The organism is Microcoleus sp. w1-18aA5, from assembly GCF_036701705.1.
Taxonomy (GTDB): Bacteria; Cyanobacteriota; Cyanobacteriia; order Cyanobacteriales; family Microcoleaceae; genus Microcoleus.
Genome location: NZ_JAUPTE010000027.1, coordinates 1 through 57,671, shown reverse-complemented (window position 1 = coordinate 57,671; position 57,671 = coordinate 1). Strand labels below are relative to the sequence as shown.

38 protein-coding genes and 1 CRISPR repeat array (1 of these 39 running past the window's edge) are annotated in these 57,671 nt (G+C 44.5%); of the genes, 28 read left to right on the top strand and 10 right to left on the bottom strand.

Features of this window, described 5'->3' with window-relative positions; all coding sequences use genetic code 11:
* The 9 genes from Q5691_RS12335 to Q5691_RS12295 form a co-directional block, all read left to right on the top strand.
* A protein-coding gene (locus tag Q5691_RS12335) for a HAMP domain-containing protein (RefSeq protein WP_333345016.1) crosses the window boundary here: on the top strand, positions 1-5,435 show its 3' portion. 382 nt of this gene lie to the left of the window's left edge; 5,435 of the gene's 5,817 nt are visible here — the last part of the coding sequence; its start codon lies off the left edge, out of view; its stop codon occupies positions 5,433-5,435.
* Between the two features lie 151 nt (positions 5,436-5,586).
* The gene (locus tag Q5691_RS12330) at positions 5,587-6,414 is read left to right on the top strand and encodes a protein-glutamate O-methyltransferase CheR (protein ID WP_333211586.1); all 828 of its coding nucleotides are present in this window, start codon (positions 5,587-5,589) and stop codon (positions 6,412-6,414) included.
* Entirely contained in the window at positions 6,368-7,093 is a 726-nt protein-coding gene (locus Q5691_RS12325; protein WP_333345014.1) for a chemotaxis protein CheB, read from the top strand. Before Q5691_RS12330 ends, Q5691_RS12325 begins: the two co-directional genes overlap by 47 nt.
* Positions 7,094-7,100: 7 nt before the next feature.
* Positions 7,101-9,170 carry a response regulator gene (locus tag Q5691_RS12320; RefSeq protein WP_333345012.1) on the top strand — a complete coding sequence of 690 codons (2,070 nt, stop codon included), beginning with the start codon at positions 7,101-7,103 and terminating at the stop codon, positions 9,168-9,170.
* Positions 9,171-9,605: 435 nt separating this feature from the next.
* The gene (map, locus tag Q5691_RS12315; RefSeq protein WP_333211580.1) at positions 9,606-10,433 is read left to right on the top strand and encodes a type I methionyl aminopeptidase; all 828 of its coding nucleotides are present in this window, start codon (positions 9,606-9,608) and stop codon (positions 10,431-10,433) included.
* Between the two features lie 175 nt (positions 10,434-10,608).
* On the top strand, positions 10,609-11,301 hold the full coding sequence (locus Q5691_RS12310; RefSeq protein ID WP_333080704.1) for a response regulator transcription factor: 693 nt from the start codon (positions 10,609-10,611) through the stop codon (positions 11,299-11,301).
* Positions 11,302-12,220: 919 nt separating this feature from the next.
* Positions 12,221-12,640: a hypothetical protein gene (locus Q5691_RS12305; protein ID WP_333345010.1), complete on the top strand. Its 420-nt coding sequence runs from the start codon at positions 12,221-12,223 to the stop codon at positions 12,638-12,640.
* 519 nt (positions 12,641-13,159) lie between these two features.
* The gene (locus Q5691_RS12300) at positions 13,160-18,367 is read left to right on the top strand and encodes an nSTAND1 domain-containing NTPase (RefSeq protein ID WP_333345008.1); all 5,208 of its coding nucleotides are present in this window, start codon (positions 13,160-13,162) and stop codon (positions 18,365-18,367) included.
* 357 nt (positions 18,368-18,724) lie between these two features.
* A complete protein-coding gene (locus tag Q5691_RS12295; RefSeq protein WP_333345006.1) occupies positions 18,725-21,001 on the top strand; it encodes an FdhF/YdeP family oxidoreductase in 2,277 nt (758 codons plus the stop codon).
* A 158-nt stretch (positions 21,002-21,159) separates the two neighbouring features.
* On the opposite strand, the gene Q5691_RS12290 is transcribed toward Q5691_RS12295, so the two are convergent.
* Positions 21,160-22,392: a glycosyltransferase family 2 protein gene (locus Q5691_RS12290; RefSeq protein WP_333345004.1), complete on the bottom strand. Its 1,233-nt coding sequence runs from the start codon at positions 22,390-22,392 to the stop codon at positions 21,160-21,162.
* Between the two features lie 499 nt (positions 22,393-22,891).
* On the opposite strand from Q5691_RS12290, the gene Q5691_RS12285 reads away from it, so the two are divergent.
* Both Q5691_RS12285 and Q5691_RS12280 read left to right on the top strand, forming a co-directional pair.
* Positions 22,892-23,299, top strand: a complete 408-nt coding sequence (locus Q5691_RS12285) for a hypothetical protein (protein ID WP_333345002.1) — start codon at positions 22,892-22,894, stop codon at positions 23,297-23,299.
* On the top strand, positions 23,293-25,794 hold the full coding sequence (locus Q5691_RS12280; RefSeq protein ID WP_333211566.1) for a protein kinase domain-containing protein: 2,502 nt from the start codon (positions 23,293-23,295) through the stop codon (positions 25,792-25,794). Before Q5691_RS12285 ends, Q5691_RS12280 begins: the two co-directional genes overlap by 7 nt.
* Before the next feature lie 250 nt (positions 25,795-26,044).
* On the opposite strand, the gene Q5691_RS12275 is transcribed toward Q5691_RS12280, so the two are convergent.
* Positions 26,045-27,457, bottom strand: coding sequence for a hypothetical protein (locus Q5691_RS12275; protein WP_333310309.1), 1,413 nt, complete (start codon positions 27,455-27,457; stop codon positions 26,045-26,047).
* A gap of 76 nt (positions 27,458-27,533) precedes the next feature.
* Between Q5691_RS12275 and Q5691_RS12270 the strand changes: the two genes are divergently transcribed.
* Positions 27,534-28,559: a hypothetical protein gene (locus Q5691_RS12270; RefSeq protein ID WP_333344999.1), complete on the top strand. Its 1,026-nt coding sequence runs from the start codon at positions 27,534-27,536 to the stop codon at positions 28,557-28,559.
* Between the two features lie 153 nt (positions 28,560-28,712).
* Here Q5691_RS12270 and Q5691_RS12265 read toward each other — a convergent pair whose 3' ends face one another.
* The gene (locus Q5691_RS12265; RefSeq protein WP_190735279.1) at positions 28,713-29,036 is read right to left on the bottom strand and encodes a TMEM14 family protein; all 324 of its coding nucleotides are present in this window, start codon (positions 29,034-29,036) and stop codon (positions 28,713-28,715) included.
* A gap of 125 nt (positions 29,037-29,161) precedes the next feature.
* Between Q5691_RS12265 and Q5691_RS12260 the strand changes: the two genes are divergently transcribed.
* The 4 genes from Q5691_RS12260 (at position 29,162) to Q5691_RS12245 (ending at position 32,927) form a co-directional block, all read left to right on the top strand.
* Positions 29,162-30,466 (top strand): ATP-binding protein, encoded by a 1,305-nt coding sequence (locus tag Q5691_RS12260; RefSeq protein WP_333211561.1) that lies wholly within the window; start codon positions 29,162-29,164, stop codon positions 30,464-30,466.
* Between the two features lie 238 nt (positions 30,467-30,704).
* The gene (locus Q5691_RS12255) at positions 30,705-31,151 is read left to right on the top strand and encodes a tellurite resistance TerB family protein (RefSeq protein ID WP_333211559.1); all 447 of its coding nucleotides are present in this window, start codon (positions 30,705-30,707) and stop codon (positions 31,149-31,151) included.
* Positions 31,152-31,303: 152 nt separating this feature from the next.
* Positions 31,304-31,729: a thioesterase family protein gene (locus Q5691_RS12250; RefSeq protein ID WP_333211604.1), complete on the top strand. Its 426-nt coding sequence runs from the start codon at positions 31,304-31,306 to the stop codon at positions 31,727-31,729.
* 226 nt (positions 31,730-31,955) lie between these two features.
* Positions 31,956-32,927, top strand: coding sequence for a putative 2-dehydropantoate 2-reductase (locus tag Q5691_RS12245; RefSeq protein WP_333211557.1), 972 nt, complete (start codon positions 31,956-31,958; stop codon positions 32,925-32,927).
* Positions 32,928-33,042: 115 nt separating this feature from the next.
* On the opposite strand, the gene Q5691_RS12240 is transcribed toward Q5691_RS12245, so the two are convergent.
* The 4 genes from Q5691_RS12240 to menA all read right to left on the bottom strand — a co-directional run bounded on the left by Q5691_RS12240 (position 33,043) and on the right by menA (position 37,414).
* Positions 33,043-34,461, bottom strand: a complete 1,419-nt coding sequence (locus Q5691_RS12240) for a 2-succinylbenzoate--CoA ligase (RefSeq protein WP_333344996.1) — start codon at positions 34,459-34,461, stop codon at positions 33,043-33,045.
* A gap of 76 nt (positions 34,462-34,537) precedes the next feature.
* Entirely contained in the window at positions 34,538-35,572 is a 1,035-nt protein-coding gene (locus Q5691_RS12235; protein ID WP_333344995.1) for an o-succinylbenzoate synthase, read from the bottom strand.
* Positions 35,573-35,583: 11 nt separating this feature from the next.
* Complete coding sequence (menH, locus tag Q5691_RS12230) at positions 35,584-36,384, bottom strand: 2-succinyl-6-hydroxy-2,4-cyclohexadiene-1-carboxylate synthase (protein ID WP_333344993.1); 801 nt, start codon at positions 36,382-36,384, stop codon at positions 35,584-35,586.
* A gap of 133 nt (positions 36,385-36,517) precedes the next feature.
* Positions 36,518-37,414, bottom strand: a complete 897-nt coding sequence (menA, locus tag Q5691_RS12225; RefSeq protein WP_333211549.1) for a 2-carboxy-1,4-naphthoquinone phytyltransferase — start codon at positions 37,412-37,414, stop codon at positions 36,518-36,520.
* A 406-nt stretch (positions 37,415-37,820) separates the two neighbouring features.
* On the opposite strand from menA, the gene Q5691_RS12220 reads away from it, so the two are divergent.
* A complete protein-coding gene (locus tag Q5691_RS12220; protein ID WP_333163675.1) occupies positions 37,821-39,254 on the top strand; it encodes an isochorismate synthase in 1,434 nt (477 codons plus the stop codon).
* A 52-nt stretch (positions 39,255-39,306) separates the two neighbouring features.
* On the opposite strand, the gene Q5691_RS12215 is transcribed toward Q5691_RS12220, so the two are convergent.
* Positions 39,307-39,606 carry an antibiotic biosynthesis monooxygenase gene (locus tag Q5691_RS12215; RefSeq protein ID WP_333344990.1) on the bottom strand — a complete coding sequence of 100 codons (300 nt, stop codon included), beginning with the start codon at positions 39,604-39,606 and terminating at the stop codon, positions 39,307-39,309.
* A gap of 73 nt (positions 39,607-39,679) precedes the next feature.
* On the opposite strand from Q5691_RS12215, the gene menD reads away from it, so the two are divergent.
* The gene (menD, locus tag Q5691_RS12210) at positions 39,680-41,617 is read left to right on the top strand and encodes a 2-succinyl-5-enolpyruvyl-6-hydroxy-3-cyclohexene-1-carboxylic-acid synthase (protein WP_333211545.1); all 1,938 of its coding nucleotides are present in this window, start codon (positions 39,680-39,682) and stop codon (positions 41,615-41,617) included.
* Positions 41,618-41,661: 44 nt separating this feature from the next.
* Here menD and grxC read toward each other — a convergent pair whose 3' ends face one another.
* A complete protein-coding gene (gene grxC / locus Q5691_RS12205; protein WP_333048639.1) occupies positions 41,662-41,976 on the bottom strand; it encodes a glutaredoxin 3 in 315 nt (104 codons plus the stop codon).
* Positions 41,977-42,227: 251 nt separating this feature from the next.
* On the opposite strand from grxC, the gene Q5691_RS12200 reads away from it, so the two are divergent.
* On the top strand, positions 42,228-42,443 hold the full coding sequence (locus Q5691_RS12200; RefSeq protein ID WP_172188518.1) for a hypothetical protein: 216 nt from the start codon (positions 42,228-42,230) through the stop codon (positions 42,441-42,443).
* A 173-nt stretch (positions 42,444-42,616) separates the two neighbouring features.
* On the opposite strand, the gene Q5691_RS12195 is transcribed toward Q5691_RS12200, so the two are convergent.
* The gene (locus Q5691_RS12195; protein ID WP_333344988.1) at positions 42,617-43,483 is read right to left on the bottom strand and encodes a WYL domain-containing protein; all 867 of its coding nucleotides are present in this window, start codon (positions 43,481-43,483) and stop codon (positions 42,617-42,619) included.
* Positions 43,484-43,580: 97 nt separating this feature from the next.
* On the opposite strand from Q5691_RS12195, the gene cas3 reads away from it, so the two are divergent.
* The 9 genes from cas3 to cas2 all read left to right on the top strand — a co-directional run bounded on the left by cas3 (position 43,581) and on the right by cas2 (position 54,845).
* Entirely contained in the window at positions 43,581-45,761 is a 2,181-nt protein-coding gene (gene cas3 / locus Q5691_RS12190) for a type I-D CRISPR-associated helicase Cas3' (RefSeq protein WP_333344986.1), read from the top strand.
* A 403-nt stretch (positions 45,762-46,164) separates the two neighbouring features.
* Positions 46,165-46,416, top strand: a complete 252-nt coding sequence (locus Q5691_RS12185) for a hypothetical protein (protein WP_333121054.1) — start codon at positions 46,165-46,167, stop codon at positions 46,414-46,416.
* A 128-nt stretch (positions 46,417-46,544) separates the two neighbouring features.
* Positions 46,545-50,075 carry a type I-D CRISPR-associated protein Cas10d/Csc3 gene (cas10d, locus tag Q5691_RS12180; RefSeq protein ID WP_333344984.1) on the top strand — a complete coding sequence of 1,177 codons (3,531 nt, stop codon included), beginning with the start codon at positions 46,545-46,547 and terminating at the stop codon, positions 50,073-50,075.
* Between the two features lie 69 nt (positions 50,076-50,144).
* Complete coding sequence (gene cas7d, locus Q5691_RS12175) at positions 50,145-51,158, top strand: type I-D CRISPR-associated protein Cas7/Csc2 (protein WP_333344983.1); 1,014 nt, start codon at positions 50,145-50,147, stop codon at positions 51,156-51,158.
* A 5-nt stretch (positions 51,159-51,163) separates the two neighbouring features.
* The gene (gene cas5d, locus Q5691_RS12170) at positions 51,164-51,871 is read left to right on the top strand and encodes a type I-D CRISPR-associated protein Cas5/Csc1 (protein ID WP_333344981.1); all 708 of its coding nucleotides are present in this window, start codon (positions 51,164-51,166) and stop codon (positions 51,869-51,871) included.
* A gap of 91 nt (positions 51,872-51,962) precedes the next feature.
* Positions 51,963-52,796, top strand: a complete 834-nt coding sequence (cas6, locus tag Q5691_RS12165) for a CRISPR-associated endoribonuclease Cas6 (protein ID WP_333344979.1) — start codon at positions 51,963-51,965, stop codon at positions 52,794-52,796.
* 140 nt (positions 52,797-52,936) lie between these two features.
* Complete coding sequence (cas4, locus tag Q5691_RS12160) at positions 52,937-53,530, top strand: CRISPR-associated protein Cas4 (protein ID WP_333255978.1); 594 nt, start codon at positions 52,937-52,939, stop codon at positions 53,528-53,530.
* A gap of 22 nt (positions 53,531-53,552) precedes the next feature.
* Complete coding sequence (gene cas1d, locus Q5691_RS12155) at positions 53,553-54,557, top strand: type I-D CRISPR-associated endonuclease Cas1d (RefSeq protein ID WP_333211526.1); 1,005 nt, start codon at positions 53,553-53,555, stop codon at positions 54,555-54,557.
* A gap of 15 nt (positions 54,558-54,572) precedes the next feature.
* A complete protein-coding gene (gene cas2, locus Q5691_RS12150) occupies positions 54,573-54,845 on the top strand; it encodes a CRISPR-associated endonuclease Cas2 (protein ID WP_333211524.1) in 273 nt (90 codons plus the stop codon).
* A gap of 254 nt (positions 54,846-55,099) precedes the next feature.
* Positions 55,100-57,581: direct repeats of the CRISPR family, unit length 37 nt; unit sequence GCCGAAAACAACCTAAAACCCTATCAGGGATTGAAAC.
* Between the last annotated feature and the right edge of the window lie 90 nt (positions 57,582-57,671).

The following is a 57,671-nucleotide window of genomic DNA, read 5'->3' as shown; positions in this document are numbered from 1 at the left end:
CGTTAGAAATAGAAGACAGACCCCTCAAAGGAGAATTCCTCCAAACCGCGCAAATTGTTAACACAATGGTAGACCAGTTGAGCTCCTTTGCGTCGGAAGTAACGCGGGTAGCTAGGGAAGTGGGAACCGAAGGGAAATTAGGGGTGCAAGCAGAAGTTAAAGGAGTTGCTGGAACCTGGAAAGATTTAACGGATTCAGTTAACTCGATGGCGGGGAATTTAACAGCACAAGTGCGTAACATTGCCGAAGTGACAACGGCAGTGGCAAATGGCGATTTATCCAAAAAAATTACAGTAGATGTTAAAGGCGAAATTCTCGAACTGAAAAACACGATTAACATCATGGTGGATCAGTTGAGTTCCTTCGCATCTGAAGTAACCAGAGTTGCTAGGGAAGTAGGAACGGAAGGCAAATTAGGGGTGCAAGCTGAAGTGCGGGGAGTTGCAGGAACCTGGAAAGATTTAACGGATTCAGTTAATTCAATGGCTGGCAATCTTACCGCACAAGTACGGAACATTGCCGACGTGACGACGGCTGTGGCAAATGGTGACTTATCTAAAAAAATTACAGTAGATGTAAAAGGTGAAATTCTCGAACTGAAAAACACGATTAACATCATGGTAGATCAGTTAAATTCCTTCGCATCGGAAGTAACGCGGGTGGCGAGAGAAGTGGGTTCCGAAGGCAAACTCGGCGGTCAAGCAGAAGTTAAAGGAGTTGCCGGAACTTGGAAGGATTTAACGGATAGCGTTAACTTCATGGCAGGCAGTTTGACAGCACAAGTGCGGAACATCGCTGAAGTGACAACCGCTGTGGCAAAGGGCGATTTATCTAAGAAAATTACCGTAGATGTTAAAGGGGAAATTCTCGAACTCAAAAATACCGTCAACACGATGGTTGACCAGTTAAATTCCTTCGCATCTGAAGTAACCAGGGTTGCTAGGGAAGTGGGAACGGAAGGGAAGTTAGGCGTGCAAGCTGAAGTGCAGGAAGTAGCAGGAACCTGGAAAGATTTAACGGATTCAGTTAACTCAATGGCCGGGAATTTAACAGCACAAGTCCGCAACATTGCTGAGGTGACGACTGCTGTTGCTAACGGTGACTTATCTAAAAAAATTACGGTACAGGTTAAAGGCGAAATTTTAGAACTGAAAAACACCATTAACGTGATGGTGGATCAGCTTAATTCCTTTGCATCTGAAGTAACCAGGGTTGCTAGGGAAGTGGGTTCGGAAGGTAAACTAGGCGGTCAAGCGGATGTCCGAGGCGTAGCAGGAACTTGGAAGGATTTAACGGATTCAGTTAATTTTATGGCGGGTAGTTTGACAGAGCAAGTACGGAATATTGCGGCTGTTACTACTGCGGTGGCAAATGGCGACTTGTCGAAGAAAATTACTGTCGATGTTAAAGGTGAAATTTTGGAGTTAAAAAATACCGTCAACACGATGGTGGATCAGTTAAATTCCTTCGCATCGGAAGTAACCAGGGTTGCTAGGGAAGTGGGAACCGAAGGGAAATTAGGGGTGCAAGCAGAAGTTAAAGGAGTTGCTGGAACCTGGAAAGATTTAACGGATTCAGTTAACTCGATGGCGGGGAATTTAACAGCACAAGTGCGTAACATTGCCGAAGTGACAACGGCAGTGGCAAATGGCGATTTATCCAAAAAAATTACAGTAGATGTTAAAGGCGAAATTCTCGAACTGAAAAACACGATTAACATCATGGTGGATCAGTTGAGTTCCTTCGCATCTGAAGTAACGCGGGTGGCGAGAGAAGTAGGAACGGAAGGTAAATTAGGTGTACAAGCTTACGTGCGGGGTGTAGGGGGAACTTGGAAAGATTTAACCGATAATGTTAACTTGATGGCGGGTAATTTGACGGCGCAGGTGCGGAATATTGCGGAAGTGACGAAAGCGGTGGCAAATGGCGATTTGTCTAAGAAAATTACCGTTGATGTTAAAGGCGAAATTCTGGAGTTGAAAGACACTATTAACGTGATGGTGGATCAACTTAATTCCTTCGCTTCTGAGGTAACGCGGGTGGCGCGGGAGGTTGGAACTGAGGGTAAATTGGGCGGTCAAGCTGAGGTGAAAGGAGTTGCAGGAACTTGGAAAGATTTAACCGACAACGTAAACTCGATGGCGGGGAATTTGACAGCGCAAGTGCGAGGTATTGCTAAAGTTGTGACGGCGGTGGCGAATGGCGATTTGAAGCGCAAATTAATGCTGGAAGCTAAGGGAGAAATTGCAACTCTGGCAGATACGATTAATGAGATGATTGATACGCTGGCGACGTTTGCCGATCAAGTTACTACAGTGGCGCGGGAGGTGGGAATTGAAGGGAAATTGGGCGGCCAGGCAAAGGTTCCGGGCGCGGCGGGGACGTGGCGAGATTTGACGGATAACGTGAATGAATTGGCGGCGAATTTGACTACTCAACTGCGGGCGATCGCCGAAGTGGCAATTGCTGTTACCAGAGGCGATTTAACGAGGTCAATTTCCGTCGCCACGGAAGGAGAAGTTGCCATTGTTAAGGACAACATTAACCAGATGATTGCCAATCTCCGGGAGACGACGCAGAAGAATACTGAGCAAGATTGGCTGAAAACCAACCTCGCTAAGTTCACTCGAATGCTACAAGGTCAGCGAGATTTAGAAACTGTTTCTAAACTAATTCTCTCAGAATTGACGCCGCTGGTTTCTGCTCAGCATGGCGTATTCTTTATGATGGAAGCTGTGGAACACGATCCGTTTCTCAAACTGTTAAGTACCTACGCCTACCGCGAACGCAAACAGTTAGGAAATAGATTCCATTTAGGCGAAGGTTTGGTAGGACAGTGCGCCCTGGAAAAGGAACGCATACTGTTGACTGAAGTGCCGGAGAACTACATTAAAATTGGATCTGGGCTGGGAGAATCTACGCCGTTGAATGTTGTGGTTTTACCCGTACTCTTTGAGGGACAAGTGACGGCAGTAATCGAGTTAGCTTCGTTCCGGCGATTCAGCGAAATACACTTAACATTTCTCGACCAACTTACAGAAAGTATCGCCATTGTCTTAAATACAATTGCGGCGAGTATGCGAACGGAAGAGTTGCTGAAACAGTCGCAGTCTTTGGCGGAAGAGTTACAAACTCAGCAAAAGGAACTAACGGAAACTAACAAGCGTCTCGAACAACAAGCGCAGTCTCTCCGCGCATCTGAGGAACTGTTGAAGAGTCAGCAGGAAGAGTTGCAACAAACGAATGAAGAATTAGAAGAACAAGCTGAATTGCTAGCGCTGCAAAATAAGGAAGTTGAGCGGAAAAACCGAGATATTGAACAGGCGAGGGGGTTGTTGGAAGAAAGAGCGGAACAGTTGGCTCTAACTTCTAAGTATAAGTCGGAGTTTCTAGCAAATATGTCTCACGAGTTGCGAACTCCGCTGAATTCGCTGTTGATTCTCGCTCGATTGCTTTCTGACAATACTGAGGGCAATTTGACTCAGAAGCAAGTTGAATACACGCGCACAATTTACTCGGCTGGAACAGATTTGTTAGGGCTGATTAATGACATCTTGGATCTCGCTAAGATTGAATCAGGCACGATGTCAGTGGAAATTGAGCAAGTGTTGTTTACGGACTTGCGAGATCATTTGGATCGGACTTTCCGCCAAATCGCCCAAGATAAGAAGTTGAGTTTTCAATTAGAGCTTGAGTCTGGGTTGCCAAAAGGTCTCTATACTGATGCTAAACGACTGCAACAAGTTTTGAAGAATCTCCTCTCTAATGCGTTTAAGTTTACAGAACGGGGTGAGGTGAAATTGCGTGTCGAAGTAGCGCGGGCCGGGTGGAATTTAGAAATAGAAAGTTTAACGAGTTCCCCTACTGTTTTGGCTTTCTCAGTTAGCGATACCGGGATTGGGATTTCTGCTGAAAAACACCGGGTTATTTTTGAGGCTTTCCAACAAGCAGATGGTAGCACTAGCCGCAAATACGGGGGCACGGGTTTGGGTTTGTCAATTAGTAGAGAAATCGCTAATTTGTTAGGTGGAGAAATTAAATTGACAAGTAGCCCTGGTGAGGGTAGTAGGTTCACGCTTTATCTGCCACAAACTTACCAAGAATCGCGAATAATGAATGATACGGGTTCGGGAACGGGCAAGCAAACGCCTCAATTACCCCCTGCTAATTCTCCCGCACTTCCTTTGCCGAATTTCCACTTGCCGATCGCGCCTTACCCCTCACCTTTAATCTCTGATGATCGAGAAAATATTGAGAGTGACGATCGCGTGCTGTTGATTGTCGAGGATGATGTAAACTTCGCTCGGATTCTGTTGGATATGGCGCAGGAACAGGGTTTCAAAGGTTTGGTGGCTTTGCGGAGCGATATCGGCTTGGCGATGGCGCGAGAGTTCAAGCCAACTGCGATTATGCTGGATCTAAATTTGCCTGTGATGGATGGCTGGACAGTGCTCGATCGCTTGAAGCACGACCCAAGTACGCGCCACATTCCGGTTCACATTGTATCAGTTGAAGAAGGGCGGCAGCGCAGTTTGCAGTTAGGGGCGATCGCCTACTTACAAAAGCCTGTCAGTCGCGAAGCATTGAGCAAAGCTTTGACTGATATTAAGGGGTTTGTAGAGCGACCAGTGAAGAATTTGCTAGTCGTGGAAGACGACGAAACACAGCGTCTGAGCATTGTGGATTTAATCGGTAATCACGATGTTTCTACCACGGCTGTGGGGAGTGGTGCAGAGGCGCTAGAAATTTTGAAATCGGGGCATTTTGACTGCGTTGTACTGGATTTGGGACTACCAGATATGACGGGTTTTGAACTGATCGAGCAGATCAAGCAAGAGGCTACTTTGAAAAGTCTGCCGCTTATTATTTATACGGGCAAAGAGTTGACAAGATCCGAAGAAACTCAACTGAAGCGCATGGCGGAAACAATCATTGTTAAAGATGTGCGATCGCCCGAACGTTTGTTAGATGAAACAGCTTTGTTTTTGCACCGAGTGCAAGCAAATTTGCCGGAACCAAAGCGCCAAATGCTAGAGCAACTGTATCAAACAGATTCGACGCTGGCAGGCAAAACAGTCTTGATTGTTGACGACGATATGCGGAATATTTTCGCCCTCACGAGTATGCTGGAGCGCCATAAAATGAAGATTGAGTATGCTGAGAATGGCAGAGAGGGCATTGCTAAATTGCAAAATACGCCTGGCATAAATATTGTGTTGATGGACGTGATGATGCCAGAGATGGACGGTTACGAAACCATGCAAGCAATTCGTAATATGCCTCAATTTGCTTCTTTGCCAATGATTGCTCTTACTGCGAAAGCTATGAAAGGCGATCGGGAAAAATGTATCGAAGCTGGTGCGTCTGACTACATTACCAAACCTGTTGATACGGAACAGTTGCTCTCGCTGCTGCGTGTCTGGCTTTATCGATAATGAAGTCAGTTGTCAGTTGGCAGTTGACTGTTGATTGTTGTCAGTTGTTAATTGTCATTAGTCAACAGTCAGCAGTCAGGATTCAACAGTCAACAGTCATCAGTCAACAGTCAACAGTCAAAAATGCCCAATTCCCAATTAGTAATTAAAAATGTCCGAAAGTCATGAACTTGAAACAATCGAAATTCAACTCCTACTAGAGGGAATGTTTCGCTATTACGGATTTGATTTTCGTAATTATGCTCTTGCCTCTCTCAAGCGCCGTATTAGGAACACTATTCGCTCGGAACGGCTCACCACTGTCTCTGCACTTCAGGAAAAGGTACTTCACAATCCTGCTTACCTAGATCGTTTACTGCTGGATATTTCTGTCAATGTAACGGCGATGTTTCGCGATCCCAGCTTTTACATTAGTTTCAGAAATAAAGTGGTGCCGCTGTTGCGTACTTATCCTTTTATTCGGATTTGGCACGCTGGATGTTCAACGGGCGAAGAAGTCTATTCTATGGCAATCTTGCTGCAAGAAGAAGGACTTTATGACCGTTGTCGGATTTACGCTACGGACATGAATGAATTAGTTTTGAAAACAGCCAAAACAGGGATATTTCCGCTGAAACAAATGCAAGAATATACGCAACTATACCACCAAGCGGGGGGCAAGAAAGCATTTTCTGAGTATTACACTGCTGCCTATGAAAATGCGATTTTTCGCTCTTCACTTAAAGATAATATTGTCTTTGCTCACCACAACCTAGCAACGGATAATTCTTTTAATGAATTTAATGTTATTTTATGCCGTAATGTGATGATTTATTTCAATTCACACCTCCAAGAGCGGGTACACAAGCTTTTTTATGAGAGCCTGGGAATGTTTGGAGTTTTAGGACTAGGACATCAGGAGTCTCTGACTTTTACACCTTATGAAAAATACTATGAACCAATTGAAAGTAGTGAGAAACTCTACCGGAGAATTAAATAAGAAAAATTTTGAAATAGTGGTTGTGGGTACGTCTTTGGGAGGGCTAGAGGCTCTGACTGTGCTGCTGGCAGATTTGCCCCAAAGCTTTCCTTTGCCTGTAGTTATTGTCCAACACCGCCATAAGAGTTCTGAGAATAGGCTTACTTATTTTTTACAAAAGCAAAGCTCTCTCCAAATCACAGAGGCAAAAGACAAAGAGCCGATCGCACCTGGACGGGTTTACTTGGCTCCTGCTGACTATCACTTGCTAATAGAATCGCCCTCTGACGAGGAGTTTATCCTGTATGAAAACGACTTTACAGAATGGGGGAGCGTGGCAGTGGAGTCAATCCATAATTCAAACTCCCCAATCCGCAATCGCGGAACTCCTACGTTTGCACTATCAACTGAGGCTCCTGTCTGCTATGCGCGGCCCTCAATCGATGTGCTGTTTGAGTCTGCTGCGGATGCCTTTGGGGAGAAAGTTATCGGCATAATTTTAACGGGAGCTAATTCGGATGGTAGTAAAGGGCTGGCAAAAATTAAAGCTGAGGGAGGATTGACATTCGTGGAGGAACCGGCTTCAGCTCTATGCCCGACCATGCCAGCATCGGCGATCGCAAATGTTGAAGTAGACTGGATTTTACCCCTCTCTAAAATCGCTCCCTGTTTAGTCAATTTGCTAAGAATTAAAGATTAAAAAAATTATGAATCAGCAGTCCCCCCATCGAGTAAATGTCCTTTTAGTTGACGATCGCCCAGAAAATTTGATAGCTCTAGAAGCTATTCTCAACAGCCCCTCTTATAATCTAGTACAAGCTAGTTCGGGCGCGGAGGCTCTGAGATGTCTGCTTAATGAAGATTTTGCAGTAATTTTGCTTGATGTGCAGATGCCGGGAATGGATGGATTTGAGACAGCTACATTGATTCGCTCTAGAGATCGATCGCGAGCGACTCCGATTATTTTTATCACAGCATTCAGCAGTAATGACACCCACGTGTTTAAAGGTTATTCTCTGGGTGCGGTGGATTACCTGTTCAAACCCTTGGAACCGGAAATATTGACCTCGAAGGTGCAGGTATTTGTGGAATTGTTCCAAAAAACAGTCGAGGTGAAGCAGCAAGCGACACTGTTAGCTGCGGTTAATAGTGAACTAAGTAAAAGTGAAGAGCGGTTTCGCACTTTGTGTGCTTGTTCACCACTGGGAATTTACTTAGCTGACGTTGAAGGCCGCTGTACTTACATCAATCCCCGTTGTCAAGCGATTTGCGGGTTAACTTTGGAGGAAAGTTTAGCAGAGATTTGGCAGCGGGAAGTTCATGAAGAAGATCGCGATCGCGTAGTAGCACATTGGTTAGCTTGGATTAAAGAAGGTCACGAATATTCTAATGAGTTTCGATTAGCTGGGAGCGAAACTGTGCGTTGGATTAATGTGCAGTCGTCGCCAATGTTTTCGGATTTGGGAAAACTGATCGGTCATGTGGGTACGGTTAGAGATGTCACAGACCGCAAGCAAGCAGAGGAAGAACGCAGCAGACTAATCCGCGAACAAGTGGCGCGACAAGAAGCGGAGAGAGCTAACCAGATGAAGGATGAATTTCTAGCTATTCTCTCTCACGAACTCCGTACTCCTTTAAATGCAATTCTCGGCTGGTCTAGGCTGCTTCGTACCAAAACTTTTGACCAAGACACTATTGAGAAAGCCCTAGAAACAATTGAGCGCAATGCTAAATCTCAAGCTCAACTCATCGAAGATATTTTAGATGTTTCGCGGATTCTGCGGGGGAAACTAAATTTAAATATGCATCCGATTCGGTTGGAATCTGCGATCAAGCTGGCAATAGATTCTTTGCAGCCGCTGACCGAGGAAAAATCAATAGTCATAGAATTAACGTGCAGCCCAAATGTAGGTGAAGTTATCGGCGATTTTGATCGCTTGCAGCAAATTGTGTGGAATTTGCTGTCAAATGCGATTAAGTTTAGTCCGCAAGAGGGTAAAGTAGAGGTGCGGTTAGAGTCAGTTGGCGATGAGGCTCACATTCAGATAATTGATAGTGGCATTGGTATAGCTCCTGATTTTTTGCCTTATGTTTTCGATCGCTTCCGCCAAGCTGATAGCAGCACAACTAGGTCTTACGGGGGTTTGGGACTGGGATTGGCGATCGTCCGTCACTTGGTGGAACAGCACGGCGGTAAGGTGCATGCAGAGAATAATCCGGGCGAAGGTGCGAAATTTACGGTGGCTTTACCTCTTGCACAAAGGAAGACCGGAGGTGCAGGGGATGATTGGTCGGAACTCAATGACGCGACAGAGACTCTCCCCACTCTGGCTAATTTGCAATTGCTGGTGGTGGATGATGACGATGACACGCGGGAGTTTTTGATTGCTTTACTCGAGGACGAAGGAGCTATGGTGCGATCGGCGACATCGGTAGCCGGGGCTCTAGCTGCACTGGAGAGTTATTGGCCGGATCTGCTGCTGAGCGACATTGGAATGCCGCAAGCAGACGGCTATGAGTTGATCGCGCGCGTGAGAGAAATGGAAGTGCTCAGGGGTGGAAAGATGCCTGCGATCGCCCTGACGGCCTACGCGAGAGAGGAAGAGCGCAAGCAAGCGCTGGAAGCTGGTTTCCAGATGCACTTATCTAAACCAGTTGACATAACTAAGTTAATTGCCGCAATTGCTAACCTTACAGGAAGGCTCGGAAATCCCGCTCCAACTGATATCTTGCACCATGCTCAAGAACAGGCAAGATGCCTGTTCCACAAAGAGTAAATTTTCTTGTGGGGAGTAGGGGTTGGGCAGGAGAGGCCGTCCGTGAAGGCTGATTGACAATAGTGCTATTCGGTGATTTCCAACGGACTCGGCGGTTAAAACCGCTTTGTTGACAATCAAGCATCCAGGATACCCGCCACGTGATTCATTCCGAAAGCAGACTCAGGACCCAGAAATACAAAACCTGTATCCGATAAAGGATCCCCCGAATTTATTCGTGGGGTCAATGCTTCAATCTAAAATCTAAAATCTAAAATCTAAAATCGATTGACCCCCCAATCCCGTGCTGATTACTGAGAAAAATATTAAGCTAGCTTAAAGGACACGCGATCGACAGTTCGGAACAAGACACCCCTTTTTCCACAAAAAGCTGGATATTTGCCGTTTTTTGCTTCAACCTGCCGTCAAAGTACAAAATTACCCGCCGATCAATACATGAATATTTTTAGCAGTCTGCTTTCTAGTCCAACTCAAGCACCCCAAGTCAAAAAACAGCGTCGAGGCATTGAAATTAAGTCGGAACGCGAAATCGAAATTATGCGGCAAGCAGCAAAAATCGTTGCAACGGTACTTAAAGAAATTTCCCAAATGGTGAAACCGGGAATGACTACTGCTGATTTGGATGCTTATGCCGAAAAACGTATCCGCGAAATGGGTGCAACTCCGAGTTTTAAAGGCTATCACGGTTTCCCTGGATCGATTTGCTCTAGTATTAATAACGAAGTTGTTCACGGCATCCCCAGCGCCAAAAAGGTAATTCGGGCCGGAGATGTTCTCAAGGTAGATACGGGGGCATATTACCAAGGTTTTCACGGCGATTCTTGCATTACGATCGCAGTTGTGGAAGTGACTCCCGAATCGGCCAAATTAATCCGAGTCGCAGAAGAAGCTCTCTACAAAGGCATCGAACAAGTGAAGGCTGGAGCTTATTTGCTCGATCTGGCTGGTGCGATGGAAGATCATGTCAAAAGCAACGGTTTTAGTATCGTTGAGGAGTTTACCGGCCACGGTGTCGGACGAAATTTGCACGAGGAACCGTCGGTTTTCAATTTCCGCACCCGCGAAATGCCGAACGTGAAATTGCGAGCCGGTATGACATTGGCGATCGAACCGATTCTGAATGCTGGTTCTAAGTACACTCGGACGCTTTCTGACAAGTGGACTGCTGTAACAGTTGACAATGCTATGTCGGCTCAGTTTGAGCATACTGTGTTGGTGACAGAAACTGGCTATGAAATTTTGACTGATCGTTCCAAAGTTTAAGGGGAAAAAAAGACAATAGTTTTGAGTTTTGAGCTAAAGTTTTTATTCTGTAGGTTGGGTTGAGCGATGGCGAAACCCAACACCTTATTTAAAATGAAGATTTGGGCGGAGCGAAGTGTAGGGTTCGTTCCTCAACCCAACCTACAATATTTACACTATTAAGAAGGTAACAGAGATGTCAGCACGATTATTATTGGTAGATGATGAACCGGGCTTGCGGGAAGCAGTACAAGCTTATTTGGAAGATAGCGATTTTGCGGTTGAGGTTGCCAGTAATGCTCGCGACGGCTGGGAAATCTTGCAGCAGACTAATCCGGATTTGGTGATTTCAGACATTATGATGCCCCAGGTGGACGGTTATCAGTTTCTCAAGCAAGTGCGGGAAGATCCTCGCTATAAAGCTTTGCCGGTGGTGTTTTTGACGGCTAAGGGGATGACGAGCGATCGCATTCAAGGCTATCAAGCAGGCTGCGATGCTTATCTTTCTAAGCCCTTCGATCCCGACGAATTAGTAGCAATAGTAACCAATTTGCTAGCCCGCCGCGCGGCTGCTAAGGAGACAAGCGAAAATGCTGAAAGTCCAGATATTGCTGCTTTGACAAGCCAAATGGCGAGAATTGAGTCTTTGCTGAGTGGGCGGAGTTCGATCGCCCAAAGTCCTTCGCCGATTAAAATTGATTTGACTCCGCGAGAACAAAGTGTTTTGGATTTGGTTGCTCAAGGTTTGATGAATAAGGAAATTGCCCGCCGCTTGGAAACTAGCGTGCGTAATGTGGAAAAGTACGTCAGCCGTTTATTTAGCAAGACGGGTACTAACAGCCGTACTGAGTTGGTTCGCTTCGCTCTCGAACACGGCTTGACGAAATAGGAGTCCTCTAGACTTGGCTGGAGGCTCTGCCTCGCCGAGCTGCGTTACCAGGCTCTTCCTGGTAACGAGAATTATGCAACAACTTAGAAATGTTAAGATATAAGTATTGACACATATTCGGTGGCTGTGGTATATCACATCAGCTTGCTGGTGGCAGCGCGGGAGTGCGAAAACTGGTGTGCGAAAACTGGTGTGCGATCGAACTTCTCACACACTTTGCTTTGAGTCTGAGTTGACATTCTCACCGGGCTAAAGCCACGGTGATTCCCAAACCTCACGATTTGAGTTTCTGCTTCATCGCAACTGCCTCCACCCACAAGGAGTTTTCTGGTCTTATGTTCGCTCCACAGACTAGCCCCGCTAGCCCAGCGGTTTTTATGCGTCGAATACCTAAAAGGAATTCTTATCTGTTGTTTTGATTCCAGGGATGTTTACCATTGCCCTATCCTCTTTTCCCGGTCTACCGATTTGTCTGCGCCGCCAGTTGTACTGGACTTCGCTCGTTAGGCTGTCTGAATCCATCGTCGCGGGTGGGTCATTGACCAAACTATAGTTTAATATAAAGCCGTCCTACAACGACGGGGTTTCCACCCACCTTTCTGATGAACACTCGCAAACGCCGGGGAATTACTTAACGGGAAAACCTGACTGTTTAAGAGTTTTCACGTAGTAAATAGAAAGGCAAACAGTTGACCGGATATGCTCCGTTAAGCAAACTTGCCACAAACAGTCACAGATAAGGTTATATCCTGTGGAAAAACAAGCCACTATTAATTAATGACTCTGCTCAAAAACGGATACTTGCGAACTGCCGGAGTGTTAAGCAGCCCCCAATTTTAGACCCTAGTTAAAGCTCTCCGATTCATCTGTGGAGGAAATCTAAAATCTAAAATTTAAAATCGACTGACAGCGCTCTAAAGTGGCCGCAGAAGTTGAATGTAGAGCAGCACCAAAGTTTAGTTTATATCAGGAGGATACGATGAGGAAAATCACGGCGCGACCAACAATAAGTGCCATAGTAGCACTGCCGATCGTACTAATAGCCAATACAACTCAAGCTTTTGCCACTGATACCGGTCAGAAAATAGAGCCAATTAAGAAAGTTTCGGATTTTGGCGATGAGCTAGATTTTGATATAGGGCCACCACCAACCATCAGCATTGAAGAAAGCGAGGATTGGGATGAACCTGATTTTACAGCTACTTTAGATATGGAGATTAGTAAATTTATGACAAAAAATCTTCAAGCTGTAATTGATGAGCCGCCGCCAGTAGTTTATCTCAGTGATGCAAGGGGTCAGTCAAGCAAGGAATGCCGGATTTCAGCGATATGCGAATAACTGAATTGGATTTGGGCGATTTGGGCGATGGCTGGGAACCCCGCAAACAAAGACTCTTTTGCTGGGTAGAATTTGAGCAATTATCAAGATTTCAGTAAAATCCGGTTGATTTTGCTGGGAATATGGGAATAACAGAGTATGTATTTTTTTGGGTATGCTTTAATTGCGATCGGCTAAAATAATAAGTATGCAGGCTGAAATAAACTTAATTAATTGATAGTTCCCAGTGATGGGAAATCGCCAAAAAGGGCAGAAATAAAATTAATCATGTGATTCTTCGCTGTGATTGGCAAACGTAACAACGGGTAAAAGTAAACTTAGTTAGAGCAACCGCCAAAACGGTTAGGAATTTCTTAATTGCACTTTCCCCCTGCGGTCGATTCCTGACATCCGTTACATCCGTTAAAAAATCCGTTGCCGAACTTCCATCCGTTACATCCGTTAAAAAATCCGTTGCCGAACTTACTTTTTTCGGCAGTTGACAGCACCTATCCTGAGAATATTTTTCAAATATTAATTATGCTTAATTCGCACTGCCAGCAAGACACCGCAGCACAGCAAAACAAAAGTTCGCTGCAAACTCTCTCCCGGACTCTCTCGATGTCTCAGGGGCAATTTTCGCTGATTTTGGTACGGTGCAATTACAGTGCCATGAGAGAGGAAATTGTACGGCAATTGCGGGAGGAGTCTGGTATCGAGATTCGAGAAATTGTCCTCCCGCCATCTGTTAAAACTCTTTACACGACGATAGAAACCAAAGTTTCCTGCAGCCATCCCTCAGCTTTAATGGTGTTGGGATTGGAATCGGTAAGTGCGATCGATCAGGTGCTAATTTCTACCAACTACGTGAGGGAAGAATTTCGGAATAATTTTCCCTTTCCGGTGGTGCTGTGGGTGACAGACAAAATCTTAAAAAAACTGATTCGGTTAGTAACAGATATCGAAACTTGGACGACAAGTGTTGAATTTGTGATTGGCCCCGACGACTTGGTGGAGTTCTTAGGCAAAAGTGCCGATCGCATTTTTTCCCACATTTTAGAAAGTGGCAATTGGCGTTTAACTAATTCTGCCATTCTCGGAGCCAATTCTTTGAGTGAACTAGAGTCAGCTAGCCAAGACTTGCAAACTTGCAACATCAGGTTAGAACCCGCTATTGAAGCAAGTTTGCAATTTATTCGCGGTAGGCATGAATATGCTTGTCACCACATCCCGGCCGCCATTGAATTGTATCAAAAAAGTCTCAGTTTTTGGAAGCATCAAGTAGCGTTTATTGGGTCGAAAACACAATTTAGCGATTTGTTATTTACCGTTCACCCAGCACCAGTGTTAGAGGGAATTCTGCTATTCCACATAGGTCTTTGCTACCGCTTCCAAGCAGAACAACATCGCAGCGGCAACCGTCCTTACTGGACGGAAGCTAAGAATTATTTTCAGGAATGTATTGATGTTTTAGAACGCGCGGGGCGGCCGGATGCCGTTGGTATATTCATCAATCAACTTGGCGAAGTATTGCAGCATTTAGAAGATTGGGATGCACTCTGGAATTTAGCTATCAAAGCTCGGAGGTTACATGAAAATATGGAAAATTCAGCAGTTAATTTGGCTCAAGATTACGGCTTTTTGGCTAGAGTAGCCTTAGAGCAAAAGAACTGGCCAGGGGCGAAAGAATGGGCTTTAATCGCTCTAGACGTTCTCAACTCAAATTTAGAAGCGACGGGACAGGGAACCCATGTAAAGTCGCAGCATCTAGGCTTGTATCTGTTAATTTTAGCAGAAGCCCAGAGTCACTTGGGTGAGGTACAGGAGGCGATCGCACATTTAGAGGTTGCGCGCTCGGAAACCGAAGCGTGCTACAACCCGCAACTGTATTTGCGGGTTTTAGAAATGCTGCGATCGCTCTATTTTCAGCGGGGAGAATATCTCGAAGCATTTCAAATTAAGCAAGATTATCGAGCTGTGGAACACACCTATCGGTTCCGAGCTTTTATTGGAGCCGGAAAATTGCAGCCGCACAGAGAAGCGGTTAATTCCGTCGCCGAAACTATTGCCGGCGCTGCTACTATTGCTGACGAAATTACTGCTTCCGGTAGAGAGGAAGACCTCAACCGCTTGATATATAGAATGAACAATACCCCCGACAAACTGACAGTAATTTACGGTCAGTCTGGAGTTGGCAAAAGTTCAATAGTCACGGGAGGATTAGTACCAGCTCTCAAACAAAAAAAAATAGAAATGCGGACTGTTCTGCCCGTAGTGCTGCAAGTTTACAACAACTGGCCGCGGGAATTGACCAGACAGTTATCTGCTGGGAAAGCTGAAATATTCGATCCGGAAAATTCCGAAACATTACCAGAAACTGCTCCGGTAGATTTGACCCTAGAAACAGGTGCAGTCAAGGGAAATCTTATTTCGGGATTTCACGGTGGATCGAGTGGGAATAATCAGGATCAAAGGGAGCAGTCACAGCCAGTAGAATTAATCATACAACAACAGGCGATCGAATACGGAAATATTCTCAAGGAGCTGCAAATAAATTCCGAACATTTAGTGACTGTTCTGATATTTGACCAATTTGAAGAATTTTTTTTCGTGTGGAAAGAGCCAGCGGAAAGGCAAATATTTTTTGATTTTTTGCGGGAATGTTTGAAAATCAAATATTTAAAAGTCGTCCTGTGTTTGCGGGAAGATTACTTACACTATTTGCTGGAATTTTCCCGACCCAAAAACCAGACAGGATTCGTTAAAAATGATATTTTAGAGGACATCCTCAGCAAAAACATTCTGTTTTATTTAGGAAATTTTTCGCTGGTCGATGCGCGATCGGTAATTCGCACTTTAACTGAGCGAGCGCAGTTTTACTTAGAACCGGAGCTGATCGAAGAATTAGTCCAAGATTTAGCTGGAGAATTAGGAGAAGTCCGCCCGATCGAACTACAACTTGTCGGCGCTCAACTGCAACAAGAGAATATTAGAACTTTAACTCAATATCAGGAACTAGGCAACAATCCGCAACAAAAATTAGTCGAAAGGTTTCTCGAAGAAGTCATTAAAGATTGCGGCCCAGAAAATGAAGTAGCGGCGCGTCGAGTATTGTATTTGCTCACAGATGAAGAACAGATTCGTCCCCTAAAAACCCGCGCAGAATTAGCCTCTAATTTAGCGACATTTGCTGAAGCTGACAAATTAGATCTAGTTTTAGAACTGTTAGTAAACTCGGGTTTAGTTTTTCGCTGGACGGAACTGCCAGCAGAGCTTTATCAGCTCGTTCACGATTATTTAGTTAGCTTCATTCGCCAGCAGCAAGAATTAGATAAAAAGGCAGAATTTGAGGAACTGCGAAAGCAAAACCAAATTAACCGAGATGAAATTGAACAAATTCGCAAAGACAGAGAGCAAGATGCTTTGCTGTCGGAAGCTAGAGAGAAACAGCACGAAGCGGAAGCTCAACTTTACCAAACTCGGAGATGGCAATTGCGGGCAGCGGTTCTAGGACTGCTTGTGCTCGGAGGTGTTTCGGCGATGGCATTCGAGCAAGCAAAATTAGCAGAAAGCGCGCGGCAAGAAGCAGAAAGAAGTCGGACTGACGCCCTAAATTCGGCGTCGGAATCTTTAGTGATTTCTAATGAAAAAAATCAATTAGGAGTGTTGGAAAATAGTATCAAAATTGGTCGTGATTCTCTGAAAAGTACAGCGCTGCCTGTAGACACTAAAAATCAAATTGCTGAAAGACTCAGACAAGCAGTTTCCGGGGTGCAAGAACGCAACCGTTTCGAGCAGCACAGCAAGTTTGTTTTGGATGTGAGTGTAAGTCCCGACGGCAATTCAGTTGCTTCGGCAAGTGCTGACAAAACTGTTAAATTGTGGAGCAAAGGAGGTAAGTTATTAAAAACTTTCAATCACCCAGATAGCGTGACGAGTGTTAGTTTTAGTCCCGATGGGAAAACGATCGCTACTGGTTGTGCCGATCGCACAATTAGAATTTGGCAAGTAAATAACGACAAAAGTGCGATTCCCTACGGGATAGCTTCGCTTCACGGCATTTTATCCGGCCACCGCGATATCGTCACCAGCGTCAGTTTCAGTCCAGACGGCAAAACTCTAGCTTCCGCCAGTCACGACAACACCGTCAAAATCTGGAACCTTGCGAACAAAAAATTGCTGCAAACCTTAACCGGACACAAAGACTGGGTACTCGGTGTCAGTTTCAGCCCCGACGGCCAAACAATAGCCTCAGCAAGTGTTGACAAAACTGTCAAACTTTGGAACAGAGAAAATAAAACCCAGAAATTTAGAATTAATCCCAAAACATTAACCAAACATTCTGACATTGTTTACAGCATTAAGTTCAGTCCAAACAGCCAAGAACTCGTCTCAGCAAGTGCCGACACCACAGCCAAAATTTGGAACCGAAACGGTGAGGAAATCAGAACTCTCAAAGGACATAACGATGAAGTTGTCAGCGCGAGTTTCAGTCGCGACGGCAAACAAATTGTCACCGGCAGTGCAGACGATACGGTGAAAGTTTGGAGTCGCAGCGGTACTTTACTCAACACTTTTCGAGGACATCAAGACGATGTAAGGGCAGTGAGTTTCAGCGGTGACGGCACTATTGCTTCCGCAAGTAAGGACAAAATCGTGAAAATTTGGAAACCGGACAGCACTCCGCTGAATAAGATTTTATCGGGACACGGAGACTGGGTTTACAAAGTCAGTTTTAGTGCTGACGGCAAAACAATTGCTTCTGCTAGCGGGGACAAAACAGTGAGACTTTGGCGCACTGACGGCAGTTTATTCAAAACCTTAGAAGATCACAAGGATTCTGTTACCTGGGTGAGCATTTCCCCTGATGATAAAACTGTTGCTTCTGCCAGCAATGACAAAACAGTGAAAGTCTGGAGTTTAGACGGCAAACTGTTAGATACTCTCAGCCACAGCGGCATTGTTAGAAGCGTGAGTTTTAGTCCAGACGGAAAGATAATTGCCGCCGCAAGTGCCGATCGCAAATTGTACCTCTGGCGCTGGAACGGTTCTAAAGCAACTTTGTTTGCAAAACTCGATCACAGCAATCCAGTAATTAGCGTTAGCTTCAGTCCCGACGGCAAAACTATTGCTACTGCTACCGCTGCTGAGGACAAGGCAAGCGGGAAGAAAAAGGCTTTTGAAATTACCGGAGAAAAGAGAGTTTACCTGTGGCAATTCAACGGTTCATCGGCGAAAATCCTGAAAACTCTCGACCACGAGGACAGCGTTAAAAATGTTAGTTTTAGTCCCGACGGTAAGACTATTGCTGCTGCTTGCGGTGACAAAAAAGTTTACTTGTGGGAGTTTGATGGAAAAATGGCGAATTTAACTGAAAAACTCGACCACAGCGATACTGTAGAAAGCGTGAGTTTTAGTCCCGACGGCAAATTGATTGCGGCGGCGAGTGGGGGAAATACTGTTAAGCTGTGGGATTTTGACGGCAAAAAGGCGCTGCTATCTAAGACTTTGGAGTCGAGCGATCGCGTGTTGAGCGTTACTTTTAGTTCTGACAGCAAAACTCTGGGTTTTGCTAGTAGGGATAGGAATGTAATTCTGTTGCCTGTGGAGAATTTGGAACTGAATAATATCATTGCTCGGAGTTGCGAGTGGTTGGGAGATTATTTGCAGAATGACCCGAATGTTGCTGAGGGCGATCGACTGCTTTGTCTTGGGTTTGGGAAGCAGGCTTTAAATAAGAGGAAGTAAACCTGGTTTGTAGTGAGGAATTCAATTTTCTCTCTGCCTGTGAATGATGATTAAAGTCCTTACTGCGAACCTATTCTTAAATAGAGATTAAAACATCTATCTGTTGAGTAGTTTTTTCTGTTGTAAATTTGCGGTAAAATTCGACTAATAAATTTAACTCCTCTGGCGGTTCCCCCGTCGAGCCAATAGAAGTAAGTCGGTCTGCGGCAGAATTGTATTGTACAGTGCGCTCAAAAAAAACGCTTTGAAAAACAACAAAATTCTTGCCTTCAAAATTTTTATTTCATTCTGCCGAATGCCTTGTGTTCCGGCTGCCTTTCTTCAACTAATCCGCAATTCAAACAAAAGGTCAACCACATGAATGTCAACTCCCAAAATGTCCAACCAATCCCGCCATTCAACGAGACAAACGAGGAAACACCAGAGATAGGTGGCGGTTTGCCCGTAATAGAATATTGGGCAAAACATACATTGTCCCCGGAAGGGCCGAAACTTTGGAAAACTTTGCTGCACAAAAGTGCTTGTTTGTCATGTTCTTGGGGCACTGGCGGGCAGAAAGGAGGTTTTACAAATGAAGAGGGTGAAAAACTTCAGCGGTGCATGAAAAGCGTCGAAGCAATCTCTGCTGAAATCAAACCGCCTATCTCAACTCAATTTTTTGAAAAGAAGAGTATTGCAGAACTACAGCAATTAACTTCAATGGAAGCCGATAGGCTGGGAAGGCTGAGTTTTCCGATGATTTTGCGGGCTGGTTCCTCTCATTACGATCGCATTTCTTGGCAAGAAGTGTATCAAATTGCCGAAGCTGCTTTTCGCAAAACCCCCGAAAGAGTGGCATCTTACAGTTCCGGTCGCTCTTCCAACGAAGCGGCTTTTCTGCTGCAATTAATGATGCGGGCGATGGGTTCCAATAATTTAGCAGATTGTTCCGATCTCTGCCACGCTCCCTCGACAATCGGGTTAAGCGAAATGTTTGCCACCCGCACCTCGGTAGTGAGTCTAGAAAACTTGAAGGAAGCAGATTGCGTCGTGCTTGCGGGCAGCAATTCTTCCTACAACCATCCCCGCTTGATGAACGAGTTAATTAAAATTCGCGATAAAGGCGGTAAAATAATTGTCATCAATCCGGTGATGGAAATCGGATTAGTCAAGTTTGGTTCTCCCGCATTTCCTGTCAAGTCGCTCATCCCCGGTTCCGATATTTCCTCCCTATACTTGCAACCAATTCCCGGCAGCGATACGGCGCTCTTTGTCGGCATTCAAAAGTCTATAATTGAACAAGGTTTGCTGGACGAAAGCTATTTGCAAGCTCATACAGAAGGCTGGAAATCAGTAGTCCAGCACGCCCGCGAAACCGCTTGGGAAACTATTACTAAAACCTGCGGAGTTTCCCAAGCAGAAATTGAGGCAGCCGCTAAAATTATCGGCACATCCCAGCGGGTTGTATTCGGTTGGGCGATGGGAATTACCCAACACGGTAACGGTGTAGATAACGTTTTCAGCATTGCAAATACTGCCTTAATGACAGGAAATGTCGGCAAAGAAGGTGCAGGATTAATGCCCGTCAGAGGACACTCAAACGTCCAAGGATTCGGCTCTATGGGCGTCACTGTGAAGCTGAAAAAAGAAATTCAACAAGCTTTAGAAAAGTTATTAAATCGTCCCCTCAGTCCTGTTAAGGGTTACGAAACTCGATCGCTCATTGAAGCAGCAGATGCAGGCAAAGTCGATACGCTGATATGTCTGGGCGGCAACTTGTACGCGGCAAATCCAGATTCAACGCAGGCCAAACGCGCTTTAGCCAATGTTGAAACCGTCATCTACCTCGCAACCAAACCGAATTTAGGGCATTTTCACGGATTAGCCAAGCACAATACAATTGTGATTCCCGTGCTGAATCGCTTTGAAAACCCCCACAAAACAACGGTGGAATCGGGGAATAATTTTGTGCGTTTAAATGATGAGGGCGAAACTCATCTCCAGAATTCGGATTTGATTCCGGAAGTGCATTTTTTAACAGAATTAGCCAGCCGAATTCACGGTAATTTTCCCGTTGATTGGCGCCAACTTCAAGACACAAAATACGTTCGGCAATTGATTGCTAAAACTATTCCTGGCTATGAAAAAGTAGCCACAATTGATGAAACCAAAGAGGAATTTACCATCAGCGGTCGCATTTTTACAGAACCTAAATTCCCTACAGAGTCTGGGAAAGCGAAGATGTTTGTCACGCCTTTACCTAAGCTGAAATTACCGGAAGCGAAAGAATTTGGAGTATCGGAGTCAAAACAGGGTATTGTTGTGGCCTTGATGACGGGACGCAGCTATTCTCAGCATAATACTGTCGTCTACAAAATTGATGACAAATACCGGGGAATGCCGCACCGCAACTGCATTTTGATGAATCGCGCGGATGCAGAAAGCACTGGTTTTCAAGAACATCAGCGGGTTACGGTGCAGGGAAATGTGGGGAAAATGGAAAATGTCGAGGTGATTTACGGGGCGGTTCGTGAGGGTGCTGCTTTGATGTTTTATCCTGAAGTTAATGTGATTTTTCACCCGGAAATTGAAAGGCGATCGGGCACGCCTGCTTACAAGCGCGTACCTGCTTTTGTATACGCGGAAGTTCGGTAACGGATGTAACGGATGTAACGGATGTTATGATTAGCTCTGCCTTCGGTCTTCTATAACTCACATTTTCGATGATTTTTAAGAACAGGCAAGATGCCTGTTCCACAAGGAGTTAATTTTTTGTGGGGTGGGCATCTTGGCTGCCCCTATGCAAGTCTTAATTAACTCTTAATTTGCAAAGTTCTACCGCGCCAAGTCCACCCCCAACCGGTTTCGGTTTTAATCGCAGAACCGATCGCCATCGCGGCCACTAACGCACCTCCCAAACCTCCTAACCACCAGTATTTCGTCGGACATTCCGAAATCTCGGCACCCAAGCGGCGCAAAGTGTAATGCTGCCAAGTTACGATTATTACTAAGAAGGAAGAAGGAAGAAGGAAGAAGGAAGAAGGAAGAGAGAAGACGGAAGAAGAAAGAGGGAAGGCAGAAATTATTTGTTTCAGAATAATGAATAATCCTATCCACGGCATAGGATAAATAAAAAACATAATTGCAGCCATGTAAACCATCAAGCCCCAACTGCGGTTAGCGCCGAGATACAAATTCTTTGTCCAGCCTTCCCACAATGCGCTCCAAGACCGATACATCCGCACGGATGCCAAATTTGACCCGGAATAAAGCCCGAGCTTTAAACCCGCACGTTTGATGCGCCTAGCTAATTCCACATCTTCCACAATTTCGCTTGCAACTGCTTCGTGACCGCCGATTTTTTCGTAGGCCGATCGCCTAAATAGCATGAATGGGCCACCGGCAAAAGCACTGTCTGTTTTCGAGGGATCGTTGACGGCGGTAAAGTCGTAGCAAACTGCTAGGTGATTGAACATTATCGGCTGTACTAACCACTCGGCCAAACACTCACAAACCAGCGCTGGCATACAGGTGAACAAGTCTATTTTCTCGGTTTCGGCTGTGGCGATAGCGGTTTCGATCGCCCCTGGTTTGAGTCGCACGTCGGCATCGATAAATAATAAGAAGTCTCCGGTTGCTATTTGAACAGCTTGGGCGCAAGCCCAGTTTTTGCCCGCCCAATATTGGTTGGTTGGTCGCGGCTGACCTGCTAATATTTTCAGCCGGGGGTCGTTGAGATGCTGTTGCAGGGTTTGCCCGATCGCTAACGTGTCGTCTGTCGAGCGATCGTCTACAATTAAAACCTCTAAGTTGTCCACAGACAGCGGTGTACTCTCCAAAATGGCGATCGCGCAATCCCGAATATTCTCTGCCTCGTTGTATGCTGGTACGATTACCGAAACTTTAGGGAAATTTGCGGCGGACTCCGGTGAGGGTCTCGCGGAATTTCTGTCGGTTCGAGGCGCATTTTCGACCGATCGGCGCAAATTCTTAGTGTAAGCTCTACTTACAATCAGAGAAAAAATTAGCAGGGTTAACAATATCAAAGCGAACTGACCTCAAAATTTCGGTACAGGATTTGTCTCCCTAAATATTAAAAAATATTAAAACAAAAAGCTAGTCGATCGCCCGAAAAGTTATTTTGACCCCCTCGCATCCAGGATACAAGCCCCCAGATTCATCCGTGGGGTCAATCTAAAATCTAAAATCTAAAATCGATTGACCGAAAGCATCCGGGATACAAACCCCCGGATTCATCCGTGGGGTCAATGCTTCAATCTAAAATCTAAAATCTAAAATCTAAAATCGATTGACCAACTCTTTTGCTATAATTTGTGAGCATCTTTCGGCTCGCCCGCAGCGAGGGGCAAGACCCCTCACTCAGACAGCGACCGAAAAGCCGAGGATAGATATCAGTTTTCAGAGGATATTGCAATGGGCGAATTTTTTACAGTCGATGTGTTTGCGAACACGATAGCGGTACTCGGCGCTTTGGGTTTTTTCTTTTTGGGATATCAAGCTTTGCAGATGTTGAAAAAATAAAGTATGTCAGAACTGAGATGTTACACCATTGTCAAGAACGAGCAAGATGCCCGTTCCACAAAGAATAATTTTTCTTGTGGAACAGGCATCTTGCCTGTTCCTCAACAAGTAATTGAGAATGGTGCAATATCTCAGTCAGAAGTCAGAAGTCTGAAGTATGAAGGAAAGAGGTCAGAAGGAAAGAAGTCAGAGGGAAGAAGTCCGATGGAACTCGGAATAAGGAAAGAAAGAAGAAGGAAAGAAACAACTATTCCGAATACCCAATGCCCTGTTTTGCCAATGCCCAATGCCCTGTTTTGCCAATGCCCAGGAACACCTAATTCACCTGAAAAAGGCTATACAACTGACTCAAAATTGCAACGGTTTCTTGCGAAAATCAACCAAAAAAAGGCTGCGTTATTATCATGGTGAGCCAACTTTTAGATGGACGCTATCAAATCATTGAAGTCATAGAAACAGGAGAATTTGGACAAACCTATCTGGCCAAAGATATTCGCCGTCCCGGAGAACCGCAGTGCTTTGTCAAGCACCTGCGTCCCGGTACTACCGAACCAAAATTAATTAATACTACGCGCCGTCTTTTTCAAAAAGAAGCAGAAGTTCTAGAAAAGCTCGGTCAACACGACCAAATTCCTCAGCTATTCGCTTATTTTGAAGAAAATGAAGAATTTTTCTTAGTTGAATCTTTTGTTGCCGGTCACTCGCTATCAACCGAGATTGTACCGGGCAAGCCTCTAACTGAAGAAAAAATGATTCCTTTGCTGAAGGAACTGTTAGAAATTTTAGTGTTTGTACATGGGCAGGGAGTTATTCACCGAGATATTAAACCGGCAAATTTAATCCGCCGCTATTCAGACAACAAGTTAGTTTTGATTGACTTTGGCTCGGTGAAAGAAATTCACATCGCTCAAAGACAAGCGCCGGTAACTGTGCGGATTGGCACTCTGGAATATATGCCGATCGAACAATTTCAATACAACCCGCAACTCAACAGCGATATCTACGCTTTGGGAATGATTGGCATCCAAGCAATGACGGGTTTGCCGGCTTACGACTTGCCGAAACTGCGGGATTTGAAAAATTCTAATAAAGGCGAAATTGTTTGGCGGCATTTAGCCACCTGTTCCCAAGCGCTGGCCGATGTTTTGGACAATATGGTGCGCTACGATTTTCGGGAGAGATACCAGTCGGCGGCGGAAGCTTTAGCCGATTTGAGGAAAATTGGCGATCGCTCGCGGGCGCGGATTCCCAAGCTAACAATATATCGCGAAGAAGTCGATCGGCGCAGCAGCAGTCGGGGTGATATTACAGTCGTCGGTCGGAGAATATTAGATGAACTGCGCGTCAGTTTGGAATTGCTGCCAGAAGAAGCAGAGGCGATCGAAGATGAGGTATTGAACCCTTACCGGAAATACAGGGAAAAAGGCGAACGCTACGAACAATCACTGCAAGAAGCAATGCAGCAAGAATATCCCTTTTCTCTGGAAACTCGCGACGAATTAAAACGCTTGCAGCAAGTTTTAGGGCTTACCGACGAAGATGCCGCGAAAATCGAAGAATTAGTCATTCCTAAATCTTTATTTGCTAAATTGTACAAGGCGATATCCACAGTTTTGGAGGGACACCGCAACCCCAATGGGCCACCAGCCAGCAGTGCCCCTCAACTCGAATTGCAGGCAAGTCCGGCGGTATCCTCGCAGGTAAATCTGAACGGAAAAACCGATTTGTCGAGATCCAGCCCAGCAGCACTTGTCCCCAAAGAAACTCGCAAATTCAATCCTTATCTTGCCGGGGCAACAATTGCGGCTATCTTAGCTGCGATCGGCGGAATTTACGGATATCTCAAGTGGCAAGAATGGCAGCAGCGAGCCCAGCAAGAATCCCAAGAGTTCAATCAAATTGCAGCTCTTTATAAAGCCAGCAATTATGAAAGCTGCATCAGCCAAATACCAACAATTGCCAACACTTCCAGCAGCTATTCATCCGCTCAGGAGTTACAAGAACAATGCCAAGCAGGTCTGCTGTGGAAGAACGCCAAAGTCAAAAATTTCGCTCAGCATTCCGATGCCGTTGGGTCTGTTGCTTTCAGTCCAGACGGCTTAATGTTAGCCAGCGGTTCTAAAGACAAAACCATCCAAATTTGGGATTTAGCTACAGGCAAGTCGATCCGCACTTTTCCAGGAGATTCCTCCACCGTTTGGTCGGTTGCTTTTGACTCCAACGGTACGAAACTGGCGACTGGAACCGGTTTTTGGCGAGTCATGCTGTGGGATTTGAAAACAGGGCAAGTGATTCGCAGTCTCGACCACACTGCTTCTGTTTGGTCTGTCGCTCTCAGCCCCGACGGACAGCTTGTGGCTAGTGCCAGCGGAGACAAAACCACAAAGATTTCCGATGCAGCAAGTGGTCGTTTGATTCAGAGTTTTCCAGACCATACAGATTTTGTTTATTCTGTTGCTTTCACTCCAGATGGAAAAAGTTTGGTTAGCGCTTCTAAGGATAAAAAAATTACAGTGGTGGATGTCGCAACAGGGGCGTTGCTCAAAACTATAGAGGGACACGGCGACGCGGTGAGGTCGGTTGCTGTGAGCCCAGACGGCAAGACAATTGTTAGCGGTTCTTACGATGAAAGTATTAAAGTCTGGAATATCGAAACAGGAGATTTAATTCGGTCTATCCAGGGACATTCGGACGATATTGTCTCGGTTGCTATCAGCCCGGACGGGAAGTTTATTGCGAGCGGGAGCAAGGATAAAACTATTAAAGTTTGGGATTTTGCTACCGGACAATTGCTTAATACTTTGACGGGACATTCCGATGAGGTTTATGTAGTGACTTTTAGTCCCGATGGCAAAACTATTGCTAGCGGTTCTAAAGATAATACTATTAAGTTGTGGTTGAGGTAATCAGAAGGAAGTTCGGCAACGGATTATGTAACGGATGTAACGGATGTAACGGATGTAACGGATGTAAAAGATAGAAGGAAGAAGGAGAAATAGTCCTTGACGCACAGATTATACTTGTAGGGTGGGCAGTACACACCTTACTACTACAGATAGTGTAACAATTGAAAAGTTGTATCTACGAGGGAAGAAGTCAGTCAACAGTCAACAGTCAACAGTCAACAGTCAACAGTATCCATTAGTCATTGGTCATTTAATTGGTATAATTTAGCTCGTTTTTTAAGGTTTTGGGAAAGTGCCAATAAGGCGTTTCTAATTCGTCCTCAGTTGGATAATTTTCAGGCGATTTCTCTCGGATTTGAAAAAAGTGGTAGAGGTTAGCCACAGTTAAATCGGATATTTCTTGCCAATTCGAGGCAGCTAAAGCTTGATAGCCAGTAGCGATCGCCTGCTGGCTGACATAAAATTCGTATCTCCGGCGAATTTCCGGCGACACAGCGAAGGTTAGCTGGTCACGCAAGGATAGAAAGTGAGACTTTTGCTTTAAAGTTTCATAAAGGGAAGGTTCCGCAGCTAATACCGCGAATGTAGTGTACACGCTGCTTTTTAACGTCTCGGCGGTGAGTTTATCTAAACTAGCTAACTGGTGCTGCTCTTTTGGAGACAAAGTTTCCATCCAATCAACCTCATTCTGCCAAAATTCTATTACACTTAAATCATGACCTAGAATCCTAGTAACTTCAGGAAATAAAAAATCTAGTTCTGGTTCGGATTGACATCCTTTAACAACAGTTAGAAGATTTTGACAAATTTTTGATTGGAGTTCCAGGAGGCGATCGCTCACCATATCGTAGGCCCGCTGCAAGTGAAACGTGACCCCGATCGCCTGCTCGATCGCCCAAACACATTCCATTTGCCTGAGTTGTCCGGCAGAAGACAGCCCCTCCAACAAACTGGGATTATCATAAATTTTTAAAGCTTCAAACAGCATATCTCGCCCGCTATTAATTTCGGAATTCCGAAGTTTAAGATCGGGCACTGTCAGGGCTGACTGACAGCGTTTGATAGCTTTAGAAAAAATCTCGTAACCGTTAACCAGTTTCTGGCGGTGCATTTCAAAACTAGAGTCGTGAGCCACCTTGAAAATCTGCTGGATCACCTCTACTCCCCTATCTTTGAGGATGTGTCTGAGATCGATAAATCCGTCTTTAATTTTTAGCTTCTGGTGCTTTGCCTCTTCTCGGATTTTTAATACTTGGTTGAGGTTTACTGCTGACAAAACTGTGCTCGATACAGTGCCAATACCAATGACAGCAGCAGTTGCTTGGATCACTGCCAAATTAATTTTCAGAGAGTTAAGCATTCTGTATATTTTTTGAAACCCCTGATGAGTTTGAGCCACCTGCAACGGCGCCACAGTCACGTATACGGGAGCTACCAGAGGCTGTATGGGGCCACCTCCGGCTAACTGTGCGAGCAATCCTATAACTCCGCGCGAGGATAGAGTTTCACTTCTTGATTGATAAAAAATTTTTGCGATCTCCACAAACTCCCCTGTCACCGGATCTCTAGCAGCAGGGAGCAATTTTCCTGTTTTGGCACCAGGCTGTACAAGGTTGCCACTATTGAGTCGCGCCTGAGTTGCAGGGGTGAATATATAATCCATGTGGTGACTCAGTTTCCATTCAAAAAGGCAGATGTTTTGTATTGTATGCTGTTTAGGGAAACGAGGCAGAAAGGAAATGAATGAGTATCTCAAGGCATTCCAGGCTATTACCCAGTTTAGCGATCGATTGTTGGCAGACGAATATCAATCCGTGGAGATTAAACAGTCAGCTACCCAACTCAGCTTAGATGTGGAACCTTGTATTGACGAAATTAAGCAATCTGCCATCAGACTCAAGGTGTTACTTCAGGTATGTTTCAAAGATGTATCTCAGGCTGAGGATGTCTGGAATAGCAAGCCGAGAATTGCTGGAGCATCTCCTGTTGATGTCTGGGAGCAAATTGGCGAACTAAGCGGATGCGATGTGAGAATTCGCACTTTAGGAAAACATGGCAAATATGATGCTGTTGCTAAAGTTCGCAAATCTTGGAGCGACAAGGCGACCAAGCTAAAAAATCAGTGGTTTTTGTGGGATAAAAATTCTCAAGTCTTTCAAAGAGATACTATTGGTTTTTTTGAAAAAGATAATTTGCACAAAGAGTTGCGGAATGAAGTTGATTCCCAGGCAGAGCGAGTGATTTTAATTATGGAGAATGAACTCAGTTTAATTTTTAAAGAATTACAATCTATTGATATAGAAAAAATTGAATTTTGTATTGAATGCTTTGACCTAAACAGTCAGTCTAAATTTAGAGAGCGACTACAATCAATAGGCGGGGAGATTGTATCGAAGTTTACGGAGCCACTGAAATATTTGCCGGGTTCTTATATGAAAAATTTTAAAGAAACGCTGAAAGAACCTGTAGAAACTCTGGTTTATAAAAGCAAGATGGGAATCAGTTTGGTCGATTTTGAAGAGTCCTGTAAAGTGATTGGGTTAATCCTGGATAATGTAATCATAGCAGTTTTTGAGGAGCGCATGAAACTGGCAATTCAAACAGTTGAAAAAGCGATTAAATTCTACAATAATTTTTTAGAGAAGCAGGCGTGGTATCAAAAAGAGACGCCGGAACAGCGATCTGCGGAAAAAATTTGGATCGAATGCCAGCGGCAGCAACTCAGGGAAGTTCAGCAGTATATTGATGCAGTCATTAGTGGTTAGTCATTAGTCATTAGTTATTAGTTATTGGTCACTGGTTATTGGTTAGTAGTTATTGGTTATTGTTTATTGGTTATTAGAACGAACAACTAACAATTAACAAATAACCACTGACCACTAAAAACAGTCAACAGTCAACAGTCAACAGTCAACTGATTATTGATATTGACCGCTGATTTCGTAAACGATCGCGCCCAAAGACGCTAAGCTAGCTAAAATTAGCATCCCGGCGGGCATGAATTTTTGAGTTTTAACAAGGCGCACAATAAAGACTATTACTAAAACAGCGGAGATGGCTGCTGCTAATGTTAAACCCCAACTTTGTCCCATAAGCTGGGCGGTGCCGGCAAAAATTAGCAGGGAACCGCTAATCAAGCCGGAAATCAGCGAGGCTTGGCTTTTGGCCTTGATATAACCCATGATGCCGCCAACCAGTGTTAAAATGCCGTAGCCGATCGCGGCTGCTGTACCTAAATTCATTTTTAATCCTCCCGATTTCACAAGTGCATCTAAATTTATACAGCGTGGCCTGCAATTAGTGTCACGAATTGTTAGAAAATTTATTAAAGCCAGTCAGGATATGTAACTGTTATACAATTGCCATTATGTCAGCCCTAACTTCTGGTGCGATCGCCCAAATCCGTTACCTCCAGCGCCAAGCAGCATCCCTGCTGCTGTATCAATCTGTTTTCAAAAGCCCTGTCGGTCAAGCCTTTCTCGATTTGCTGCAAGCCCTTCACCACAGCGAAGTCAGCGGTTTGGAATGTCAGGTAGCTTACGGGAATTGGTTCAAACTTCAGGCTGCTAAAAATTTAAGCTGGAAAGATTCTCTGATTTCCGAAATTCTCAAAGACGAAAACCCCTTTTCACGCCGAGCACAGCAAACAGATTTTGCAAGTTTGCCCCCCGCTTTGGTGGAGGCCGCCCGACATGATTTAGAAGTGCTGCAAAATATTTACGAATGCAGCAGCGAACAGTTAAGCAAGTGGGTGCGGGTAGCGGGTCAACTTGACGCAGTGCCTCCGATTTGGCATTCCGAAACTGTAGCAGAACCGGGAGATTTGCCCCTGCACGGGAAACTGGAAAAATGGTCGAGCGCTACGGAATCTTTGGCAGCTTATTACCGACAGTTTGGCACTGGTTTGTTTGCCGAATATCGCGCTTTTGCGTGGCGGGTAGGGCAGTTAGCGACTATTTCGCATCCCGATGGCATAACTTTAAAAGAGCTGGTTTGCTGCGATTGGCAGCGGGATGCTTTGGTGAAAAATACGGAGTTTTTGCTAGCAGGTTATCCGGCTTTGCACGTCTTGCTATACGGCAGCCGCGGTTCGGGCAAGTCTTCTTTGGTGAAGTCGCTATTAAATGAGTTTGGATCTCGCCATCTGCGCTTGATTGAAGTATCTAAATCGGATTTGCAAGATTTGCCGCTAATTGTCGAGCAGTTGCGGGGAGTTCCTCAAAAGTTTATTATTTTTGTGGATGACCTGTCTTTTGAGGAAGATGATGATGCTTTTAAAGCTCTGAAAGTTGTGTTGGAGGGGAATGTCACTGCTCGCTCTCAAAATGTGGTAGTTTATGCCACATCTAACCGCAGACATTTAATTCGAGAGTTTTTTGACGACAGGCCTCGCCCCCGCGACGGAGATGAAGTTCACGCTTGGGATACTGTGCAGGAAAAACTTTCATTTAGCGATCGATTTGGCTTGACTTTAACTTTTGAACCGGCCGATCAAAACACTTATTTAACAATTGTTCGGCATCTGGCAGAACTTGCTGGAATAAAACTCGCTGCCGATGATTTGGAGCACCGAGCTAAAGAATGGGCAACTCGTCGCAATGGGAGATCGGGCAGGACTGCGCGGCAGTTTGTTGATTTCCTGAAAGCAGATTTAGCCCTTTTTGACAAGTAGATTGTCGGCGCTGGCAGGGCGGATTTTACCTGAGATATGGCAAGGTAATTCAGGATCTAAATAAACCCGCCATTGCAGCGCCGAAGGGCGAAATAAAAATTCTTAATTTTTTCATAATTTTATTGATAACAACTAACTAACAAAATTTGATATAATTATCAAAATCCCCAAAGAAACCTCCAGAGCCAGAACCTATCCTGACTCCCTAAATCGACCACTAAATAACGAGGAAAATATCATGGGTTTATTTGATAAAGTATCGCAGACTCGCCAAGAAACGGACGTAACGTTAGGACCGGCAGAAGCATTTGCGGCGATCGCGCTAATTGCCGTAGCAGCCGACGGTTACATCAATGACAGCGAAAGTAAAGCGATTAGCATGACGCTATCTCGGATGCAACTGTTCCGCAGCTATCCGGATGACGTTATGAGAAAAATGCTCGAACGCCTGCTGATGATTCTGCAACGGCAAGGAGTTGAGGTACTGTTTAATGCGGCTTTAGCAACGCTTCCAGACGAACTTAAAGAAACCGTTTTTGCTGTGACAACTGATATCGCTTTAGCCGATGGCGAGGTTTCCGAAGAAGAAGAACAACTTTTGAACGATCTTTACAGTGCATTGGGGCTTTCCGAAGATATTGCCCTCAAGATTATAGACGTGATGTTAATTAAGAACAAAGGTTAAGAAATCAGGGGAAGGAGTGAGGAGGGCGAGTTTTACAATATAAAAAATTAGCGCCTACTTACTTAGCTAATAACTTCTCCAAAAGTGCGGGTTTACGGATATGATGGTTGGTAAAATTCCGATCCAATTTGCGATCGCCGTTACTACCTCAAATGCCTTTCACTTACACCCGCACTGTTCGCTTTCAAGATACCGATGCTGCTGGAGTCGTTTACTTTGCTAACGTTTTGGCGATGTGTCACGAAGCTTACGAGGCATCTCTAGCAGCATCTGCAATCAATCTCAAAGCATTTTTCAGCAATCCCGAGGTTGCCTTTCCCATAATTCATGCTAGTGTAGATTTTTATCGCCCAATGTTTGCGGGCGATCGGCTGATAATTCAATTGACGCCCAAACAAGTTACTGGCGATGAATTTGAAATTGCCTATCAAATATTTTCTGAGCAAGTTGCAGGAAGAAGCGCTGCTAAAGCTCTTACTAAGCACGTCTGCATCGATGCAGTTAGCCGAACTAGAAAACAGCTATCTGAAGACTTGATGCAGTGGATGAGGAAAATTGAGATTGAGATTTCAGATTAGTTATATCTTTAAATAATAACAGGGAATGACAGTCAGTCGATTTTAGATTTTAGATTTTAGATTTTAGATTTTAGATTTTAGATTTACTTGCAGCATTGAATCTGGGAGTTTCAACTTTGGTCTAAAATTTTGGACTGAGCGCGACTTAAGTACGTGGCACGGTATCCGTTGTTGAGCGGGGTCTAATTTCTTTTAGGTTGAGAACTTTTTCGGAGTTTTTGATAGTATGTCAAATCGCAATTATGCCATTGTAGGCACGGGAGCTTTAGGGGGATTTTATGGTGCTAGACTGCAACAAGCAGGTTTAGAAGTCAATTTTTTACTACGCAGCGATTACGATCAGGTCAAAAAACACGGCTTGATTGTCGAGTCTCCCGAAGGCGACTTCATCCTCCCCCACGTCCGCGCCTACCACGACGCGCACAAAATGCCTCAGTGCGACGTAGTAATTGTAGCGCTGAAAACAACTCAAAATCACTTGTTGCCCCAAATTTTGCCTTCTTTATTAAAGGATAATGGCGCAGTTTTAGTATTGCAAAACGGATTGAATGTCGAACCGGAAGTAGCTAAAATTGTCGGTGCAGAACGAGTGGTTGGCGGACTGTGTTTTCTCTGTTCTTATAAAGTTGGGCCAGGTCACATCTGTCACCTAGATTACGGCACTATTACGCTGGGAGAATATGCCCAAGACTACAAGCCCATCGGTATTACTGATAGATTGCACCAAATTGCTAAGGATTTTAAACGTGCTCATATTCCTATTAAAATGAGCGAAGATTTGCTATTATCAAGGTGGAAAAAGCTGGTTTGGAATATTCCTTATAACGGGCTGTCTGTAGTGTTGGATGCGAGAACTGACGAACTGATGGCTAATCCCGATACTCTGATTTTAGTTAAGGAAATCATGGGGGAAGTGGTAGCGGGAGCAAAAAGTTGCGATCGCATTATTCCCGATGACTTTATCCCACAAATGCTTGAATACACTCAGAAAATGAAGCCTTACCGCACGAGCATGAAAATCGATTATGATGAATCGCGACCTCTGGAAGTTGAGGCGATTTTTGGTAATCCGATATGGGTGGCGCAGCAAGCAGGTATTAAGTTGCCCCAAATAGAGGTACTTTACCGAATGTTGAAGTTTCTAGATGTTCAAAGACAAGAAGCAGAGAGGACGAGAAGGCTATTAGGTTTGTCGTAATTAGTCAGTTGACAGTTGGCTGTTGACTGTTGGCTGTTGACTGTTGGCTGTTGTCAGGAGTCGGAAATAAGCATGATAAATTCTGCCTTCTGCATTGATTGCGATCGCCTAATAATTATTGATATTCGAGCGCAATTTTTTGCAATTGTTCTCGATTAACTTTGCCTTGAGAATTGCGCGGCAATTGTTCGACGATTACCCAATATTTCGGTCGCTTAAACTTGCTCAACTTATCTTCTATTGCCGCTTGCAGATTTTTGACAGTAACTTCGGAATTAGCGGGAACGTAGATAGCCGTAACGACTTGACCCCAATCTTTGTCTGGCAAGCCAATTACAGCAATATCCGCCACTAAATTAGTCGATCGCACAACGGCTTCAACTTCCGGCGGAAATACATTTTCTCCGCCTGTAATAATTTTGTCGCTGCTGCGTCCGACAATATTTAAGTAGTTATTTTTATCAAAAAATCCCAAATCGTCTAATTGGAAATATTCGCGATCGCCAAAATTTTCAGGATAATAACCCAACGCCAAAGAGTTAGCATTTATAGCAATATTTCCGATTTGATTGTCGCACAAAATCTCCCCATTTGCACTGCGAATAGTTATTTTAGCGTGCGGTAAACTTTGACCAGAACTGTTATTACCCGCGAGAAAATCTTGGGGTTTTAGTGTAGCAATTTGCGAGGCAGTTTCGGTCATGCCGTAACTGGGCGCTAATTTGATTTGATAGTTTCTAGCTGTTTCTAAAAGTTCCGGCCAAGCGGGAGCACCGCCCAAAAGTACAGCACGAAACCGTCCCAGCCAATTAGCTGTATCTGGGTTTTGCAGCAGCCGTTGCAGTTGAGTTGGAACTAAAGAAATGAAAAATTCTTCTGGTTCGATGTCGCATATTTTACCCTTTTCTAATTCTTTAAAGGGCTGAATAGCCAGTTTTCCTCCGGTAGTAAACGATCGCATGAATTGCATTAAACCGCTGACGTGGTATAATGGCAAAACGCAGAAAGAGTTAATTTTGTCAACTTGAAAATATTGTTGAAAACCTTGTACTGATGCGGTTAGTGTTTCCCAAGTGTGGATGGCAAAACGGATTTTTCCTGAAGAACCGCCGGTGGGAATCATAATCGTATCAGAACCGCTTTTAGTCGGCGAATGGAATTCGCGGCTACACAAACGAAGTTCGCCTTCGCGGACGGGGATATGGGGATTTTTGGGAAGCGGGTATTGTCCCAAAATTAAGTCGGGTTGGACTAAATCAAAGACTTGTTGCCATTCTTGTTTTACCCAGTTGGGATTGCACAGAAAAATCGGGTATTTGGCGGCGCGGGCGGCGATGAAACTGGCCAGAAATTTCACGGGTTCTGGTTCGGCGAGGCAAATTTTTGGGGGTGTTTTTAGTGCGGGATTCTGGGTGATTTCTTGAAATAGCCGATCGACAATTCGGGCCAATTCGCGACTGTCACAACCGATCAGCCAATTATCGGACAAGCTAGCCGCGATATCCAGGATATTTACTGTTAGATTTGTTGCCATAGATGCTTTCACCAAGTTTCTCGATTCAAAACAATTACCTCACCCGCTTGCTTTAGTCGTGGGAGTAATCTAAAATCTAAAATCTAAAATCCAAAATCGAATTATTATCGTCGAACCAGCAATCGGTGCCGAAGCCCAGTGCTCTCTTATTTAAAGACAATTGTTTGGCTAAATTTAAGGCTGCCTGTCTGCCGATTTCGGTTTCAAATACTGATGAGAAAACAGCGTCTATATTGTGAGTTTGACAAAATTTTCGCAGTTGGGATGGGGAACCAGCAATCGCCGGTTTAATGACGAAAATGCCCCGCCAGCCTTGGCTGTAGCACTCTTGGATGCGATCGAGGTTGGCAGCAGATTCATCAAGGGCGATCGGAGTTGCATAAATAGCATTCAATTCTACCATTTCCTGAAACTGTGTTACAGGCAGTGGCTGTTCCAAAAATTCAATGTCTGCGGAAAAGTCGGGAGTTGCATTTACCTCGTCGCAAGCTTCCAACCATGTTTTAGCCTGCCAGTAACTGAGTCCCCCGTTGGCATCTAACCGCAAAAATGCTTTTTCGCGATCGCACAAATTGTGAATTGCTTCGATTAGCTGCTGGAAAATCTTTAATTCTTCCTCAATTGCAGCAACACCAATTTTCCATTTAAATGTCCGATATCCCTCTAACCAAAGCACTTGCAAAGCCTGCAAAGCTGTTTCACCTGCGGGCAATAAACCGCTGTACTGATTTGGCATTTTATCCCCCTTTTGGGAAAGGTAAGTTAAATTTTCGCTTTTCTCCCCCCCTTGGCAAGGGGGGGCTGGGGGGGGTGAATTTTGCTCGCTTAGTGCTGACTCAAAGCCAAATTGACAAGCCGGCAATTCAGCGGAAATAGCAAAAATCATCTCTGATGAAATATTACCTGACAACTGCTGACAAAAATCTAAAGCTTGCTCAAAACTTTCGGAACCAAACCAACTCAAAGGGGCAATTTCTCCCCACCCAATTTGATTGTTTTCGTCCACAAGTCGCAGGATAATTCCTTCGCGAATATCCCAAATGCGGTGACTTGTTTGCAGTGGACGCTTAAATTTTCGCTGATAAGTGCGAAACTCGAATTGATGAAGCATTAGTTTTTTAGTTAATCATAAAATTCTCTCACAACTGATCCAAAATTATCAATATTTTCAAAATGGATATTGTGGCCAGCTTTTGGTACAATTTCCAGAGTAGCTGCCGGACACAAGCTGGCCATTTCGGTATTTATAGTTGTAAATTTATCATCGTATTCTCCAGCTAGCAAGAGGATGGGCATTTGATTTTGTGCCAGTTTTTCCCAGAGAGAGGGCTGGTTGCCGGTTCCCATATTGCGGAGAGATTTGGCTAATTCTAAGGGATTGTTTGCTAAGCGGGTTTCTATGAGTTTGTCGAAATTAGGAGAATTTTTTAAAGATTTGAATAAAGGGCGATCGTACCAGTTTAATAAAAAATCTTTAATGTTGCTATTCTCCAGCTTTTGTGCTAGCTGTAAATCGGATTCTAGGCGGTGCGATCGCTCTTTTTCTGTTTTCAATCCCGGAGAAGCTGACTCTAACACTACTTTCTCGAATCTTTCTGGAAAGTGTAATGTCATGTAAAGTGCCAATCGCCCACCCATTGAATAGCCCAACAACAAACATTTGTCTATTTGTAAATCATCTAATAACTCGATTAATGCTTGGGCAGTATTTGACATATTGTAGCAACTTTCGTCACCGTTGACTTGGGTTTTTCCGTGGCCGGGAAGGTCAACTGCTAAGCAGCAATAACTGTTAGGAAGTAAGGGAATGACGCTGCTAAAGTCTTGACTGCTGCCCGTGAATCCATGCAAAAATAAAAGTTTCGGCTGATTCTTGTTGCCAGTTAAGGAATAGTGAAAGTTATAATTATTAAATTTTTCCATATATAATTATACGATTCAATATGAGGTATGGATTGCTAAATTAAAGAAAATTTTGAGAAGTCACCCAACTCCACCAACTCCCTCAACTTAGCAAACCATACCTCCATTTTACCGAAATTCTCGATCGCCCGATCTACAAAGCAAACCCCAACGCCAGCAGCAATCCGCTCGAAAAATGCAGCGTAACTGCGATAAACTTAGAGTTGCTGACCTTTCCCGGTTGGTCATGATAGCCTGTGACATGGCGGCAAAGGTCGATCGCAAATGGCAAACTCCCAAAAATCAACAGCGTCCAAATTTGGAACATTCCCACAGCCACAAATAGCACAGTCAAAGCATAAACGCTGCCGCACAACCACTGCAACAACTGGGCACCTTTCTTTGTACCGAGTCGCACAATTGGCGATTTTTTACCCGCCGCCAAATCATCCGCAATTTGATGAAAGTGGGAACAAAATAAGATGATACTCGTAGTAATTCCCACGATTACCGAAGCCGCAAAATTAGTTGCAGACCAAGTTTGAGTCTGACTGTAATAAGCAGCGGCCAAGGCTAGCGGCCCAAAAGTGAAAAAGCAGATTATTTCCCCTAAACCCTGATAGCCAAGACGAAACGGAGGCCCTTGGTAAGTGTAGCCCAGAGCACAGCACAAAACTACTAGCAAAATTACTGTTGGGTCTTTTTGCCACCAGCTTATGGCGCAGATTCCCGAAACTCCAACTGCTAAAAACAGATTGGCTAGCCCGAAAATTAAAGCTTTATTTCCGGTTAAGTTAACTAGAGAATGTGCCTTGTTTTTATCGATTCCTGTTTCGGAGTCAAATACATCATTGCTGAGATTCAGCCATGCTATAATCAAAATGGCTGACATTAAAAATGTCGAAAAAATTAACGAATTAATCGTTTGAGTTTCGGCAAAAGCAATTGCAGTTCCTACTGAAATAGGAATCACCGCAACGCTGTACATGGGCGGCTTGATTGCCGCCAGCCACAATTTACTATTTGAACGTTCAATTAACTTTGTTGTCATCACACAAACTTGATTCAATTGATAGCAGCGTAGTAATTTTACAATTTTATTGGTGAAGAAACTCTACTCTGTATCTGGTTGAGTGCGCGGGGGGCATCCGTTGAGAGGCTTTGCGGGCGCAGGCGCGTCCGGTAATGCCCGTCTGCAAACCTCTGCAAGGTTGATCGCATGAGACTCGAGATTGAGTCGCTCAATCTTAAAGTTTTATGTCTAAATGTTTCGATTGATCGCGCGTTGGCGAAGTCCTCGAAGAAGATCGTCTGTTTTTTGCCCCCCGCTGAGCCCAAACTTTCCGGGAAACTCGAAAGGTCATGTTTTGCGATCGCCCTCCCGTGCTTAGATCGAAATAGGGGTTCTAGCGGGACAAAACCGCACTCTTTCTGACAAATCTGCTATTCTCGCTTTCATGACAGTAATACCGCACCGCGCTAATCTTTTACAAGACCGCAATCAACTGCATCAGTTTCTGTTAGATTGCCAGCAGTCTTTAACCGAAAAAGATCAAACCAAGATAGTTAGTATTTCTCAGGAGATTGCCCCCGTCGATCCGCTAGTTGTACTTCAAGAGATTTCCGAACCTTGCCAGCGGCACTTTTACTTTGAAAAAAGAGACCCGATTTCAGGCAATAGTTTTGCGATCGCCGCCCTAGATTCGGCAATCCATCTAACAGTAGCCGGAAGCGATCGATTTGCCCTTGCTCAAAATTTTATTCAATCTTGTCTTGCCAAAACAATTACCATCGGTACAGAACGCTTGCCATTCAGCGGGCCGCACTTTTTTTGTAGCTTTGCTTTTTTTGATGAGAATGTCGCCACCAATTCTTACTTCCCCCCTGGTACCGTATTTTTACCAAAATGGCAGATTACTCGCCTGAAAGATAGCTGCACACTTGTTGCCAATGCAATCATAAACCGAGATATAAATGTTAAAATCATCACTGATAATATTTGGCAAAGTTTTGATAAAATTTCGTCTTCACCTTACAAAAAAATTAATTCGATTAGAAACAGCTCGATATTTTTCAAACAAATTCCTGTGAATGATGCCACTCAATTTAAAAAATCCGTCAAGTCAGCTTTAGACTTGATCCACTCTCAATATTTTAGTAAGATTGTTTTATCCCAAGCAATAAATGTCATTTCCAAAACCCCTTTTAGTTTAATAGATTCATTAAATAACTTGCGCCTTACTTATCCCGGTTGCTACGTATTTTCCACCAGTAACGGCAAAGGTCAAAATTTTATCGGGGCCAGTCCAGAACGCTTAATCAGCATTCACAAAAATGAGTTAGTAACAGATGCCTTAGCAGGTTCGGCACCCAGGGGAAAAAATGAAGCGGAAGATGCGAATTTAGGCAAAGGTTTACTCAACAGCGAAAAGGATATTCGAGAACATCGAGTTGTAATTGATTTTATAGTTGATCGCCTGTCGAGTCTCGGTATCAATCCCGACTTTTCTCCACTACCGAGACTGCTGCAACTGTCAAACATTCAGCATTTGTGGACACCCATAAGGGCTAGAATTCCCCGTGATATTCATTTATTAAAGATTTTAGCTCAACTGCATCCAACGCCAGCGGTGGCGGGCGTACCGCGAGATATTGCGCTACAGCAAATTCGCGGCTGCGAAAGCTGCGATCGCTCTTTGTACGCAGCACCCCTCGGCTGGATCGATCGCACCGGCAACGGCGAATTTGCCGTCGGCATTCGATCGGCTTTAATCGATGGCGATCGGGCTATACTTTATGCTGGTGCCGGTATTGTGGCGGGTTCCGAACCTGAGAAAGAACTAGCAGAAATTCAGCTCAAATTGCAGGCACTTTTAAATGCTTTAGTTTAATTCAGCTAATTTGCAGAATCTAGAGTGGTCGGGCTAATTGATTGAGTCTGTGTTAATGTTTAATTTTCACTTCCTCAAAATGTTCTACTATGGGAAAAGGAGCGTAAAAATGGTGAAGCATTCTTTTCCACTCTTGATATTCAGCGGAATTCCTAAATCTAATTGTATGAGCTTCTAAATTTTCCCACCTAACCAATAATAGATATTTTCCTTGAACTTCTGTGCAGCGATGAAGTTCGTGAGATAAATATCCATCTATAGACGCTATCAGACTGGAGGCTTCTCTAAAAGCTATCTCAAAATCACCCTCACAGCCAGATTTGACATTAATCACAACCGCCTCAAGAATCATAAAAATGTATCCTGACAATTATTTGGGTATAATATCGTAGCACAATACAGAGTTGAGCTACTCAGATTTAGCAATGCCAATAGATTTTCGCAACACAAATACCGTCTGGGCTTCCGTATTAGCAGAGACATTGCAACGACTGGGATTAACTACAGCCGTGATTTGTCCAGGTTCGCGATCGGCACCGCTAACAATAGCCTTTGCCCTGAACAAAAAAATAGAAACTATTCCCATACTCGACGAACGTTCAGCCAGCTTTTTTGCATTAGGAATTGCCAAAAAATCCTATTTGTCAACCGCACTAATTTGCACATCTGGAACCGCCGCTGCCAACTTTTATCCTGCAATAATAGAAGCGAGAGAAAGTCGAATTCCGCTGCTAATATTCACCGCCGATCGACCTCCAGAACTGCGGGACTGTCACGCCGGACAAGCGATCGACCAAGTTAAAATATACAGCAATTATCCGAACTGGCAAGCCGAATTAGCGATACCTTCTGCGTCCAGAGGAATGCTAGACTATCTGCGGCAGACGATCGTGTATGCTTGGGAGCGATCGCAATTTCCAACACCAGGCCCCGTCCACCTCAACATCCCCTTTCGCGACCCGCTTGTACCCGTTCCAGACATAGCTGTAGAAGCTTTAGAAACACAATTCAATCCCGAAGATTTTTTTGCAGGATTAGAACCCATTTTCGCGGGAGAAAGCTCTACCCCCCCCAGCCCCCCCTTGTTAAGGGGGGGAGAAGAAAGTACCATGCAACAATGGCAGCGAAGCAATAAAGGGATTATTATTGCGGGCGTTGCACAGCCCCAATTTGCCGAAAAATACTGTAGTGCGATCGCCCAAATTTCCAAATCCTTAAACTGGCCAGTTTTAGCAGAAGGATTATCCCCAGTCAGAAACTACGCCCAACTAAACCCCCATCTAATTTCCACCTACGATTTAATCCTGCGAAACCGCGAACTAGCAAATAAATTAACCCCAGAAATCGCCATTCAAATCGGAGACTTACCCACAAGCAAAGAACTGCGAAACTGGCTAGACAAAACCCAACCAAAACGCTACATAATCGACCCCAGCCACCACAACTTCGATCCGCTACACGGCAAAACAATTCACCTGCGAACCTCCCCTGAAAATCTCGCAACTATATTAACTCTTGTCCCCCCCCTTATTAAGGGGGGGCTAGGGGGGGATCGAGCCCCTGCTACCACTGCTATTTCCCCTCAAATCCCCCCCCTAAACAAGGACGAATCAACTCAAGTCCCCCCCCTTAGCAAGGAGGAATCAACTCAAGTCCCCCCCCTTAACAAGGGGGGGTTAGGGGGGGTTCTAACCTCTCCCTCAAACGAATACCTCCAACTTTGGCGCAACACCGAAATCCAAGTCAGACAAACAATAGACCAAAAACTATCCACAATTAACAACATAATCGAGCCCAAAGTTTCCTGGCTGCTTTCCCAAATTTTGCCGCCTGGAACACCGATATTTATTGCCAACAGTATGCCCGTCAGAGATGTAGAGTTTTTCTGGAAGCCAAACAACTTAGAAATAAAAACTTTTGTCAATCGCGGAGCTAACGGCATAGACGGCACATTATCAACAGCATTGGGAGTTGCTCACCACAATCAAAGCAGCATCATGCTAACAGGCGATTTAACACTTTTGCACGATACAAACGGTTTTTTAATTAAAAATAAATTTGTCGGTCATCTGACAATCATATTAATTAATAACAACGGTGGCGGAATTTTTGAAATGTTGCCCGTTGCCAAATTTGACCCGCCCTTTGAAGAGTTTTTTGCCACCCCGCAGCATATCAACTTTGCTCAGTTGTGTGCAACTTATGGCGTGGAACACGAGCTAATTGAGGATTGGGAACAGTTCAAACAAAAATTAAGTTTTTTGCCAAATAGCGGGATTCGCGTCTTAGAAGTGCAAACAGACAGGCGATCGGATGCTAAATGGCGGCAAGATAATCTAAGTAAATTTGCCAAAAATTTGTAAATTTGTAGGTTGAGCAGGTGGAACGAAACCCAACCTACATTAATTTAAACTGCTGGTTGAGCTAGCAGCGAATCTAACTCTCCTTCTGCATCGAGTTTGTGAATATCATCGCAGCCGCCTACGTGTTGGTTATTAATGAAAATTTGGGGTACGCTGCGGCGTCCGTTAGCGCGATCGGCCATTGCTTTTCTAGCGGCTTCGTCGCCATCAATTTTGTATTCCGTGAAATTTACGCCTTTCCACCACAACAAAGTTTTGGCGCGGATGCAGTAGGGACAGGTTTGCCAAGTATAGATTTCCACATTGGCTTTGATGCGATCGGGCTTGCGGCCCAAGATGGGATTGAGAAAATCAAGCATTTTTAGTACGGGGGTAAGGGTGGAACTCATTTAGAAATCATACCCAATGTATAAATTCCGCTGGTATGGGCGCATCTGCCAGAGGTGGGTTTTAAGCTGCCGGGCGATCGCCATGTGACCGAAATCACAACTTTACTCTATTCGGATCACTTGCTTTCACCCCTGACAATCACCTTCGCGGCCTCATTAATATCACCGATCTTTTGAGGAAACCAGAAGATGATAAATATATCGAATTCAAGCGCACTGCCATGCACCCCGTACAACTCCTCCCCGGCGCTATCTCTGAAATCCTCGCTTCTGTAACCGATACAGGCGTTTTGACTCTGGCGGATCGCTACGGTTTGATGGCCGCCACCTTCGACGACTCTCTGAATGACGAAGACAGAGGCTGTGTCAACCGCCTGCTGCGGGCGGTGCTCAGAGGCCGAGTCCAAGTAGTCAACGAACTTTCAGCAGCATTCTAATCGGGATTTGAAGTTTTGTTCTGAAGGCAAGGTGAGTCAGCGGTAGATGAAAATAGTGGAAACTCAGGCAGGAGTTGAAACAGCGGTAATTTGAATTCGATTTAAAGTTTTCTCCTCTAACTCAACAACGGTTTTTTTGTCAAAGCAGCCTTTACCGGCTGCTTTTTTTTGATCTAATCGCGGATTTCGAGGTTGTACTGGCGGCAGAGGTCGATCAGTTTTTGTTGGAAGCGATCGCGCACTGACTCTGGGGCAACAATCGCGCAATCTTCCCAGTAAGGAGAGATTTCGCGAAAAAACCAGAAGGTATTTGAGATATTCCGAATCACTCGCTTGATAGGCGGCTCCCCTTCTGGTTCGCTGACTTCCTCATCTTCCTGCTTGCGCCTGTAGTTAAAGGCAAGTCTGCCGGATAAATGAAATTCTACGGGAATCCGGGCTAAATCTGGCAGCCAAGGTTGATCGACCGAAATCACCGCAGCATCTTCAATGCGATTGAGCAGCAGCGTCCAGTTATGTTCGAGTCCTGGTACGTCTTGATTACCTTCCGATTCTTCGCAGCGACACATTAAATACTGTCGCTTTTCTATGGGGACAATGCGAGCGTGCAAGATGGTGTAATGCCAAAGGCGATCGGCTGCATCCCGGTAAGACAGGCGGAAGGGTTGCTGTCTGTGAATAAAATTGTCGATTTTTTGCCGCCAAGTAGGTAAGGGGTTGCTCAAAAACTGATCGATTTCAGCCCGGAAAGGGAGAGTCAGTTCGCTGCGATCGCTCAACAATTGGGCAATGGCCAGCGCTTCATCAGTTTTGCCCAAGTCAAGCAATTGCTGTCGGGCGAGGTCTAGGGCTTTGATGCGGGTTTCGGGCCAGTCGTGGTTGGGGGCGATCGTCAGTTGGCGGCGGGCGATCGCTTCTATCAGTTTGGATATGTTCGGGCGATCGCCCCACGTCTTCCCGAATTCTTGGGCCAAGGCTTCCAACTCAGTTTTATCTCGTTCAGAAACCGACAGGGTGATCGATTGACCTTTGCGACTCATAAATATACGGACACTTTCTCATTGTATAGGCTTGATTATCTCTATTGTCGGTGTCAATATGGGAAATATCCAGTTTCTACGGACACAGATTCAGCATATGTCCGATTACCAAATTACTCTCAAATCCGTTTACTCCTGTCCCGCTGCGGAGATTCCCAAGGAAGTTAAATTACCGGAAGGTTGGACACTTTCTTGGCATCAAGCCGAAACTTTAAAGGCAATTCGCAATCCCAATATTGATGTCATTTTCAACTTTGCTATCACTAGCGATGGCAAAAGTTTAGCTGCTTTTTTAGAAACATTGCAGACAAATTGTTGTGTAGTGGCGCTATATCCGACGAATGAACTGGCGCGAGATCAGGAGACTCAAATTCAGCGCTATATCGAACAATTCCAACCCGATCATCAACCCCGCGTTGTCCGACTCAGCGGCTCGGAATTAGAAATCTATGCAGAAAATGAAAAACTGAGAAAAGCAGCCGCCATCGCATCTCGCACAGGTCAATCAGAGATTTTATTAACTAACCCTGATATCTTGCACTATCTCCACCGAGGAGCGTATTTAAGCTCTGAAGATAGCCCCGATAAACTGTGGGGTCGCATCGACAAAGATTTTGACCTATCCATTTTTGATGAATTTCATGTTTTAGCATCTCCCCAGATTGCCAGCGTCATCAATACTATGTTGTTAATTCGCAATACAAACCGCCGAAAAAAGTTTGTCTTCCTGTCAGCAACTCCTGACGACCAATTAATTAGCAGACTAGAAATAGCAGGTTTTCGCTGTCAAACTATCGACCCTTTAAAAGCAGGCAAATATCAGTTTCCCGATAGCCCTGCTGAAATCGAACAGTTGAAAGCAGACTCCTGGCGGCAGATATTGAGGGAAAGTACGCTGACTTTCATTTCCCTAGAACCAACCTCAAAAGCTTCTGAAACTTGGCTGAAGGACAGCGCAAATCTCATCCTGACTCACTTTAAACACAATCCGGGAAGTAAAGGAGCTATTATCCTGAATTCAATTGCTGCCGTCAAGCGGCTGACACCATTTTTTCGGGAATTGTTCGCGCCTCAGGGTTTAGTTGTGGGCGAAAATACCGGGTTGTCGGGAAAGACGGAAAAAGAGCGATCGCTCTCGTCAGACTTAGTTCTCGGTACTAGCACCATTGATGTCGGGGTAGACTTCAAAATCAATTTGCTGATTTTTGAATCCGCCGATGCGGGCAACTTCATCCAACGATTGGGAAGGTTGGGGCGACACGATGGCTGCGATCGCAATGGAGAATTTATTCAGTTTAAAAATTTCACAGCCATAGCACTCATCCCTAATTTCTTAGTTGAACGCTTGTTTGTCGGTGATACTGCCACTTTAGAGTCTAACGGAATTTACGATCGTCCTTTTTTCTATCAACAAATTCGCGAAAAGTACCGCCAAATCAACAATTTTGAGGGATATTATTCGCGGTGGGGTGCGGTGCAGTCAGTTCAAATTTGTTGGCAATTAGGGCACAGGACAATTAAACAGCAGTACGCATCAAGTCAGAAAGCTTTTCAGGAAGCTGCTCAAAAAGTATTTAAAACTAGCTTGGGGAAAGTGGCAGGTAATATTAAACAGTGGGGCAAAGAGTGGCAAGAGCGATCGGGAAATAAGACAGGAAATCCGATAGTTGAGGATGCTAGCAGTTTTCGAGGTTCTAGTCCCCTGCAATGTGGCATTTGCGATTTAACCGATTCCCACGAGGCAGACAAATTTAAAACTTACGATTTACCAGGAATTTTGAGCAACTTGGAAATCGAACCGATGACGGAATCTGCATTTATGCGAATGTTGAACGAGACCTCGGAACGCCTTGGGCAACCAATTGCCAAAGGTCGATTTAAACATTGTCTTGCTTTTTTGAAGTTGCGTAGTTATCGGGAGGAAAGACTGAATTGGAAATTTACTTATTCGGGAACTTTAGAGGAAAATGCTTCTGCTTGGAAAGTTCAGGTTTTAACGGGGATTGAGGTTGTGCAACCTGAGAATTATTGGATCGGGGAAATCAACAAGCGTTTGAAGAAGGAAGCATTGGTTTGTTATGTGCTGCGCTATCCAGTGGCTGAAGTGCGATCGCGTCTGCGACTGCCGATGCACTTTCAGATTTATCCGATTTGCGATCGGTACAGTATCCACGATGCGACTGCACCTTATTCGATCGCTTTTGGGCAGTCGGCGCTGCTTGTGGACACGCTGGCCCACTGGCTCAAAAGCAAGGGGGATGAAGTATGGATTGCGTAGAAGTTCAAGCCCTAATAGGGGGGTTAAGTCAGGTAGAAAGATAGAGGAACGAACGCCATTAGGAGCGCAGCCAATTTTTTCAATCCCTAATAGGGGGTTAAGCTATCAATAAAAATTAATAAGCTTTTTCTACCTGTCCACACCATAGTACATAAATATAGCAAGGATGACAACTATGTTTAGATCGCTTACACTTAGACCATGGAAAGCTTCGCGGCTCTGTGAGCAACGATCGCGAGTAGGAACACAGATATGTAATCGCAGCCCTTCTTGTTCTCTAGACAGAACGGTTTTTAGCGTCACTTTATTTGGGTGGGGGTATAACGCCCCCCTTCTGCTGCTGTTAGCAGTCAGCAGCCGTGAGTCTTTCCAGTCTGTAAAAACTAAACAGGAGACATTAACAATGCCAAAGCCAAAACGCTCTGGTGAGGGAGGGCCTTTGCTATTTATTCCCTATTCCCGGAAACCTTTTTTGGAAAACAAAAAGAAAGTTCGAGGGAGAAATCGCCACCCCTTTGAGTTGCTGGAAAAAGTTCAGAACTTATTAGAAACTGCATTGGACAGAAATGAGTTTGAGTCAGAGGAGGTCAAAGCAGAAGTCTATGACTTTTTAGTAATCCTCCGAGGATCTAAAAAGGTATCTCAAAGGCGCTAGATAGTAGCACTTTGCGAATTTTCAATAGTTAGGCTCTACAGGATTAGTGTAACTACATCAGAGCCTGTAGAGCTTTTTTGTCAAAAAAAGATAAGTGAGTTCTTTCATAGACTCCCTAGAGGCATAAAATGGCTAAAAAACGTCAAAAACCAGATGAAGAGTACCAACAACTCTCATTATTTGATATCCCAGTTAATTTGAACTCTGAACAATTAGATGATCCAGATGATGACTGGTTGCAAGATGAAGAATTAGGGGCAAACTTTCAAACCTCCGATCGCACAATCGAACCTCAAACTCGCGACTTACTAACCCTCAAACTCTTGCGAGAAGCCATTCAGAGTCAAAATCCAGGCGATCGCGTCATGGCAGACTTCGCAGAATATGTCTTGCCAAATCTGTTGCGAGTTGCCATTGGTGTTACAGCCAAAGGCGGCAAATTTTTTGACGAACTCGATCGAAAGCAAGGAAAAGAGTATGTTAGGCGGGACAATGCAGCCGATCAGTCCCTAAATAGTCACCTACTAAATGGATTATTTCCCGCTAACTTAATTGAACAGCGGCTAGAAAAACTCGATACCACCGTGCGGCGATCGGTGGGAGAACAAGAACGGCGGCTAGTAATTGCTGGCTTTATTCTCCACGACTTTGAAAAATTCCCCGATGTCCCCAACGATTGTCGCAAGTTACCGCTAGAACAGCACCGTCAAATTATTGATGAAAAAGTGCGACAGTTAGGACTAGATAGCTTCATCAATCCCAACAATCCAGATACTTATCGAGAATACATTGACGATTTGCTCTGCCTTGCTTACAACGCTCAGCGGCGTTGGGATACTAACTGGAATTTTTCCGAATTTGGGTTAAATCCAGTGTTGCACGGTCGCACACTCCGCAGCCTCTCAGACTTAACCTGTTTAGCAGATTCCCTAGCATCTATTATCAAACATCCCCAAGATGCAGAAAATACCAGACTAAACGAGTTAATCCACAGCCTCAGCGACGGGCAATTAAAATTTACTTATCACAGCATCGCTGAAAACAGAGGCGTACTTACTAACGTCGTCAATAACGCTTTAATGGAAGTGCATACGGCGCTGAATACCGACGATCGCACCTACTACGAACCACTGCTTTACTTACCAACAGGTGTAATTTACTTAGCTCGATCGGATGCTCCTGCTATTTCAATTGTAGACTTACCCAAACGAGTAGTTAGCAAGATTAAACACCTCTGCGCCGGACAATTGCAACGGCGACAAACTGGTTTTGGCAGAGATGGTAAAGGCATGAAATATGCCGAGTATTATAACCTGTTTTTTGATACGTCAGAGTTGATGCTAGTTGCTGTTGATGCTACTTTACGCATTCTCAAAATAGGAAAAAACTCTGTTGCCAAAAGTCGCAGCGATAATCTGATAAAATTTCAGCGTCAGGATGTTTTGTCTTCTGATTATAACTTCAACTTTGACGACGATATTCGGATCGATCAGATTGCTGAACTTGGGGACTTAGTGAGTCGCAAGATTTGGGGAGAACAGGTTAATACCATCGAAGCGGCACGCAAGAAAAACAAAAAACTACCCGCCCTAACTCATCTAGATATTGTCGATGAAATTGCTAAATTTTGGAACCTGTCCGACTATCTACCAGCCCTAAGAGAAATTCAACGGATTAATGAACGCCTCAAAGAACTTAAACTAAAAGGCAATACAGGTGGCGTTCCTTACGAATGGTACTATTTAGCAGCAAAGTACCTAGAACATCACCCAGGAATTGAGGATGTGCGGCAAGTTTGCGAACAGGCCATCACCCACATTTCCCAAATGATTAAACCAATTCTTTCACGGTACAAATTGTCAGACGCTTGGGATGATTTGTGGCTGTGGGTAACATGGTACTATTTAGCAGCAAAGTACCTAGAACATTACCCAGGAATTGAGGGTAGCCGGCAAGTTTGCGAACAGGCGATCACCCACATTTCCCAAATGATAAAACCCATACTTTCACAGTACAAATTGCCCGACGGTTGGGACGATTTGCGACTGTGGGTAACGCGGGTTGTCATGTTACCCGGAAATACACCATTGGACACAGCATCCAGTGACGTATTTTTAGATGAATTGGAACGCTACCAACTCGCTAAGAAACAGGGTAGAGGCAGACAGTTAATTTGTTCGATCTCCCATTCAGCTTACACGGTGACAGAACAAATGGAATCAGCCGTTTTGTTCACCCCTCAAGTTTACACTAACAAACAAATGTTGGGAGGTTCTAACGCCAAACGCAATATTTCTAGTATTGCAGGTTTGGAAATGATGCTGAGGCAAATTTTAATGAATCAAACTCAAGCTGTGGGGAAAAAGTTTGAAGATGGCAAATATCGCTATCTCTATTTTTATCCCACATATTACTTCACCCCAGAGACAAATAAGTTTCTGCAAAAAGCCTACACTAGCATTTTCCAAACCCGCTTTGATACCAGCATTCGCAATCATTTTATCAGCAAGGATTTGCAAGCCGATTTTGGACGCGATCGCTACCAAAGCATCGATGCTTTCCTAATCGATGAAAACATCGAACCAGGAAAAGACCGCACCTTCAAACTTTCCTATCCCGAAGACCAACCCCTAACATTTTACTTCATGGCGCTTCCGCCCGGTCGAGATGCAACTGATACCGAATCGTGGGTAATGCCAACTTGGTTAGCTTTTGCCTTCCCGATGATTCTGGATGTCAAAACCGTAGTTTCCGAGTCGCCAATTCCGCCTTTTAACGACGGTGCGGAATTTGAAGAAAGCGTATTTCTGGACAGTGTACCCCAAGCTTTTAGGGTGTTGACGAAGCGCGATCGCTTCCGCCTCGACTACATCCTAGAAGGTTGGGAGGAAAACGGCAAATCTTATCCTGCACCTCTAAATGTCTTAACTGCTGCTTATGCCATTCACCTTGATGTTAATGCGAAACAGGGGAAGTCCGGCTATGACTCCAACTGGGGTAAATTAACTGAGCTCGCCAAGGATTTTGAAACCAGCCCGCTTTATGTGTTTAGCTACCTAAATCAATGGGTTCGCAAACAGAAAAATGAAACGGCATCAATTCAAAAAATCAAGCTTTATGCTTATCATTTTTACCCTTGCTTTGACTCCTATGCCCACTATAATCATGAAGAGGAACGATTGACTGTGACAACCGCATCAAGTTTAAACCACCCCCAAAAATTGACGGAATTGTATCGCAGATTTTACCGTGCAAGTAAGCGATATAATCCCAAGGCAAATGCTGTGCTGAAACCGATTGATATTGCTTCTAAAACCATCCTAGAAGCCGATCGCAGTTGTCAAGGTGAATCTTTAGTCTTGACAGTTGCTGCTGAAGTTTCAAAGCTCATGGATCGCGTTCACTCTTCTACTGCTGAAGGACGCTGGATTTTTAGCAAGCGGGAGGAAGAACGACAGGCAATTTTAGAGTTTGCTCGCTACTTTGTTGAGGAGGTATTTGAGCAATCATTTGCGGGCGATCGAGCCCGTTTAGCCGGCCGCCAAATCAACCTAATCCGAGATACATGCGAATTCCTTTACCGTTTAGAAAATGACAAAGACAATCGCGATAGAAATGACAAATCTCCTGACGAATCTCAGGAAGAAGGTGATGATTAAAGCTGAATCTATTGTTCGGTCGGCTACAAGCTAACTACCAAACTAACATTTTTACATAGGACACAAATCATGGCTTTCTTGAAAACAGTTGACTCTAAATCTTTCCATGCTAACATCCCTTACAAACCAATGGGAAAATATGTACATTTTCTGACTGTGCGAGTCACAGAATCTTATCCCCTATTTCAGACCGATGGAGAACTGAATAAAGCGCGGGTGAGGTCAGGAATTCAAGACCAAAAACCAATCAGCCGCCTGACCATGTTTAAGCGCAAGCAATCTACACCAGAACGTTTAGTCGGTCGCGAGTTGCTGCGTAACTATGGTTTTATGACCGCTGAAGATTGCGAATACAATGTCAAGTTTGCAATGAATAATCCTGATTGCATTATCTACGGATTTGCGATCGGTGACTCTGGTTCAGAAAAATCAAAAGTAGTAGTTGACACAGCATTTTCAATTACCGCTTTTGATGAATCTCACGAGACTTTTACCCTCAATGCTCCCTTTGAGAATGGCACAATGGCATCTAAGGGTGAAGCAGGTTCTAAACCAGGCGAAGTTACCAGTCGCATCAATCAGCAAGATCACATCAAACCCCAGATTTTCTTTCCTAGCATTGTCACCCTGAAAGATCCTACAGAAGCTAGTTTTTTGTATGTTTTCAACAACATCCTCAGAACCAGACACTATGGCGCTCAAACCACCCGTACAGGTCGAGTCAGAAATGAGTTAATTGGTGTCGTATTTGCCGACGGCGAAATTACCAGTAACCTCCGCTGGACGCAAGCAATTTACGATAAATTGCAGGGTGACGATAAACTTAATTCCAACAACCCTCTCAATGAAGATGATGTGATTATGGCTGCTAGGGCTGCTATCCAAACGTTACTGTCTGAGGAATTTATCGTGCATGAAGACTTTATTGGGGATAAGTTTACACCATTAGTGACAGAGGTTAAAGCTGTTATTGGCAATGAAGATGAACTCAAAAAAATGTTGAAGAAAGCCGATGACGAGGCTAAAGCTTACGCGAAGAAGCATATCAAGGGTAAAGCAGGAGCTACAGCAGCAGCGGAGTAAAAACAATGACTTTTATTTACCGCTGTCAAATCGAGTTGCACGATAGCCTTTATTTTGCAACTCGCGAGATAGGGAGACTTTACGAAACTGAGCCGGTAATTCACAATTACGCGCTTTGTTACGCGCTCGGTTTGGTGGATAGCGAAATCTATTCCACCACAGTTTCTGAAGAACATTCCTATCGCTATTTCTGTCCCGAACAAGTTCCTAAATACGAGCCGCATTTAACCGCGCTCAACCAACAGGGGATTTATGTTAGTCCGGGGCGATCTATTTCTCACTCCTCTACCCTCAACACTTGGAAATACGCCAACAATAACTATCACGTCGAGATGGAGAAAACTCAGAAAAATATCCCTAGTTTTGGAAGAACCAAAGAAATTGCGCCGGAAAGCAAATTTGAGTTTTTCATAATCTCAGAGAAGTCTCTGAAACTGGCGAAATGGATTCGTTTGGGAAAGTGGATGAGCAAAGCAGCAGTCGAAATCGTAGAACAGAAGGAAGTGAAGCGATCGCCCTCAGAAACAGACTTCATTTTTCCCTATCTGCTCAATCCTTTAGATGTGATGTTTTCCCATCAAGTGATAAGCTACGATGTGGTTAATATGCCTCCGGTTAGCCTCATTCAAAATGTCAAAATGCTAGGGCGATATTACGACTTTGACAAACTCAAAATTCCCGGTTGTATGGAATACCGCTTTCGGGCCGATTAATAAAAAGCCGAGCCTCTAGAAATGCGTTCCCAGGTTCTACCTGGGAACGATAAAAATTAAACCAATTTTAAGCATTAACCATTAACCAATTATGCCACACAGCCTCGTCCTCAACATCCTTCCCCTGGCCCCAATTCCCCCCGGATACCTCACCGGAAGACACCTGCACGCCCTCTTTCTCACCCTCGTGAGCTCCGTTGACAAACAACTCGGCGATCGCCTCCACGATGCCACCGCCCAAAAATCCTTCACTCTCAGCCCTTTGCAAACTAAAAAATGCCCTTTCAAAAAACACCATTCCCTGCAATGGGAACATACAGAATCGATTCCAGAACACACGCTGTGTTGGTGGCGGATTACTCTGCTTGATGACACTTTATTTGGCAAGTTAACTCAGCTTTGGCTGAATCTCAATCCCTCGAAGCCGTGGCATCTCGGGCCTGCCGATTTGATGATTACTAAGATTCTCGGAACGCCCCAAATAGATCAGCCTTGGGCTAATGCTTGCGATTACTCTCAATTGTACGATCGCGCTTCCGAAACCAATCGTTTAATTGCCTTCAGTTTTGCGACTCCTACAACTTTTCGACAGGGGAAATTTGATTCCGTGATTCCTACTAGAGACTGCGTTTTTAATAGTCTCCTCAGTCGCTGGAATAAGTACAGCCCGATCGCAATTCCCGATCTTTCCTTCGATGCACTTTTTTCAACATTTGTCAATATCCGAAGTGAAAAATTGACCAACTATCAAAGCGATTTTGTGGGCATGGTTGGGGAGGTTAGTTATCGGATTTTGGGAGATGTCGAGCCTTTAGTGATTAAGCAAATTAATGCTTTGGCTGATTTTGCTGTTTACTGCGGGGTGGGGAGGAAAACTCCGATGGGGATGGGAATGACTCGAAGAATAGTTGTTAATAAGAGTTAAACGGATTTTGAGGGCGGGCAAGATTCCGGATTTCCTGGGCGGGCAAGATGCCCACCCCACAATAACACTAAACTCTTGTGGAACAGGCATCTTGCCTGTTGCTAATTCCAATTACTAATTTCCTACAAACCATCAAAATTATGAATGATTTTGATTACATTTCGATTGCAACTCTCAACCAGTATTCTTACTGTCCTCACCGCTGTTGGCGAATGTCTTGTGCTGGAGAATTCACCGATAATCAGTATACCATAGAAGGGACAAGTTTGCACGATCGCGTTCACACGATGGGCGAGATTAATCGCGATGAAACTTGGCAGGTGCGGGCGATTTGGCTGAAATCCGAGCGCTACAAACTGATTGGTAAATCGGATTTGATTGAGTCGGCTGAGGGTGAGATTTACCCAGTGGAATATAAGCGGGGACGGAAGGGGGAATGGGATAATGATGAGTTGCAGGTTTGCGCCCAAGCGCTTTGTTTGGAGGAGATGACGGGGAAAACTATTGCGACTGGATATGTGTATTACGCGCAGTCGCATCAGCGGCAATTAGTCGAGATTTCTGAGGGTTTGAGACAGGATACGATCGCAACTATTGAAAAAGTCGGTGCTCTTTGGCGATCGGGAAATATCCCTTTACCAGTTTACACCGCTCGGTGTACGGGATGCAGTCTTTTTCCCCAATGTCTGCCCCAAGCTGCGGCCAAAGTCAACCGCTATCAAGAAGCAAGTTAACCTGCAAATAGGAGATTTCACAATGGGAACAGTTTACATTACTCAAGAAGATGCTTTTATTGGCAAAGTCGATGAACGTCTGACGGTTAAAGCTGACAAAAAAAATCTGTTGGACGTGCCATTAATTAAGATTGATGGTGTTGTTGCATTGGGACGCGCTACAGTTTCGCCGGCTGTGGTTGTGGAACTTTTGGAACGTCACATTCCTTTAAGTTTTCTGACGCTAAACGGACGTTATTTGGGGAGGTTGGAACCGGAAATGACGAAAAACATCTTTGTGCGAAAAGCTCAGTGGCAAGCGGCTGGGGAATCGGAACAAGCCGTACATTTAGTTAGGGGATTTGTACGGGGAAAGCTCAAGAATTACCGCAATTCTTTGTTAGAATATCAGCGCAAATATTCTCCCCAGGAATTTGAAAAACCCATTGCCCAATTGAAACAAGTCATCGCGTCTATTGACAAAACTTCGAGTATTAATTCTCTGCGAGGATTAGAGGGGGCGGGTAGTGCGACTTATTTTGGCTGCTTCAATCAACTGATTCGCGTGCCAGATTTTAGCTTTGAAGTTCGCCGCCGCCGTCCGCCTACTGACCCGGTAAATTCTCTGTTAAGTTTGGGATATTCTCTGCTGCGGCACGATGTTCAAAGTGCGGTGAATATTGTGGGGTTCGATCCGTATTTGGGATATTTGCATTTTGAGCGCTATGGCCGTCCTTCCTTAGCGCTGGATTTGATGGAAGAATTTCGACCTTTGGTAGTTGATGCTGTAGTGTTGACAGCGATCAATTTGCAGAAAGTTTCCCCTAATGATTTTACGGCAGAACCGTTGAGCGGCGCGGTTTCTTTAACAAAAGAAGCGCTGCACAATTTTTTGCGATTTTACGAACAAAAGAAACAGTCAAAGTTCAAGCATCCTGTGATGGGAAAGTTGTGTACTTATCAAGAAGCGTTTGAAATTCAAGGGCGGTTGATGGCTAAGTATTTGATGGGTGAAGTTGATAAGTATCCACCTTTGATTCTGAAATAGGGAGGCAATTAAGTTATGTTTGTTTTGGTTTGCTACGATATATCTGAGGACAAGCGCCGCACTAAGATTCACAAGATTCTCAAGTCTTATGGGGAATGGAAGCAGTATTCGGTGTTTCATTGCGAGGTGACGGATACTCAGTATGCCCGGATGCGCCAACGTCTGAGTAAGGTGATTAAGTCGGAAGAAGATAGCATCCTGTTTCACTATTTGTGCGCTTGCTGTCAGGGCAAGATCGAGCGGATTGGCGGCCGGGCACCGATCGATACTACGATCTTTATGGTGTGATTTTGCGTCTGGCTGTAGGTGTAGAACGGAGGGGGTGAATTTTAATGGCTGAAAGCTTTACTAGGACTGGGTTTGCAGTGGTTTGTACCTCATGCGGGTTAGACGCAAATGCTGAAACCTTTACTGGGAGAGAGTTTGAGGTCTATTTGAAATTTGCCCCCTTGACAGGGCGATCGCTGAAACGGTATATTGATTGCAGTCAGACGCAACTGAACCTTGAGAACCTTATATTTCAAGCCTCCCAGACCCCGGCAGCCGAAAACAACCTAAAACCCTATCAGGGATTGAAACCTGAACACTTGCGTGAACAGATGGGTAAGTTATTTAGCCGAAAACAACCTAAAACCCTATCAGGGATTGAAACAGCTGGCACAAGGCGATTCAGGGATTGAGTCTTGCGCCGAAAACAACCTAAAACCCTATCAGGGATTGAAACCGACTAAAAACAAGTGAACTGCGTGGGCAAAGGGCCGAAAACAACCTAAAACCCTATCAGGGATTGAAACCTAAGTTTACCCGAAGCTACTCAAACTTGTCAAGGCCGAAAACAACCTAAAACCCTATCAGGGATTGAAACTCTGTAACTGTGGGTAACTCTTCAAAATTACCCGCGTCGGCCGAAAACAACCTAAAACCCTATCAGGGATTGAAACTCCTGACATCTCGACTAATTCCAATGAAAGCCCAGCCGAAAACAACCTAAAACCCTATCAGGGATTGAAACTTTGACATCAAATCCTTGGCTCTTTGGCAAGTTGTGCCGAAAACAACCTAAAACCCTATCAGGGATTGAAACCCGCGATATACCTATACCCAAGTGAACATGGGGAGCCGAAAACAACCTAAAACCCTATCAGGGATTGAAACTTTTGTGTGACAATATTTGCTAATATCTAGAAGGGCCGAAAACAACCTAAAACCCTATCAGGGATTGAAACAGATTAAGACGCGCAGACTATTATACGACGGGTCAACTGCGGGCCGAAAACAACCTAAAACCCTATCAGGGATTGAAACATGAGTTGAGCTGCTTAAAACTAGGGGAGGGCATAGAGCCGAAAACAACCTAAAACCCTATCAGGGATTGAAACTTGCCAATACGAACGCTTTTATTATTTTAAAATGCCGAAAACAACCTAAAACCCTATCAGGGATTGAAACCAGCCCCCCAAATGACTTGGGTTCCCTGAACTAGCCGAAAACAACCTAAAACCCTATCAGGGATTGAAACAAGCCCCATCTGCCCAGCATCACCACCACCTTCGCCGAAAACAACCTAAAACCCTATCAGGGATTGAAACATGTAGACAGGGAGTAAAAAAGGAAACATAATTAAGCCGAAAACAACCTAAAACCCTATCAGGGATTGAAACATGACATTTACAGAAATTCACACAACAAAAAACAAAGCCGAAAACAACCTAAAACCCTATCAGGGATTGAAACTAAAAATCCACTATTAGGAAATTTAAACGGAGGGCCGAAAACAACCTAAAACCCTATCAGGGATTGAAACCCTATACTCCATATCCCGCATTACCTCTACGCTTGGGCCGAAAACAACCTAAAACCCTATCAGGGATTGAAACCTAGGGGGCAGATTAATAGGAATTCCCGACAAAGCCGAAAACAACCTAAAACCCTATCAGGGATTGAAACGCAATTTGGACACGTCGGAATGAAATCTACAAAGCGCCGAAAACAACCTAAAACCCTATCAGGGATTGAAACCACTCAAAAACGAATAACACCAAGCGGATAACTGCCGAAAACAACCTAAAACCCTATCAGGGATTGAAACCCGGCGATCAGAGTGGGAGAAACAGTCGGCACTAGGCCGAAAACAACCTAAAACCCTATCAGGGATTGAAACTTCACACCAAACAAAGGAGGTGCTTATGAACTAACGCCGAAAACAACCTAAAACCCTATCAGGGATTGAAACTTGTACTCTTTCAGCTAACAATCATGTTTTTGTTGCCGAAAACAACCTAAAACCCTATCAGGGATTGAAACGGTTTCAATTGCGGGACGCCCGTCAATGTTGTTAAGCCGAAAACAACCTAAAACCCTATCAGGGATTGAAACCACATTCAAAACCCTGTTGTAATTTGGACTTTCAGCCGAAAACAACCTAAAACCCTATCAGGGATTGAAACCCGCACTCAAGCGTTGGGACAGATTGGAAAAGTGCCGAAAACAACCTAAAACCCTATCAGGGATTGAAACAAACGAAGGTTCAAGTACCATTAGCTACGACGCGCGAGCCGAAAACAACCTAAAACCCTATCAGGGATTGAAACTTAGAATCGCCTCGCTTTCACTGAATCTCCTGCCAGGCCGAAAACAACCTAAAACCCTATCAGGGATTGAAACACGCTCAATCTCAATCATCCTCAAACGTGCAAAAGCCGAAAACAACCTAAAACCCTATCAGGGATTGAAACTTGCTGCCCTTGCCTAATTACTGAATGAGTTTCGAGCCGAAAACAACCTAAAACCCTATCAGGGATTGAAACCAACGCGACAAGTTGAGCTAGGAGTCCCGAAAGAGCAAGGCCGAAAACAACCTAAAACCCTATCAGGGATTGAAACACTTTGCGATAACTCCCCAAAGCCTTAAACTCCCGCCGAAAACAACCTAAAACCCTATCAGGGATTGAAACCCTAACCGCTCACGGAGTCGATCCAAAAACTTTGCCGAAAACAACCTAAAACCCTATCAGGGATTGAAACTGCACGATCTAGAGGCTCTCCTGAACTTATGGTTATAAGTTTCTCTAATCAGAAAAGCAAGCTAATACGCGATTCCTAAAATTATTAAAA

Excerpts from the sequence above, each read along its gene's own strand:
- Q5691_RS12330 (WP_333211586.1), top strand. The coding sequence starts at position 5,587 with ATGTCCGAAAGTCATGAACTTGAAACAATCGAAATTCAACTCCTACTA.
- Q5691_RS12325 (WP_333345014.1), top strand. The coding sequence starts at position 6,368 with ATGAACCAATTGAAAGTAGTGAGAAACTCTACCGGAGAATTAAATAAG.
- Q5691_RS12320 (WP_333345012.1), top strand. The coding sequence starts at position 7,101 with ATGAATCAGCAGTCCCCCCATCGAGTAAATGTCCTTTTAGTTGACGAT.
- map (WP_333211580.1), top strand. The coding sequence starts at position 9,606 with ATGAATATTTTTAGCAGTCTGCTTTCTAGTCCAACTCAAGCACCCCAA.
- Q5691_RS12310 (WP_333080704.1), top strand. The coding sequence starts at position 10,609 with ATGTCAGCACGATTATTATTGGTAGATGATGAACCGGGCTTGCGGGAA.
- Q5691_RS12300 (WP_333345008.1), top strand. The coding sequence starts at position 13,160 with ATGCTTAATTCGCACTGCCAGCAAGACACCGCAGCACAGCAAAACAAA.
- Q5691_RS12295 (WP_333345006.1), top strand. The coding sequence starts at position 18,725 with ATGAATGTCAACTCCCAAAATGTCCAACCAATCCCGCCATTCAACGAG.
- Q5691_RS12285 (WP_333345002.1), top strand. The coding sequence starts at position 22,892 with ATGTCAGAACTGAGATGTTACACCATTGTCAAGAACGAGCAAGATGCC.
- Q5691_RS12280 (WP_333211566.1), top strand. The coding sequence starts at position 23,293 with ATGGTGAGCCAACTTTTAGATGGACGCTATCAAATCATTGAAGTCATA.
- Q5691_RS12275 (WP_333310309.1), bottom strand. The coding sequence starts at position 27,457 with ATGGATTATATATTCACCCCTGCAACTCAGGCGCGACTCAATAGTGGC.
- Q5691_RS12270 (WP_333344999.1), top strand. The coding sequence starts at position 27,534 with ATGAATGAGTATCTCAAGGCATTCCAGGCTATTACCCAGTTTAGCGAT.
- Q5691_RS12265 (WP_190735279.1), bottom strand. The coding sequence starts at position 29,036 with ATGAATTTAGGTACAGCAGCCGCGATCGGCTACGGCATTTTAACACTG.
- Q5691_RS12260 (WP_333211561.1), top strand. The coding sequence starts at position 29,162 with ATGTCAGCCCTAACTTCTGGTGCGATCGCCCAAATCCGTTACCTCCAG.
- Q5691_RS12255 (WP_333211559.1), top strand. The coding sequence starts at position 30,705 with ATGGGTTTATTTGATAAAGTATCGCAGACTCGCCAAGAAACGGACGTA.
- Q5691_RS12250 (WP_333211604.1), top strand. The coding sequence starts at position 31,304 with ATGCCTTTCACTTACACCCGCACTGTTCGCTTTCAAGATACCGATGCT.
- Q5691_RS12245 (WP_333211557.1), top strand. The coding sequence starts at position 31,956 with ATGTCAAATCGCAATTATGCCATTGTAGGCACGGGAGCTTTAGGGGGA.
- Q5691_RS12240 (WP_333344996.1), bottom strand. The coding sequence starts at position 34,461 with ATGGCAACAAATCTAACAGTAAATATCCTGGATATCGCGGCTAGCTTG.
- Q5691_RS12235 (WP_333344995.1), bottom strand. The coding sequence starts at position 35,572 with ATGCTTCATCAATTCGAGTTTCGCACTTATCAGCGAAAATTTAAGCGT.
- menH (WP_333344993.1), bottom strand. The coding sequence starts at position 36,384 with ATGGAAAAATTTAATAATTATAACTTTCACTATTCCTTAACTGGCAAC.
- menA (WP_333211549.1), bottom strand. The coding sequence starts at position 37,414 with ATGACAACAAAGTTAATTGAACGTTCAAATAGTAAATTGTGGCTGGCG.
- Q5691_RS12220 (WP_333163675.1), top strand. The coding sequence starts at position 37,821 with ATGACAGTAATACCGCACCGCGCTAATCTTTTACAAGACCGCAATCAA.
- Q5691_RS12215 (WP_333344990.1), bottom strand. The coding sequence starts at position 39,606 with ATGATTCTTGAGGCGGTTGTGATTAATGTCAAATCTGGCTGTGAGGGT.
- menD (WP_333211545.1), top strand. The coding sequence starts at position 39,680 with ATGCCAATAGATTTTCGCAACACAAATACCGTCTGGGCTTCCGTATTA.
- grxC (WP_333048639.1), bottom strand. The coding sequence starts at position 41,976 with ATGCTTGATTTTCTCAATCCCATCTTGGGCCGCAAGCCCGATCGCATC.
- Q5691_RS12200 (WP_172188518.1), top strand. The coding sequence starts at position 42,228 with ATGCACCCCGTACAACTCCTCCCCGGCGCTATCTCTGAAATCCTCGCT.
- Q5691_RS12195 (WP_333344988.1), bottom strand. The coding sequence starts at position 43,483 with ATGAGTCGCAAAGGTCAATCGATCACCCTGTCGGTTTCTGAACGAGAT.
- cas3 (WP_333344986.1), top strand. The coding sequence starts at position 43,581 with ATGTCCGATTACCAAATTACTCTCAAATCCGTTTACTCCTGTCCCGCT.
- Q5691_RS12185 (WP_333121054.1), top strand. The coding sequence starts at position 46,165 with ATGCCAAAGCCAAAACGCTCTGGTGAGGGAGGGCCTTTGCTATTTATT.
- cas10d (WP_333344984.1), top strand. The coding sequence starts at position 46,545 with ATGGCTAAAAAACGTCAAAAACCAGATGAAGAGTACCAACAACTCTCA.
- cas7d (WP_333344983.1), top strand. The coding sequence starts at position 50,145 with ATGGCTTTCTTGAAAACAGTTGACTCTAAATCTTTCCATGCTAACATC.
- cas5d (WP_333344981.1), top strand. The coding sequence starts at position 51,164 with ATGACTTTTATTTACCGCTGTCAAATCGAGTTGCACGATAGCCTTTAT.
- cas6 (WP_333344979.1), top strand. The coding sequence starts at position 51,963 with ATGCCACACAGCCTCGTCCTCAACATCCTTCCCCTGGCCCCAATTCCC.
- cas4 (WP_333255978.1), top strand. The coding sequence starts at position 52,937 with ATGAATGATTTTGATTACATTTCGATTGCAACTCTCAACCAGTATTCT.
- cas1d (WP_333211526.1), top strand. The coding sequence starts at position 53,553 with ATGGGAACAGTTTACATTACTCAAGAAGATGCTTTTATTGGCAAAGTC.
- cas2 (WP_333211524.1), top strand. The coding sequence starts at position 54,573 with ATGTTTGTTTTGGTTTGCTACGATATATCTGAGGACAAGCGCCGCACT.